Raw genomic sequence first — 54709 nt, 5'->3', positions numbered from 1 at the left:
CGAGCTCGCCCGGCGCCTCGCGTCGGAGTGGCTCGACCACCGCTTCGACCCCACCAGCGCATCGGCCGCCAAGGTCGACGTCATCAGCACCTACGAGGCATCCCCGGAAGGATCCCCAGCATGACCGTCAGCAGACCCGCCCCCGCCCTCGCCGATCCCGCCGACGGATCGGTACGCCGCCCCCGCATCGCCCTCACCCTGGGTGATCCCGCGGGCGTCGGCCCCGAACTCGCGGCCCGCCTGCTCTCCGACCCCGCGAACCTCGAGGCGGCCGACATCGTGGTGCTCGCCGACCGCGCCGAGCTCGACGCCGCCGCGGCGGTCATCGGAGTCACGATCCCGCTCAGCGACGAGCCGCGCCCCGGTTTCGCCACCCTCCTCGACGACGGGTCGGCGCCCGCCGAGCCCATCCCGCCGCGTCAGGTCAGCAAGGAGGCTGGGGAGCGCGCCCTGCATCAGCTGCGGCGCGCCATCGACCTGGCCAACGCCGGCAAGGTCGGCGCAATCGTGTTCACACCCCTCAACAAGACGAGCCTGCACCTCGGAGGCATGACCGAGGAGGACGAACTGCGCTGGTTCGCGAAGGAGCTGCACTGCGACGGCGTCACGAGCGAGATCAACATCATCCCGGGCCTGTGGACCGCCAGGGTGACGTCGCACATCGGCATCCGCGACGTCGCCGACCGCATCACGACGCAGGGCGTGGTCGACGCCGTCCGTCTGCTCGACGAGCTGCTGCGCGACTCCGGCGTCGAACGCCCCCGACTGGGCGTCTGCGGTCTCAACCCGCACAACGGCGAGAACGGCATCTTCGGCCGCGAGGAGATCGACGTCATCGCCCCGGGCGTCGCCGAGGCGGCGGCGGGCGGCATCGACGTCGTCGGCCCGTTCCCCTCCGACACGATCTTCGTCGGCGCGCGGGAGCGCTACGACGGCATCGTGACGATGTACCACGACCAGGGTCAGATCGCCATAAAGCTGCTGGGCTTCGACGGCGGGGTGACGGTGCAGGGCGGCCTGCCCGTGGTCATCGCGACCCCGGCGCACGGCACCGCCTTCGACATCGCCGGGACCGGCGTCGCGAGCGTCACCTCGAGTCAGCGCGCCCTCGACGTGGCCATCGCGGTGGCCGGTCGCCGGATCCTCCGTCAGCCCTGACCGTGCTCGTCGGCATCAGCACGAAGGCCTATCTGTCCCGTGCCCGCACCCTCGACTGGCTGGCGGCGGTCGCGGACCTCGCTCAGGGGCACGCTGCCGTGCGGAGCAGCGCGGTCGAGCTCGTCGTGGCCCCCTCGACGCCGCTCCTGGAGGCGGCCGTGCGGCTGCTCGACGGCACCGGCGTGGAGGTCATGGCGCAGGACGTCAGTCGATTCGCCGGAGGCGCGGTGACGGGTGAGGACGTCGCCTCGCTCCTCGCGGACATCGGCGTCGCCTACGTCGAGGTCGGTCACGCGGAACGTCGCGGGCTCCTCGGCGAGACCGACGCCGTCATCCGGGCGAAGATCGACCGGTGCCGCGAAGTCGGCCTCGTGCCCTGGCTCTGCGTGGGGGAGGAGGCGCGGATCGGCCCCGCAGAGGCCGCGGCGTCGTGCCTGGCGCAGGTCGGTGCGGCCGCCGCCGAGCCGCTGGTCGTCGCCCACGAGCCCGTGTGGGCGATCGGCGCACCCGAGCCGGCTCCGGTCGAGCACATCGTCGGCGTGGCCCGCGCTCTGCGCGCCGGGCTGCCCCCGACCACGCGCCTCGTCTACGGCGGCAGTGCGGGGCCGGGACTGCTGACACGGACAGCACCCGCGGTGGACGGTCTGTTCCTGGGGCGACGAGCCCACGACGTCGCGGCGGTGGCGAGTGTCCTCGATGAGGCGACCCGCGCCTCCGGCCGGGCTTCGGACGCCTCGTCGACACGAGGTCGATGACACCGCCTATAGGAAAGACGACACGCCCCGACGTGTGGAACACTGGTCGGATGCCACCCAGTGACGGCCCGCGCCGACCCCAGCGTGTCTCGTTGTCGGACGGCGTCTACGACGAACTGCTGCGCCGACTGTTCGACGACACCCTGCCGCCGGGCACGCCGCTCAACATCGACGCTCTGGCTCGCGACCTCGACGTGTCGCAGACGCCGATCCGCGAGGCGCTGGCGCGCCTGGAGTCGACCGGTCTCGTCACCCGGGCGGCATTGCGCGGCTATCGCGCGGCGCCCCTGCTGACGGGGGCCGAACTCGACGACCTCATGCACGCCCGGGGCGTCATCGAGCCTGCGGTCGCGCGGCTCGCGGCTCCTCGGCGCACCGACGCCTTCATCGACGCGCTCGCCGAGACCCTCACCCGGCTCGCCGAGGCGCCGAAGGGCCCGACCTTCGCGGAGTACCACGCGTACTGGGAGGCCGACGAGACCTTCCACGAGCTCATCGCGCAGCAGGCCGCCAACCCGTTCCTGCACCGGGCGTTCGACTCGCTGGGTGGTCAGGCGCAACGGTTCCGCATGTTCGGCGGGCTGGGCGTCAGCGACGCCGACCACGCCATCCGCGAGCACCGGGCCGTGCTCGAGGCCCTCGACTCGGGGGATGCCGACGCGGCCGAGGCGGCCATGCGGGCGCATGTCGCGGCAGTACGCGGCCGGGCCGCGGCCGAGGCCTGACGACGGCTCCCCGCGCATCGTCGGGTCGCGAGTCGACGGTGAACCGACCCGGCTGACCGGCCCGCCCCGCTGTTGCACCGCGCCGCCGCGTGGGTTACGTTGTCCGGCTGGCCGAAGCGGAGGATGCACATGGCGACGAACAGCGGGAACCCGCGCCGACCGGATGTCACGACTCTCGAGCTCGTCGGCGGCCCGCAGCCGCTCCATGTGACGCTCGAGCCGTACGACCCTCGATGGGCCGCCGACTTCGTCGCGCACCGCGATCGGATCCTCGAGGCGCTGGCGGGGCAGGAGATCGAGGTGGACCACATCGGATCGACCTCGGTGCCCGGCCTGGCGGCCAAGCCGATCATCGATCTCGTGGTGGTCGTGGCCGACATCACGGCGGAGGAGGACTACCTCGAGCCCCTGCTCGCCGCCGGGTACGAGCTGCGGGTGCGCGAGCCGGGGCACCGACTCGTGCGGACGCCAGCTCGCGACGTGCACGTGCACGTCTACCGACGCGGGGATCCGGCGGTCGACGACTACCGCCTCCTGCGCGATCGTCTCCGCTCCGACGCCGCCGACCGCGCTCTGTACGAGTCCGTGAAGCAGGGCCTCATGACTCGCAGCTGGGGCGACTCGAACGACTACGCCGACGCGAAGGACGAGGTCATCGCCGCGATCAAGACCCGGGCTCGAGCCGCCCGCGACGCGCCCCGGTAGCCGGCTGAGGCCGGCGCGCAGGCGGGCATGCGCGCGGCTGCGGGATGCTCAGGCCGAGTTCTGGCCGCCGGCCGACCACGACATGCCGCCGGCCTCGCCGCGGGGGCCGGCCTGCTGCCGCTCGGCGTCGGCGTGGGCGCGCACGCCGGCCCCGGGGTCCGCCTCGTCGAGACGGGCGGCGACCGCGCGGTCACGGCGCTCGCGGACGACGATGGCGATGGTGGCGGCGACGATGCCGACGACCACCAGGGCGATGACGACGATTGCGGTGTTCATGTGACCAGTCCCCTCGATCGGTCCTGTCACCCTAGCGAGCAGGGCCACCCGCCACCAGGGCCACCAGCGTCCACCCCCGCCCCCGAGGAGGCGCGGTGCGGCGCTCAGAAGCGGCGCAGCGTGGTGCGCGGGTACTCGCCGAACCGAGCGGCGTACGCGGCCGCGAATCGGCCGAGGTTGCCGAACCCCCAGCGCCGTGCGACGTCCGACACGCGGGCGGTGCCCGGCGGCGACGTGAGCAGCTCGGCGTGCGCGCGGTCGAGTCGCACCTGCCGCAGGTAGTTCGTCGGCGACGATTCGAAGTGCTCGTTCATCGCCAGCTGCAGGGCCCGCGGGCTGAGCCCCGCCGCTCGCCCGATGTCGGCCGGCGTGATGGCCTGACCGGCGTGGGCGTGGATGTACTCCGCGGCGAGGCGCACCTTGACGCCGCGCTCGGTGCGGACGCTCGCGGGCAGGTCGAGCGGCCGCCACGGGAACAGCTCGAGCATGGCCCGCACGATGCTGAGCTGCGACTCGAGGCGCAGCAGCGGCTCGGTGGCCGCGTCGACGATGTTCGGGGTGGCCGCGGCGGTGACCGACCGCCACCGTCGGAGGGCGGCGGCGGAGGGGGCCGTCGTGTGGTCGAAGACGATGCGCTGCGGTGGTCCGCCGTGCAGATCGGCGGCGGTCTCCTCGAGGAAGTCCCGGCCCACGCGCACGAGCTGACTGTGCCGGGGGGTCAGCGAGAACGAGTACGGATCTTCGGCGGGCACCAGGAAGGGATCGGCGCCGTGGCTCGTGAAGGTCCGCCCACCATGGTCGATGGTGGCGCTGCCGCGACGGAACCACATGAGCGCGTACTGCTCGGGATACGGCACGGTGCCCTGCAGATAGGCGGTGAAGCGCGTCGTCTGGAGCCCCAGCCGCGAATCGCCGACGGTGACGTAGTGATACGAGAACGGCTCGTCGGCCAGCCACGCCCGGAAGTCGCGGCCGCCGTGGCGCGACGAACGCACCCGCACCGCCTCGGCCAGGTCCGTGCCGGACTCCTCGTGACGAGAGAAGGTCGAGAGAGGGGCGGGGGGAGTCGTTGGCATCTGTGTCCGGGAGGCGCGGGGCGAGCTGTGAACGAGGCGAGCCGCCTGAGGCGAGGCCGGCGGGGAGGGTCGCGCCTCCGCTCCCTGCCCGTGCAAGCTCGGTCGGAGGTGCGACCCGCCGAGCCATCGAGATGGTCGGCACCCTTCGAAAATACGTCCCCGGAGGGGCGGTGACAAATCAAGAAAACCCCGGTCAGTGGTCGATTTTGCCTAGTCGCTCTAACTACGCCCTCTGACCGGCTGTTTCGGCGATCCCGGTCGATCGCGCGTTCGTCGGTGCGATGGCCGAAAAGCGACGACCTCCGCAGGAGGTGCTCGACCGACGACGCTCAGCGCGAGAGCAGGTCGTCGTCCCACGAGACGGCGACCCAGCCCCGGTCGGGCGACCCCTCGAGGGCGACCACGCCGGTGTTGCGGAGCCCGTGGGTGCGGCTGAACTCGGCGTCGAGATTGTCGGCGGTGTTCGCCGCCCAGACGCAGATCGCGGCCTCGTGCGAGACGATCACCGCGGTGGACGCCGGGTCGGTGGTCGAGACCACGGAGGCGACGGCGGCGTCGTAGCGGGCCACGAACTCGCTGCCGCTCTCGCCGCCGGGGATGCGCGCGTCGCGGTCCGTCCACCACTTCTGCATGGTGCCCATGTACCCGGGCAGGGCGTCGGCGTACGAGAGACCCTCGAGGTCGCCCGCGTCGATCTCGAGCAGGCCGTCGAGCTCGTGGTGCGGCACGCCCAGCGCTGCCGCGGCGACGGCGGCGGTCTCGGCGGCGCGGAGGGCCCGTGACGAGTGCACGGCGGCGATCGGCTCGCCGTCGAGTCGACCCGCCAGGGCTCGAGCCTGATCGACGCCGACCGGCGACAGGGGAGGGCCGGGCGGCCGCGAGCCGATCGTCTGGGCGACGTTGTCGGCGGTCTCGCCGTGGCGGATGAGGAGGAGTCGCATCGGTGCTCTCGGTCGGCTCGGGGGTGGTCGACACGTCGACACCGGTCGGGTCTCCAGGATGTCCGAGATCCCCGCGGCTGTCATGTCGCCCGGCCCACGTCTTCCGACTGAGTGGCGCTGCTCACTGGTCACATGAAAAGAGATGAGGGGCACGGTCGTGGCGATGCCGCCGTCCGTGCCCCTCGTGCCGATGTTGTCGCAGTTGAGCTTCACGGGCAGGGATGCGAGCAACACCGGCCAGAGAAGACGAAAGAAACGCCTTCGACCCGTGTGACGCTACGCGCCGCGGCGGTGACCGGCTCCCAGGTTCGGCGTGCGGTGCGCTGGGCGGCTACGTCGCCGTCGCCGTCGCCGGCGTCTGCGCCGTCGCCGCGGGTGCGGTGGGCAGCACGGCGGCCCAGAGGTGGAAGAGCGCGTAGGCCCGCCACGGCGACCAGGCGGCACCGGCGGTCTCGGCCTGTCGCGTGGTCAGGCCGCCGAGCACGCGCCGCAGCACGAGGTCGCCTGCGGGCCAGGCGTCGCGGTCGCCGAGGGCGCGGACGGCCAGGTAGTCGACGGTCCACGGGCCGATGCCGGGGAGGGCCAGCAGCCGGCGCCGCACCTCGGTCGCATCGTCGCCCGGTGCGATGACGAGACCGTCGGCGACGGCCACGGCGAGGGCCTGAACGGTGCGCGCTCGACTGTTCGTGATGCCGGCGGCCGATCGCAGCTCGTCGACGTCGGCGGCGGCCAGGACGTCGGCCCGGGGGAACCTCGTCAGCCCGGTGCCCTCGACGGGTTCGCCGTACGCCGAGACGAGTCGCCCGCTGAAGGTGCGGGCGGCCGCCAACGACACCTGCTGGCCCAGCACGGTGACGACGGCGGTCTCGAAGCCGTCGGGGTTGCCGGTGATGCGGATGCCGGGTCGTGCCGTCACCAGCGGGCCGAGCACGGGGTCGCTCGAGAACGCGTCGTGCACGGCGGCGATGTCGGCGTCGAGGTCGAGCCATCGGCGGACGACCGTCTCGAGCTGGGCGAGCACCCTCTCGTCGTCGGTCGCCACGTCGACCGAGACGCCGTCGGCCGTGAAGGTCAGATCGACCCGGTAGGAGGCGCGGGAGGCCCCGTCGCCCGCCTCGACCAGCCGCGAATGCGAGGCCGCGCCGATGTCGGTGGCCTCGGCCCCGGGGATGCTGTGGGCCGCGAGCAGACCCACGGCGTGCCGGTGGTCGTACTCGCCGACCGCCCGCACGTCGAGACGCGTCACGAGTCGTGGCCCGGAGCCGAGGCTGCCTGCCGGGCGCCCGGCCGCGGGGCGTCGACCCAGACCCCCGACGTGCCGCGTCGGTGGCTGCCCACGAGGTGCGTGTCGACGAGCCCGACGGCCTCCATCAGCGCGTGCATGGTGGTCGGCCCGACGAACGTGAACCCGCGCTTCTTGAGGGCCTTCGACAGCGCCACGGACTCGGGCGACGTCGTGGGCACCTCGGCCATGGTCTGCGGCGACGGGGTCTCGGCCGGTCGGAACGACCAGACGAAGTCGACCAGGCCCTCGTCGGCGCGCAGTCCGACCACGGCTCGCGCGTTCTGGATGGTCGCGTCGATCTTCAGCCGGTTGCGGACGATGCCGGCGTCGCCCATCAGCCGAGCACGATCGGCGTCGTCGAAGAGCGCCACGGCGTCGGGGTCGAAGTCGGCGAACGCTGAGCGGAACGCCGGGCGCTTGCGCAGGATGGTCGCCCACGAGAGGCCCGACTGGAACGCCTCGAGACTCAGTCGCTCGAAGAGCCCGCGTTCGTCGCGGACGGGCATGCCCCACTCGTTGTCGTAGTACTCGCGCATCAGAGGGTCGGTCGAGGCCCAGACGGGTCGTGCGAGCCCGTCGTCGCCGATCACGACCGAGGGATCGTCGGCGGGGCTCACGACGTGGCCTCGAGCGCGAGGAGGGTCTGCTTGGCGGCCATCCCCCCACGGTAGTTCCCGGGGGCGCCGTCGCTCCGCACGACCCGATGGCACGGGACGACGACGGGCAGCGGGTTCGTCGCGCAGGCGGTGCCCACGGCGCGGACGGCCTTGGGGCTGCCCGATGCCCGAGCGACCGACGCGTACGACTCGGTCGCCCCGTAGCCGATCTCGGGCAGATGCTCGAGCACGGTGCGCTGGAACCCCCTCGACAGCCGGCGGTCGAGCGGCAGATCGAACGACCGGCGCTCGCCGCGGAAGTACTCGTCGAGCTGACCCGCCGCCGTGTCGAGGGCGTCGGGCGCCTCGATGATCCGCGGGCTGATGACCGCGGCCAGCCGGTCGAGCACGGTGTCGAGCCCTTCGACGTCGAAGGCGATCCGCACGATGCCGACGGTCGTCGTGCAGACCAGGAGCCGGCCGACGGGGGAGTCGACCGTGCGGTACGCCACGTCGACGGCGTCGGCGTCCATCGCCGAGCGGACGAACCGGGCGTGCAGGGCGGCGAGACGGTCGTCTCTCGGAGCGAAGCCCCCGAGCCGCTGCCGCAGCACGGCATCGAGCTCGGCTGCGGCAGACCGCGAGGCCTCGCCTTCGGGGATGCTCGCGGCGGTTTCTGGTGTGTCGGTCATGAGGCCCCTGACGGTGCTCGCGGGTCGGGTGGGCTGAGGAGGGTTCGGAGCCGGGCGATGCCGTCGGCCGAGGCGCGGCGGGCGGCGGCCGGGGTGATGCCGGTGAGCTCCGCCGCCTCGGCGTGCGAGAGCCCGACGAGGTGGTGGTGGACGACGGCCCGGCGTTGACCGGGAGGCAGACGGTCGAGGGCGCGGATCAACTCGTCGCGCCGGGCCAGCGCCTCGTCCGCCGGAGGCGCGGGTCGCCGCTCGGGCACGACCTCGACCGGCTGCGGACGACGTGTCGTGGCCCGCGCGATGTCGATCGCCTTGCGGTGCGCGATGGTCACCAGCCACGCCTCGACGTTGGCCGTCTCGGGCAGCGAGGGGTAGGCGACGAGGGCTGCGACGAACGTCTCGGACCAGGCGTCGTCGGTGTCGTGCTCGTCGAGCACCGCACGGCAGACGCGCCACACGGTGGCCCCGTGCATCTCGACGACGCGGGCGAACGGCAGCACGTCAGAACAGGCGGCCCGAGGAGGCGCTCTCGGGCTCTTCGAGATCGAGCAGCCGCCGCTTGCGGTCGAGACCCCCGGCGTAGCCGACGAGGGCACCGGCGGCGCCGACGACCCGGTGGCACGGCACGACGATGCTGAGCGGGTTCAGCCCGTTGGCCGCCCCGACGGCCCGGGCGAGGCCGACGTCGCCGAGCTCTCGCGCCAGCTGGCCGTAGCTGCGCGTCTCGCCGTAGGGGATGTCGCGCAGCAGGGCCCAGACCCGTCGGCGGAACTCGTTGCCGCGCGGCGCCAGCGGGAGGTCGAATCGACGACGCTCGCCCGCGAAGTACTCGCCGAGCTGGTGCTCGACCTCGTCGAAGTCGACGACCCCGACGCCCGTCGGCGACGCCCGCCCGAAACCGGCCGGGTCGGGGAGGTTGCGGTGCTCGGCGAAGTACAGCCCGGCGAGGCCGTCTTCGGAGGCCACGAGCGTGAGATCGCCCAGCGGGCTCGGCACGGTCGTATGGACGGTCGGCGGCAGGTCTGTCTCGGTCGTCACGGTCGGCTCCTCACCCTCGGCGATGCTACTCACCCTGTAGACGGTGCTCGAGCCCCGTATGTGAGGTGCCGGTCGGAGATCGTCGCCGCGGTCCGTGCGCGACCCGCGCCGCAGTCCGAGCGCGACCCCGGCGTCGCGCGAGCCGAGGCGTCGCGCGAGCCGAGTCGTCCCCGTCAGCGCCGGGTGGTGAACTCCGTCTCGCCGATCGGACCGAGCTCCCGTACCTCGACGGAGTCGACCGTCGCCCCCTGCGGGCCCTGCTCCAGCCATTCGAGCATCAAGGCGACGCGGTCGGGTCGCCCCTCGATCTCCACCTCGACGTCTCCGTCGGGCAGGTTGCGGACGAAACCGCCCACGTCGAGGCGATCGGCCTCGCCCTCGGTCGAGAAACGGAACCCCACACCCTGCACGAGGCCGTGCACGAGTGCCCGGCGTCTGATCACGTCGTCCATCGCTCGACCGTACCCGCGCCTCCTCGGCCTCGCCCCGCGCGTGGACGTCTCACCCCGCCACGATGTGCACATCACGCCACGAGAAAACGTGGCGGGATGTTCATTTCGTGGCGGGGTGGCGGCTCACCCAGGGACGTCGGTCGCCGTGCTACTCGTCGACGGTCGACATGTCGGCGTAGCGGGCGCCCTTCGGCGCGGCGACGTCGTCGAGCTGGTGCAGCTGCTCCTCCGAGAGGACGATCTCGTCGGCGGCGACGTTCTCGTCGAGGTACGCGCGGCGCTTCGTGCCCGGGATCGGCACGATCCCCTCGCCCTTCGCGAGCAGCCAGGCCAGCGCGACCTGTCCGGGCTTCGCGCCGACGGCACGCGCGACCTCGTCGACCTGCTGCACGATCCGCACGTTCGCCTCGAGGTTGTCGCCCGAGAAGCGGGGGGCGAAGCGTCGGAAGTCGTCGGGCGCGAGCTCGTCGACCGACCGGATCGTGCCCGTCAGGAACCCGCGGCCGAGCGGCGAGTAGGGCACGAAGCCGATGCCGAGCTCACGGACGGTGGGGATGATCTCGGCCTCGGGCTCACGGCTCCACAGCGACCACTCGGTCTGCAGGGCGGTGATCGGGTGCGTCGCGTGGGCACGGCGGATCGTCTCGGGCGCCGCCTCGGACAGCCCGAGGAACCTCACCTTGCCCGCGGTGACGAGCTCGCCCATGGCCCCGACGGTCTCCTCGATCGGCACCTGCGGGTCGACGCGGTGCTGGTAGTAGAGGTCGATGTGGTCGATGCCGAGGCGCTTGAGCGATCCGTCGACCGACCTGCGCACGTACTCGGGGCGACCGTCGACCGTCCGCTCGAGCCGCGCCTCCTTGTCCGTCACGTTGCCGAACTTCGTGGCGACGACGGCCTGGTCGCGCCGGCCTTTGAGCGCCCGCCCGAGCAGCTGCTCGTTCGTGTGCGGACCGTACATGTCGGCCGTGTCGAGCAGCGTGACGCCGACGTCGAGCGCGCGGTGGATGACGCGCACCGACTCGTCGTCGTCCGTGCTGTTGCCGGTGTAGAAAGCGGACATGCCCATCAGGCCGAGGCCCAGGCGTCCTACGTCGAGGCCGCCGTCGACCTGGCCGAGTGTCGTGTTCTTCATGACGTCGAGACTGCACCCCCGAACCGACCGGCCGCACAGGCTCGCCGACGCCGACGCCGACGCCGACCGCACCGAATGCCGCGGGTTCCTTGACCGCCGCTCGTGCCGGGGCCATGCTGACCCCACGACCGGCGGCACCGGGCCTCCGGGACGATGGGAACCAGGTGCGTCATGCCCACGATGATCTTCGTCAACATCGCCGTCGACGACCTCGAGGCCTCGAAGGCCTTCTACGAGGCGCTCGGCTGGTCGATCAACCCCGCCTTCACCGACGCGAACGCGGCCTGCATCGTCATCAGCGACACCATCTACGTCATGATCCTCGTCAAGCCGTTCTTCCAGCAGTTCACGAGCAAGCAGATCGTCGACGCGACCGTCGGCAACGAGATGCAGCTCTCCGTCAGCGCTGAGAGCAAGGACGAGGTCGACGAGATGCTCGCCAAGGCGCTCGCCGCCGGCGGCACCGCGTCGGGCAGCCAGGACTTCGGCTTCATGTACAGCAAGTCGTTCGACGATCTCGACGGCCACCACTGGGACGTCATGTGGATGGACGAGGCCGCTGCGGCCGTGGGCGGGCCGACCCTCACCGACGAGGAGCTGCGGGCGGGCATCTCCACGACCTGAGCCGAGGAGGCGCGGTGCCGGTCGACCCGGCACCGCGCCTCCCGAGGTCACTCCCGTTCCGCGGCTCCGGCGCGACGCCGGACGGCCGCCCCCGCGGCCAGCACGAGACCGAGCGCGATCAGGCCGCTCGCGAGACCGATCGGCAGAGCGGGATCGGAGCCGGTGAAGGCGAGTCCGCCATCCGCGACGGGGACGAGGGGCACGGCGCCGACGCCCGGCACGACGACGAGCGTGCCGAGGGAGATGTCGTCCGTTCCGGTCGTGAAGGAGGTGACCGGGGTGCCGTCGACGACCAGCCGGTAGGTGGTGTCGGGGGCCAGACCGGTCAGGACGAAGGCGCCGGCGTCGTCGGTGATGGCCGCCGCGACGGGGTCGGAGGGGTCGGCGGAGTCGGCGGGCAGCACCTCGACCCGGGCGTCGGAGACGGGGGCGTCCTCGACGTCGAGCACCGTCCCGCTAACCGACACGACCTCGGGGAGGGGTGCGGGTGCCGGTGTCGGCTCGGGGCTCGGGACCGGCGTCGGCTCCGGTGTCGGGCCGGGTGTCGGCTCCGGGCTCGGCTCCGGTGTCGGGCCGGGCGTGGGTTCCGGGCTCGGCTCGGGGTCGACGGGTGCGGCGGGCTGTTCGAGTTCGAGGGGCGGGTTCGGGGCCCCGGCTGCGGGGGTGGTGAACTCGATGGGTCGGTCGGTGTCGCCGTCGACGATGATCGTGTAGTCGGTCTCGGGGGTGAGGTCGGGTGCTTCGAAGGTGCCGGTGTCGTCGGTGGTGGTCTCGATCGCGACGTCCTGGGTGTCGGTGTCGATGATGGTGATCGGGGTGTCGGTGACGGGGTCGCCGGTGTCGTCGGTGATGGTGCCGACGATGTCGACGGTGTCCGGTTCGGGGTCGACGGGTGCGGCGGGCTGTTCGAGTTCGAGGGGCGGGTTGGGGTCGCCGGCTGCGGGGGTGGTGAATTCGATGGGTCGGTCGGTGTCGCCGTCGACGATGATCGTGTAGTCGGTCTCGGGGGTGAGGTCGGGTGCTTCGAAGGTGCCGGTGTCGTCGGTGGTGGTCTCGATCGCGACGTCCTGGGTGTCGGTGTCGATGATGGTGATCGGGGTGTCGGTGACGGGGTCGCCGGTGTCGTCGGTGATGGTGCCGACGATGTCGACCGTGTCCGGTTCGGGGTCGACGGGTGCCGTCGTGGCCGAGAAGGCGAAGTCGAGGTCGGCACGGTCGCCCGCGACCAGCGAGAAGTCCTGCGTCGTCGCACCCGTCGATCCGTCGGGCGGAGTGATCGTGACGGTGTAGCCGGGTGCCGCGGTCAGGGCGGGGAAGGCGTAGCGCCCGTCGGCGTCGGTCGTCGTGGTCGCGACGACGCGTCCGGTGGCGTCCGCGACCGTCACCGCGCCTCCTTCGTACGGCGTCGTCGTGCCGTCGACGGTGCTCTGCGCGACACCGGATGCGGCGAACGTCTTCGTCGCGAACCAGGTCTGGTAGATCGGTCGCCCCGAGCGCTGCTGGTACGTGATGGTCAGACTCGACAGTGCGACGGTCGGGCTGAACCAGCCGGTGGCGCCCTCGGTGTCCGCGGCTGCGGCGTTGCCGGTCAGGGTCGCGGTGGCCGGATCCCAGCTCGGCACGTCGCCGGTGCCGCCGCCGGCGCACGAGGGGCTGCCGGCGAGTCCGCACGAGTTGTAGACGCCCTGGAACCCCAGGGCGTCAGAACCGACGGGCGCTCCCTCGGCGTCCAGCGCGGTGATCGTCGCCTGGTCGGCGTCGACGTCGCCCAGCACGAACGACCAGCCGGCCGTGGGGGTGGCCGAGGCGAAGGTGTACGTGGTGACCGAGGCGGCCTGCGGGGTGGGGGAGTCGCGCATGGGTCGGAGGTTCAGGTACGTGGTGCCGCGACTGGTGCCGTACTCGAGGCCGGGCGGGGTGTTCGGACCCTGCCAGCCGCTCGCACCGCTCGGGACGGTCGCCGACGAGGCGTTCGTGGTGAACGACGTCGCGGGGAACCCGCCGTCGAGCGTCATGGTGCCGACCGAGCCGGTGCCGGACGCCAGGCGCTCGACCGTGAAGTCCCCCCAGTCGCCGCCTTGCGCCGCGGAGGCGGTGGTCACCCCGCCGAGCGCCGTCGCGACCGCGACGAGGACGGCGACGCCTGCGGCGGCTATGCGGCGTACCGTGCCGCGGAGGGGTGATCCCGAGCCGAGGAGGCGCGGTTCGGCTGGTGCGGACTTCTCGCGGCTCAAGGCTGCTCCCGTCGGGAGCGACCCCCGGCCGCCCCAGTCTGCGACGCGTCCTCATACGCGCCGCGAAACCGACGTTAGTTCAATTCCTGCCGGAGCGCGCGCCCCCGGCCGATGGACGACGACGCGGCACCGTCGACCGCACCCGCGAGGGTGAGGCGCACGGTGCCGCTCGTCGTCAGGCGTCGTCCTGGGGTGCTACGAGCGCTTCTTCACCTTCGAGACCGCGTCCTCCGCGTGGCTGGCGACGTCGCGCTTGCCCTTCTTGTCGGCGCGCTTCTCCTTGAGGGAGCGGACCGCCGTCTTCGCGCTGTCCTTCTTCGCTGATTTCTCTGCCATGGTGTCGCCTCCGTACCTGGACCTCGATGGCCCGGTCGCTGGAGCCTAGGCGTGCGGGCGGCCGCGGGTCGCACCGGCAGGCGGGTTGGCAGCTTCGTGACCTCGCCGTGTCGGCGGCTGCCGCTACCGTGGTCCCCGCCGACCACCCCGCCCGAGCACCCCGCCCGATCCCCGAGAGACCGACATGAGCGACGACCTCACCGCCCCCGCGACCGCGCGTCCGCCCGGTGCGGCCCTCACCCGCAGCGAGCGTCTCGACGACCTCCCCTTCACCTCGAAGCACCGACGTCTGCTGGCTGGCTCCGGCATCGGCTGGGCCCTCGACGCGCTCGACGTCGGGCTGCTCTCGTTCGTCATCGCGCAGCTCGCCGTGGTGTGGAGCGACCAGGCCGGGCAGCTCGCCTGGGTCGCCTCGGCCGGGTTCGCCGGCATGGCGATCGGCGCGGCCGTCGGCGGCTCCCTCGCCGACCGCCTCGGCCGCAAGACGGTCTTCGCCCTGACCCTGCTGCTCTACGGGCTGGCCACCGGCCTGTCGGCGCTGTCGTGGTCGGTCGGCGTGCTGCTCGTGCTGCGCTTCGTCGTCGGGCTCGGTCTGGGCTCCGAGCTGCCCGTCGCCTCGACGCTCGTCAGCGAGTTCTCGCCGCGACGCATCCGCGGCAGGGTCGTCGTGCTGCTCGAGGCGTTCTGGGCGGTCGGCTCGATCGGCGCCGCCCTCGTGGGGTACCTGGTCATCCCGACCAGCGACGACGGCTGGCGCTGGGCGCTGCTGATCGGGGCCGCGCCCGCCCTCTACGCGGTCTTCGTGCGGCTCCGCATGCCCGAGTCGGTGCGTTTCCTCGAATCGAAGGGCCGGCATGCCGAGGCCGAGCGCACCGTCCGCGGCTTCGAGGAGGCCGCGGGGGTGCCGGCACCCGCTCAGCCGGCCACCGAGCCGCCCGCGGCCGTCAGCAGGCCGACCCGCGCCTCCTGGTCACAGCTCTTCGGGGCGGGCATGGCGCGTCGCACGGTCGCGATCTGGGTCGTCTGGTTCATGACGAACTTCTCGTACTACGGCGCCTTCGTCTGGCTGCCGACCCTGCTCGTCGCCGCCGGGTTCCCCCTCGTGCGGTCGTTCGAGTACGTGCTGATCATCACGCTCGCGCAGCTGCCGGGCTACGCCGTCTCGGCCTGGCTGATCGAGAGGTGGGGGCGCCGAGGCACCCTCGCGTCGTTCCTGCTGGGGTCTGCGGTGGCCGCCGGGTTTTTCGGCTTCGGAGCGGTCAGCGGCAGCGTCGCGCAGATCCTGATCTCGGGCATGCTCCTGTCGTTCTTCAACCTCGGCGCGTGGGGCGCGCTCTACGCCGTGACCCCCGAGCTCTACCCGACGGCCCTGCGCGGCACGGGCGCCGGGTGGGCCGCGGGCGTGGGGCGCATCGCGTCGATCGTCGCGCCGCTCTCGGTGCCGCCCGTGCTCGCCCTCGGGGGTCCGCCCACGCTCTTCGTGCTGTTCGGTGCGGTGTTCGTGGTCGGCGCGCTGGCCGCGACGCAGCTGCCCGAGCTGCGCGGAACCCGGTTGGCCGAATGAGCGCCCGACGGCGGCCCGCCCGGTCGCGGCGGCCGCTCGGGCGTCGCCGCCCGCTGACGCGGCGGAGGGCTCTCGGACTCCTCGTGGTGCTGCTGGCCGGGGTCGTCCTCGTGGCGTTCCCGCGCCTCCTCGGCGACGGGGCGGGCGTCGATCCGGCGGGTGGATCCGCCGGTGGCCCAGGAGGCGCGGGTCGAGAGGCCGTCCCGACCAGCGTCCCGTCCGGTGCGGCCGAGGCCGTCGTCGAGCGCGTGGTCGACGGCGACACCGTGGTCGTCCGGGTGCGGGGCGAGCGTGAGCGGATCAGGCTGATCGGCGTCGACACCCCGGAGACCGTCAAGCCCGACGCGCCCGTCGACTGCTTCGGGCCCGAGGCGAGCGCCGAGACGACCGAGCGGCTGCCCGAGGGGGCCACGATCTGGCTCGAGTCGGACGCCTCGCAGGGCGACGCCGACCGGTACGACCGGCTGCTGCGCTACGTCTGGTCGCCCGACGGCACGATGCTCAACGAGCACCTCATCGCCGACGGCTTCGGACGCGAAGACACCTACGACGACCCGTACCGCTACCGAGACCGGTTCGTGGCGGCCGAGGCCCGTGCCGAACGCGACCGCACCGGGCTCTGGGGCGCCTGCCGCTGACGTGCGTGCGTGCGCGCACTTGCGTGTGTGCGTGCGTGCGCGCACTTGCGTGAGCGAGTGCGTGCGTGCACGTGCGTGAGCGAGTGCGTGCGGCCCCCCGGGTTCGGCGGGTCCCCGTCATCCGCGGCGGGTCAGCGCTGACCCGCCCCCGATGACACCGACCCGCCGATACCCGGGTCGCCGACCCGGCGCAGTCCGGGCCACCAGAACCGATCGCCCAGCAGGAAGACCAGGGCCGGCACGAGCACGGTCCGCACCACGAGCGTGTCGAGCAGCACGCCGATGCAGACGATCACGCCCACCTGCGTCAGCGCCACCACGGGCAGCACCCCGAGCACGGCGAAGACGGCCGCGAGCAGGATGCCCGCGCTGGTGATCACGGCCCCCGTCGAGGCGAGGGCGCGCACCATGCCCTCGCGGGTGCCGTGCACCAGCGCCTCCTCGCGGGCCCGTGTCGTCAGGAAGATGTTGTAGTCGACCCCGAGCGCCACCAGGAACAGGAACGCGTACAACGTCACGGCGGTGTCGAGCGCCGGGAACCCCAGCACGTTCTGGAACAGCCACGTCGACGCCCCGAGGCTCGCGAAGAACGTCGCCAGCACCGACGCGATCAGCAGCACGGGCGCGACGAGCGAGCGCAGCAGCAGCGCGAGGATGACGAACACGATCGCGAGGATGATCGGCGCGATCAGGTCGATGTCGGCCTGCGCGGCGACCTTCGTGTCGAATGCGGTCGCGTCGCTGCCGCCGACCAGCGCCTCCGACATGGCCTTGTCGCCTGCGCCGGCCCCGTCGCCCGCGCCAGCACCGTCGCCCGCGCCCGCGCCCGCGCCGTCGCCGTCGGCGTCGGCGTACGCCGTCCGCAGCCGGTCGATCGTCGCGAAGGCCTCGTCGCTCTCGGGCTCGGCCGTCAGCTGCAGATCGATGCGGGTCAGCCCGTCCGACGATTCTCCGGTGGTCGCGGACTCGACGCCCGCGGTGTCGGCGGCCAGCGCCGTGGCGGCGTCGGCCGAGTCCGTCGGCACGAGCACGACCGTCTGGCTGGTCAGCCCGGCCGAGAACGACTCGTCGACGATCACCTGCGCCGACACGGACTCGGGGTCGCCGAGCAGCTGGTCGGTCTGCGACAGTCCGACGGCGTAGCCGCCGAGCCCGAGGCAGAGCACGCCGATGCCCGCCACGGCCGACACGGCCACGACGGCCGGACGACGTGAGACGCCGCGACCGAGTCGATCCCAGAAGCCGCGGCGCGGGGCCGCGTGGTGGGTCGCGCCTCCTGCAGTCGTCTGCGGGTGGTCGACGGCCTCCGAGGAGGCGCGGGGCACGAAGGGCCAGAAGAGCCCGCGACCGCAGACCACCAGTGCCGCCGGCAGCGCCACGAGGGCGAAGACGATGGCGATGACGACGCCGACCGCGCAGGCGAAGCCGAGGGCGCGGTTGCCCGACAGCGACGCGAGCAGAAGGGTCAGCAGGCTCAGGGCGACCGTGCCGCCGCTCGCGGCGATCGCGGGCCCGGCGCTCGTGACGGCGGTGCGCATGGCGCGGTGCCGGTCGGGTTCGCGCAGCAGCTCCTCGCGGTAGCGGGCGACGAGCAGCAGGGCGTAGTTCGTGCCGGCGCCGAAGACGAGCACCGAGAGGATCCCCGAGATCGACGCGTCGATGGTGATGCCCAGGGGCTCGGCCAGGGCGGCGGCGACACGACCGGCGAGCGCGTCGGCGGCGCCGACGACGGCGAGGGGGACGATCCAGAGCACGGGGCTGCGGTAGGTGACGATCAGCAGCAGGGCGACCACGATCACGGTGACGAGCAGCAGCCGGAAGTCGGCGCCGGCGAACGCGTTCGCGATGTCGTCCTGGAACCCGATCGGACCGGTCAGCGATGCCTCGAGGCCGGCGGGGAGTTCGGCGCCGGCCGCGTCGCGGAGCGCCGTCGCCGTACCCGCGACGTCGGCGTCGGCTTCGTCGGCGTCGAGCGGCACGGCGATCAGGGCGGCCGTCCCGTCGTCGCTGATCTGGGGCCGGACGGCCTGCGGGGCGGTCGACAGCTCGGCGAGGGCGGAGGCGCGGGCCGAGATCGCGGCGAGCGCCCGGTCGTCGAGGGTGTCGCCCCCGTCGCTGAAGACGAGGATGCCGACGGTCGTGTCCGAGCTCGGGAACCGGTCGAGCAGGGCGGTCACCTCGGCGGACTGGCTGGAGGCGGGCACGCCCGAAGGAGGCGCGGCGTCGCCCTCGCTCGACGGCAGGAAGGCGAAGAGGAGGGCCACGGCCACCGCGGTGGCGACCAGGACGGCCCAGGCGGTCCGACGGCCGCTGACGAATCGGGCGAGTGTGCGCACGGAGAATCCTTCGGTCACTGAATGTCTTAGCGGCTAAGACTATTGCAGATCACAGGGGCGTGCGCCACAATCGAGACGCAGGAGGTCCGATGCCCGACCCGACCCACCCCACGACGTCCCCCGTGCCCGCCGGGCGGGCAGCGCGCGACGACGCCGCGCAGCCCTTGCCGCCCGACGGGCCCCGCCCGGCCGACCGGCAGGGGCGGCCCGACCGCTCGCCGCTGGCCGACGACATCGTCACCCACATGCAGCGCCTCACGACCGAGTCGCAGAAGGTGGCGCAGGCCTTCGCGACCCAGCACGGTCTCGGGCACATCGACCTCGAGGCGCTGCTGCACGTCATGCAGGCCGAGCGCGGCGGCGACCCCGTCACGGCGGGGCGGCTCGGCGAGCTGCTCGGCGTCACGTCGGGCGCCGCCACCGGGGTCATCGACCGACTCGAACGCGTCGGTCATGTGCAGCGCAGCCGCGACGACGCCGATCGTCGCCGCGTGCTCGTCCGCTACTCCGACCGCGCGCGTGCCGTGGCGGGCGCCTTCTTCGGGCCGCTCGGCGTCATGAGCGACCGCGTCATGTCCGAGTTCGACGAGGGGGAGCTCGAGACGGTCCGCCGGTTCCTCGACGGGATGTCGGGGGCGATGGCCGAGCGTGCGCGCGAGGTGGGCGGCGGCGCGCAGCCGACCCGCGCCTCCTCGGCTGGTGTCGCCGGCAGCGGGTAACGTCGTCCGGGAACTCGGAAGGCAGGTGGCACGTGACCGACCACGTCTCGGCGCTCGACCTCTTCTCGATCGGCATCGGCCCGTCGAGCTCGCACACCGTGGGGCCCATGCGGGCAGCCCGGCAGTTCCTGCTGGCCGTCGAGGCCGACGGGCGTCTGACCGACGTCGCACGGGTCGAGGCCGTGCTCTACGGCTCGCTCGCCGCGACCGGTCTCGGGCACGGCACCCCGTCGGCGGTGCTGGCCGGTCTCGCGGGCATGGACCCCGAGTCGTGCGACCCCGACGTGGTCACCGGCATGCAGGCCTCGGTCGAGCACGGCGGCGGTCTGCGGCTGCTGGGTCGTCACCAGATCGCGTTCGCCCCCAACGACCTCCGCATGGCGCCGCTCACGCGCATGCCCCGTCACCCCAACGCCCTGAGCGTCGAGGCCTTCGACGTCGAGGGCTCGAGCATCGCCCGCGAGGTCTACTTCTCGGTCGGCGGCGGCTTCGTCGTCCGCGACGGCGATGACGAGCACGCGGTGCCGACGGCCGAGGCGCCCTTCGCCTTCGTCGACGCCGACGACCTCCTCCGGCTCTGCGACGCCGAGGGGGCGTCGATCGCCGAGCTGGCCTGGCGCAACGAGGTCGCGCTGCACGGTGCCGAGGCGGCCTCGGCCGGTCTCGACGCGCGGTGGGCCGCGATGCGGGCCTGCGTCGACGCCGGTCTCGAGGCGACGGGGGTGCTCCCGGGCTGGATGAAGGTGCCGCGGCGTGCCCGGCAGTTCGCGTCGATGCTCCGTCAGCACGAAGAGCGGGCGACGAGCTACGCCCTCGGCGGCTCCGCGATCGACCAGGGCCGCGCCTCCTCGCTGCTGGCCTCCGATCTGCCCGCTCAGTGGCTGCAGGCCTACGCGATGGCCGTGAACGAAGAGAACGCCGGCGGCGGGCGCGTCGTCACGGCGCCGACCAACGGGGCGGCCGGCATCATCCCGGCGGTGGCGTACTACGCGATGCGGTTCCACGGGGCGACCGATCATGAGCTCGCGCGCACCTACCTCCTGACCGCGGCTGCGATCGGGTCGCTCTACAAGCGCAACGCCTCGATCTCGGGTGCCGAGGCCGGCTGCCAGGGCGAGGTCGGGTCGGCGTCGTCGATGGCTGCCGGTGCGTTGACGGCGCTGCTCGGCGGCACCCCGCGCCAGATCGAGAACGCCGCCGAGATCGCGATGGAGCATCACCTCGGCCTCACCTGCGACCCCGTCGGCGGGTTCGTGCAGGTGCCGTGCATCGAGCGCAACGCGATCGCCGCCGGCACGGCCGTGGCGGCGACCCGCATGGCGCTGCTCGGCGACGGCAGTCACGTCGTCAGCCTCGACACCGTGATCGAGACGATGCGCCAGACCGGTCGCGACATGAAAGACAGCTACAAGGAGACGAGCCGGGCGGGTCTCGCGGTCAACGTCATCGAGTGCTGAGTTCGTGCCGAGTCGCGTCCCGCACGCCGTCATCGAGTAATGAGTTCGTGCTGAGTCGCGTCCCGCACGCCCATGAACCGCGTTCGCGACGATGAACCGCGATATATCGCGGTTCGACTTCGCGAACGCGGTTCTTCGTCGCCAGTCGCCGAGCTGAGACGACCCACGCCGAGCCGTCTCACGCCGACCCGTCCCACGCCGAGCCGTCCAGCCGAGGAGGCGCGGGTGATGTCGGCGGCCGCCGCTAGCCTCGTCGCATGACACCGCCTCGCCGCTCCGCCGCCCGTTCCGTCGCGTCGGTCGAGTACGGCACCGACGCCCCGCGCCTCGACCCGGTCGACCCGCGCGGCCTCGTCGACGTCGGCTCGGACGGCTCTGACCAGCCCGGCACCGACCACCCCAGCACCGATCTACCCGGGCCGCACGACTCGCGCGAGCTCGAGCGCTACGTCGGCGCCGACCTGACCGACCGAGACCTCGAGGGCACGTCGTTCAGCGAGTGCGTCTTCGAGTCGCCCCGCCTCGGCGCCGCCCGGCTGCGCGGGGCGCGCTTCGTCGAGTCGGTGCTCAGCGACTCCTTCGCCCCCGAGCTCGCGGCGTCGCGCAGCACCTGGCACGACGTGCGGGTCGAGCGACCGCGATGGGGGTCGGCCGAGCTGTTCGACGCCGACCTGCGGTCGGTCCGCATCGTCGGCGGCAAGATCGACTACCTCAATCTGCGCGGCGCGCGCCTGACCGACGTCGTCATCGAGGGGTGCAGCATCGGCGAACTCGACCTCGGCGGGGTCACGGCGCTGCGGGTCGCGCTCGTCGACTGCCGGGTCGGCACGCTCGACGTCACCCGCGCCTCCTTGGCTCATACCGACCTGCGCACGACGTCGTTCTCGCGCATCGACGGTCTCGCCGGTCTCAGCGGCGCCACGATCGACGACGATCAGCTGTCGATGCTCGCCCCCGTCCTCGCCGCGCATCTGGGGCTCGTCGTCGACTGACCGGGGGGCGGCGTATTGCCCTGTGCTACGCCCACGTCGAACACCCGGGGTCGCCGGGGGCCCCCGGTGCTATCGTCGCAGGCAGAGCAACGCGCTCCGGGGTCAGTGCAAATCTGAACCGGCGGTCACAGTCCGCGACCCGAGGCACCTCGTCACCGAGGCGCCGAGGTTGAACCGGTGCAATCCCGGTACCGACGGTCATAGTCCGGATGAGAGGCAGCGCGGGCCCGACCACTCGTCAGCGAGCGGTGGGCCGTTGCGACCCTGCGTCGCGTCCCCGGAGTTCACCACGACCGGAGGACGACATGACCCGCACCACCGCAACCGCCGCACGATGCGCAGCGACGACGCTCGACCGCCCGTCCGGGGCTCAGCCCCTCGCCGGGTCCGCCGCGATCGTGCGCGGGGCGGTGCGCTGACGTGTTCACCGGTCTGGTCGAAGAGCTCGGCAGCGTCGTCCGCATCGACGATCAGGGCGACAGCGTGAGGTTGACGGTGCGCGGCCCGCTCGCGGTCGCCGACGCCGACCACGGCGACAGCATCTCGGTCAGCGGGGTGTGCCTCACCGTGGTCGAGCACGACGACGAGACGTTCACCGCCGACGTCATGCGGCAGACCCTCGTCATGAGCACGATCGGGTCGTTCGGCCCCGGCGATGCGGTCAACCTCGAGCGGGCGGCCCGGGTCGGCGACCGCCTCGGCGGGCACATCGTGCAGGGCCACATCGACGGCACCGCGAGGGTCGTCGAGATCGAAGACGGCGAGGCCTGGCGTCGCGTGCGCTTCGACCTCGCCGACGATCTCGCACCGCTCCTGGTCGACAAGGGGTCCGTCACGCTCGACGGGGTCAGCCTCACGGTCAGCGCCATCAGCGAGCCGGGGGCCCCGAGCGGGTGGTTCGAGGTCAGCCTCATCCCCGAGACGCTCGCCGTGACGACGCTCGGCGCCAAGACCGTCGGCGACGCCGTCAACGTCGAGACCGACGTGCTGGCCCGGCACGTCCGCCGCATGCTCCGGCTCGACGCGCTCGCAGCGCCGGTCACGCCGGTCACGCCTCCCGCACCTTCCGAGTCCGCCGCACCCGCCGCACCCGCTCCTGCCGCGTCCGCCGCGCCCGACCACCTCACCGCTACCGACCCGACCGCCGGCGAGGAGCGACCGTGACCGGGCTGCCGACCGCGACGACCGAGGAGGCGCGGGTCGGCTCGACCACACCCCTCGCGTCGATCGAGACCGCGCTCGAGCACCTGCGGCGCGGTCGACCCGTCATCGTGGTCGACGACGAGTCGCGTGAGAACGAGGGCGACGTCGTCCTCTCGGCCGAGCTCGCCTCGCAGGAGTGGCTGGCCTGGACGGTGCGCGTCTCGTCGGGCTTCGTCTGCGCCCCGATGACGAACGCCGAGGCCGACCTGCTCGACCTGCCCCCGATGGTCGCCCGCAACGAGGACGACCGCGGCACGGCCTACACGGTCAGCGTCGACGCGGCGACCGGCGTGACCACCGGGATCAGCGCCTCCGACCGGGCCACGACCCTGCGCGTCCTCGCGTCGGCGTCGAGCGTGCGCGACGACCTGCACCGCCCCGGTCACGTCATCCCGCTGCGGGCACGCGACGGGGGAGTGCGCGAGCGCGACGGCCACACCGAGGCGTCGGTCGATCTGATGAAGGCGGCGGGGCTGCGCCCGGTGGCCGCCATCAGCGAGATCGTGGCCGACGACGGCGAGATGATGCGCCTCCCCGGCCTGCTCGAGCTCGGAACCCGCGAGGGCGTCCCCGTCATCACCATCGCCGAGCTGATCCTGTGGCTCGGCGACCGCGACCTCTCGGCTCCCGACTCGACCGACACCACCGACATCACCGGCACCACCGACACTCTCACCGAAGGAGACCGCGCATGAGCGGCGAAGGCTCACCCACCGAACTCGAGGTCGACGGGACGGGCGTGCGCGTCACGATCGTCGCCGGCACCTGGCACCAGACGATCAGCGACGGCCTGCTGGCCGGGGCGCTCGCCGCGGCCGAGCGACTGGGCGCCACGGCCACCGTGCTGCGCGTGCCGGGCAGCTTCGAGCTGCCGGTCGTCGCGAAGGCGGCCCTCGAGTCCGGGGCCGACGCGGTCGTGGCGCTCGGCGTCATCATCCGCGGGGGCACGCCGCACTTCGAGTACGTGTCGGACGCCGCGACCTCCGGGCTCCTGCGGGTCAGCCTCGACACGGGCAAGCCCGTCGGCTTCGGGGTGCTCACCCTCGACGACGAGCAGCAGGGGCTCGATCGCGCCGGTCTGCCCGGCTCGAAGGAGGACAAGGGCGCCGAGGCCGCCCACGCCGCCATCGCCACCGCCGTGCAGCTGCGAGCCCTGGCCGCGCCCCGGCCCTGACGGCCGAGGGCTGGGCCCCGGGCCCTGACCCCCGAGGGTCAGGCCCCGAGGGTCAGGCCCCGAGGGCCACGCCCTCGTGGACTAGGCGAGCACCTCGTCGAAGAAGGCGCGCATCTGCGCCCACGAGCGTCGATCGGCCACGGCCTGGTACTGCGCCCCGTGCTCGGGCGAGTCGACCTCGGGCACGGCGAACGCGTGCATGGCGCCGCTGTAGGTCACGATCTGCCAGTCGGGTGCGCCCGCGTTCCGCAGCTCGTCCTCGAACGCGACGACGGCCTCGTCGGGGACGACCGGGTCGGCCGAGCCCGTCATCACGAGGATCGGCGCGTTGACCGCACCGGGCAGCGCGGGTGCACCGGTCGACAGGCCGCCGTGGAACGCCGCGACCCCGGCCACGGGCGCCCCGGCCCGGGCGAGTTCGAGCGCGGCCGATCCGCCGAAGCAGTAGCCCATCACGGCGATGCGCTCGGGGTCCACGCCGGGTTCTGCGCGTAGCCGTTCGAGGCTGGCGAGGAGGCGTGAGCGGAGGGCCGGCACGTCGCCGTACCAGCGGCCCGCCTCGGCGGCGGCGCCGTCGGGCCCGGGGCGGACGCCCTGGCCGTAGACGTCTCCGGCGAGGGCGACGTAGCCGAGTCGGGCGAGCATCTGCGCGCGCACCTTGACGTGGTCGACGACACCGAACCAGTCGTGCAGCACGAGCACTGCGGGGCGCAGCTCCGACTCCGAGGAGGCGCGGGGCGGCGTCGCGAGGAACCCTTCGAGATCGGTCGCTCCGTCCCGGTACACGACGTCGCCCGATTCGACGCCTCCCGGGTCGGGCACCGTCGCAAGCAGTCGTTCGAGATCAGGGGAGAGGGGGGTCAGGGGTGCTTCGCTGTCGGTCACGCCGTCACGGTACTCCGGCCCGCTCGACCGTCGCCGCGCCTCCTCGGCACACAGCCGGCTGATCCCCGACGCGCCCGCCCGGTTCCTCCTCGGCACGGCAGCGGCAGCGGCTCGCAGGGGCCGCGCGTCGCGTCAGCCGACGAGCCGGGTGACCGCCTGCCGCACGACCTCGCAGCGGCGTTCGTGCGGCCCGGTGTGCAGATTCGACGCGTCGGGGGTGACGAACCAGGCGAGCACGAGGCCGAAGACCATCGTCAGCAGCTCGTCGGCATCCCACTCGGAGGGGATCGCGCCGGCCTGCTGAGCCTCACGGACCGCCCGTCGACGGTCTTCGAGCTGATCGTGGTCGACGACGCCGGGGCTGGGCAGCGACACCCCCTCGATCTGCCCCCAGAGCAGCAGGCGGGCGTCGTCGGGGTGGGTGGCGAGGTGGTCGTAGAGGCGGGAGGCCCAGCGGGGCAGATCGTGGGCGTCGAAGGGGATGGCGGCGAGCCAGCGATCGATGCTCTCGCCGAGTGTCGCGTCGAACAGCTCGCGCTTGGTGGCGAAGTGCGCGTAGAGCCGTTCTTTGCTGGCCTCGGCCTCGCGGGCGATGGTGTCGATGCGGGCCCCGGCGAGACCTCGGGCGGCGAACTCCGACCGCGCGGCCTCGAGCAGGCGCTCTCGCGGAGGTGTGGGGCGACGGGGCATCCCCAGATCATATGGCCGTCGTGCGCTGTCCTGCGCACGCCCCGGAGCGGCCGAGGAGGCGCGGTGTCAGCGGCCGCCGCCGGTCGCGTCGGCCGAGCGGGCCATCGGCACGTGCGGGATCTCGTCTTCGATGAACTCGGCGCCGTCGAGCACGAACCCGAACCGCGCGTACCAGTCGGCGAGGTGCGCCTGGGCGTCGAGCCGCACGAGTCGCCCCGCGCACCGGTCGAGCGCCAGGCCCATCAGCTGGGCGGCCAGCCCGCGACCTCGCGCCGTCGCAGCGGTGGCGACCCGCCCGATGCGACGGTCGTCGCCGTCGTGCAGCAGGCGGAGGGTGGCCGCCACCCGGCCGTCGACCTCGGCCCAGAGCATCGTGGCGTCGGGCTCGAGGTCGCGCCCGTCGAGCTCGGGGTAGGCGCACCGCTGTTCGACGACGAAGACGTCGACGCGCAGCTTCAGCAGCTCGTAGAGGGTGACGGGCGGCATGTCGGCGAGGGGCGCGGTGTGGAGGGTGACGTTCACGGGATCAGGGTATCGGCGGCCCCCGACACCGCGAGCGCGACATCCTCTTCTCCCGGTGACGCGCCTCTTGTACCCCCGCCTCGTACCCCGATCCCCTGGGCGCGTGTGTCGTTCCGGCGGCGGATGGTGCCAGCGGGTGAAGCTGACGGGGGTAGACGGGTGATTCTCCCCCCTGGGCCTCACGTCCCGGCCCGTGGCGTGATGGTGTTGTACGTCGTCCGGACCGACCCACCCGGCCCGACCGATCAGACCCGACCCGACCCGACCCGACCCGACCCGACCCATCCGACTCCGACCGACCGACCCCCGCGCGAACGCGATCGCGCCCCGTGGAAGACGCATGTCCCCCGACCACTCCGACCCCCTCACCCCGTCCGACCCGGTGGCGCCGTCCGACCCGGCCGCCCCCGCCGTCGACCCGACCGATCCGATCGATGTCCTCGACGCGGGCGATCTGGCGAGATCCGCTGGTGAGCCACGCACGAGGGTGGTGGTCTTCGGCGACGTGCTCGACGACGTCATCGTCACCGCCGCGACGCCGGCGGCGACGGGCACGGACACGGAGGCGCTGATCCGGCACCGCGCGGGTGGCGCCGCGGCGAACACGGCGGCGTGGCTCGGTTCGCTCGGCGGCGAGGTCGACTTCGTCGGGAGGGTCGGGGTCTCCGACCGGCACCGGCACGCGCAGCTGCTGGCGGACGCCGGCGTGCTGCCCCGGCTGAGCTACGACGCCCACGACTCGACCGGCACGGTCGTCATCACCGTCGAGGGCGAGGTGTCGTCGATGTTCACCGACCGGGGGGCGAGCGCCGCACTCGATCCCGACGACGTCCCCGACGAACTGCTCGAGTCCGCGGCCGTGCTGCACGTCACCGGCTACTCGGTGGTCCACTCGCGCACTCCAGTACCGCTCCGCCGCCTCATGACCAGAGCGCGCGAGGCCGGCGCGGCGGTCTCCGTCGACCCGGGCAGCAGCGGCTTCATCGGCCGATTCGGCGTCGCGGCGTTCCTCGACGCGATCGACGGAGCCGACCTGTTCTTCGCGAGCCCGGCCGAGGGTCGCCTGCTGACCGGTCTCGACGACGAGCACGGGATCGCCACGGCCCTCGCCGAGCGCTTCGGCGTGGTCTGCCTCGTGCAGGACGACGGAGGCGCGGTGCTGGCCCGACACGGACGCTCGGTCGTCGACGTGCCCTCGGTGACGACCCGCGTGGTCGACCCCGTGGGCGTGGGCGACGCCTTCGCCGCCGGGTTCATCGACTCGTGGCGGACGACTCGCAAGCCGGGCGTCGCAGCCCGTCGGGGCGCTCGCGCCGCGGCCCGGGCCTTCGCCGTCGCCGGAGGCCGCCCGCCCGCCTGACGCCGACGGCGTCGGTGCGCGGCCCCGCCCGGGCGTCGGTGCGCGGCCCCGCCCCGGCCTCGGTGCGCGGCTCCGCCCGGCCTCAGTGCGCCGTCTCGGCCCGGACGGTGAGGGTCTGCACCCGGGGCGGGGCCTCGGGTGTGAGACGGATCTCGAAGCGCAGCAGACCCCGTGCTCCGGCCCGTCGCCAGACCAGGTGCGAGGGCGCCTTCGACTCGTCGTCAGGGAGGGGCTCCGCCGAGGTCGGCGCGAGGCCGCCGACCGACTCGACGGCCTCGCCCCAGGTGCGTCGGCGTCGCTCGAGGGGTATGTCGAGCTCGATGTTCTCGGCGAGCCAGTCGCCCGGTTCGCCGCCGCCGAGCACCAGCTCCTCGACCGCGTCGCGGGCGGCGAGGGTCTCGGGCCACGGCCGCACGCGGCTGTCGACCCCGGTGCCCTGCGCGGCCGTCTCGGCGAGCAGGCCGTCGAGCGCGAGCGTGATCGGCACCGACACCTGGGCGTAGGTCGCGTTCTCGAATCCGACGGCACCGACGCCGGTGGCGGGGTGCCAGCGCATGTGCGCGGAGAATCCGGGGTAGCCGCCGGAGTGCGAGACGATCGTGCCGTGGTCGGGGTGCTGCTCGACGAAGAGGCCGAGGCCGTAGCCGCCCGGGTGCGCGCCCAGCCCCGGGACGAAGCGCTGCAGCTGCTGCATCTCGCGTCGGGAGGCGCGCGACAGGATGCCGTCGAGGTCGCCCTGGCCGTCGGGGTGGAACGCCGAGCCGAGCCAGCGGGCCCAACGAACGAGATCGTCGGTGGTGCTGAACAGACCGCCGATCGGCGAGAAGGCGCCGGGGCCCGAGAACGGCAGGGGCTCCCAGCCGTCGCCGACGCGTCGGTGTCCGATCGCCAGACCGCCGGCGGCGGGCACGTCGGTCGTGAAGCCGGTGGAGTCGAGACCGAGCGGCGCCAGGACGTCCTGCTCGACGACCTCGCGGTACGGGCGACCCGAGGCCTCGGCGACGACACGGCCCAGCAGGGCGTATCCGAGGTTCGAGTAGGCGAACGCGGTGCCGGGGACGCTGTCGAAGCTCAGCCCGCGACGCAGCAGCGCGTCGAGGCCCTCGTCGGTCAGCGACTCCTGTCGGTCGCCCCACGGGTCGTCGGTCGGGAACCCGGCCGACATCGTCGCGAGCATCCTCAGCGTGGGCACGGGCGAGTCGGCGGTCGGCAGGGCGACGTCGGCGAAGGCCGGCACCCAGTCGGTCACGGGTGCGTCGAGGTCGAGGGCCCCGGTGTCGCGGAGCGCCAGCAGCACCGTCGCCGTGAAGCTCTTCGTGCACGAGGCGATGCGGTACGCGGTGTCCGGCCCGGGCGCGGCACCGTCCGCGCCGTCACCGCCGAGCGTCCCGGAGGCGCCCCGGTGGGTCACCCCGTGCCGGTCGAAGGTCGCCCAGACCGCGCTCGGCGCCTTCCGCTCCGCCCGCCGGGCGGCGAACACCGCATCGATCCCGGAGGCGCGGGTCGGCTCGGTCACGACTGCTCACCCTCGGACGACGTGCGACGCATCGTCTCGTACGCGTCCAGAGCGGCACGTCGCGAGACCTTGAGATCGACGAGCGGCTCGGGGTAGTCCTCGTCGTCGATCTCGGGCACCCACTGCCGGATGTAGTCGCGGTGCTTGTCGAACTTCGTCGCCTGCAGCTCGGGGTTGAACACCCGGAAGTACGGTGCCGCATCCGCGCCCGAACCGGCGGTCCACTGCCAGTTGGCGGGGTTGTTGGCCTCGTCCGCGTCGACGAGGGTGTCCCAGAACCAGGCCTCGCCGACGCGCCAGTCGACGAGCATGTTCTTGATCAGGAAGCTCGCGGTGACCATGCGCACCCGGTTGTGCATCCAGCCGGTCGTCCAGAGCTGGCGCATGCCGGCGTCGACCAGGGGGATGCCCGTGCGGCCCTGACGCCAGGAGTCGATCTCGCTCTCGGGCACGTCGGCCCACGGGAAGCGGTCGAACTCGGGTCGGTAGCTGACCGTCGCCAGATCGGGCGAGGTGAACAGGATCGTGTGGTTGAACTCGCGCCAGACGACCTCGCGGAGGAATGACTGGGCGCGCTCGCGCGATGCGTCGGGCAGCGCCCCGCGCATCCGGTGCCAGATCTGGAACGGGCTGATCTCGCCGAACCGGAGGCGCGGCGACAGTCGACTCGTCGCCTCCTGCGCCGGGAAGTCGCGGTCCCCGTAGTCGGCCAGCGCGCCGGTCGCGAACGCCTCGAGCGTGTCGTGGGCTGCGGCCTCGCCAGGGGTCCAGGTGTCTCGGAGACCCGCGGCCCAGTCGGGTCGGGTCGGGAGGAGGCCCCAGTCGTCGAGCGGGTCGCTCGCGACGTCGGCGGGCGAGGTCAGGGCGTCGGGCTCGTCGAGGGGGTGACGCGGCTCGGGTCGGTCGAGGCAGGCGCGGTAGAACGGCGTGAAGACCTTGAAGGGCTGCCCCTGCCCGGTCTGGATCGTCCAGGGCTCGAAGAGGAGGTTGGCCTGGAAGCTGTCGGCGACGAGACCGCGGTCGCGCAGCGAGGTCTTCAGCCCGGCGTCGGCGTCGCGCGCAGCCTTGCCGTAGCGGCGGTTCCAGTAGACGGCCCCGGCCGACACGTCGTCCACCAGGCGCGGGATCTCGACCGCCGCGGCGCCCCGACGGAGGGTCAGACTCGAGCCCTTGGCTCGCAGATCGGCGTCGAGGGCGGTGAGGCTGTGGTGCAGCCACCATCGTGAGGCGCCGCCGAGGGGTCGGATGCCCTCGGTGTCGTCGTCGAGCAGGTAGAGCACCACCACGGGCTCGCCCCGGTCGACGGCGGCGTTCAGCGCCGGGTTGTCGGCGAGGCGGAGGTCGTCGCGCAGCCAGACGATGGAAGGGGTGCTCATGCGGGGTGCTCCTGATCGGCGCGGGTGGCCGAGCCGTCGCCGAGTCGGAGCCTCGTGCACAGGTCGGTGAGGGTGACGAGCTCGTCGTGGTCGAGGCTGCCGCCGACGCGGCGACGGATGGTCGCGGCGTGGCTGATCGCCGTGCGCCGGTAGAGCTCGTAGCCGGAGTCGGTGAGGGCGACGATGATGCCGCGAGCGTCGCCCGGGTCGCTGAGCTTCTCGACGATGCCCCGGGCGGTGAGCCGGTCGACCAGTCGACTGATGCTCGGCTGGGTGAGCAGGAGGTGCCGGGTCAGATCGCGGATGCGGGCGCGCCGCTCGGGCTGACTCGACAGGTTGAACAGCACGTCGTACTCGTTGAACGAGATCTCCTGCGTCGGGAAGCAGTCGGTGAGTTCGCGCATCACGCTCACCTGCGCCCGGAAGAGCGCCTCCCAGGCGCCGACGGCCACGGATGTCTCGCTCATCTCTACCTCGCGTTCGTTTCCGTCGANGCGATCTCATTCCACCTCGGCCGCCACAGCAAACGGCCTCGGTTCGATCAACCTATAACGAATCGGTAACGGCGGTCTAGCCCTGAAGCCAAGGATCAGCTGGGAACACGACCCATCGCCGGTCGACCGGGCACGAGGCGCCGCCGGGTCGACTCAGAAGACGTCGGGCGACGGTGTCGAGGCGTGGCGGATCGACACGTCGGCGTGGCGGTCGAAGCGGTAGCCGGCCCCGCGGACGGTGCGGACGATGTCCTCGAAGGCGCCGAGCTTCGAGCGGAGGCGGCGGACGTGCACGTCGATGGTGCGCTCGTTCGGCACCTCGTCGTCGCCGTCGGCCCAGAGGCTCGAGATCAGCTCGGCGCGCTCGATGGTGCGGCCCTCGCGCAGCACGAGGTACTGCAGCAGCTCGAACTCCTTGTAGGTCAGCGGTGCGACGTCGCCGTCGAGCAGCAGGCGCTTGCGCGAGATGTCGACGACCACGCCGCCGCGGGCACCGGGCTCGTCGTCCTCCTCGACCTCCTGACGACGTGCGGCGAGCGCCGACGGGTCGTGCAGCGCCAGGCGCACGACGTCGACGTCGCGTCCGCCCGATCCGGTCGGTGCGAGGGCGACCGCGGCGTGGGTCTCGGCCGAGGGGGCGATCGAGGCCACGAGCGCCTTCAGCTGCGAGACGATGTCGCCGAGGTCTGTGCCGTCGGCGGCGGCCTTCAGCTCGTCGATGCCGACGTAGAGCACGAAGCCGCGTGCCTCCTGGCCCTCGGGCAGTGCCCGTGCTCGCCGCGCAGCGGGAGGTGCGACGGCCGCCGGGGCCGTCGCCTCGACGGAGTCGTCCACCGGCGGGACGGCGTTCAGGTGCCGGGCGGGGGCGATGGTGCGGGCGGAGGGGGCGGCGACGGGGCGGTCGAGGGTGAGGGACATGGGTACGCGGATCCTTGCGTGCGGGTGAGCGGTACCTCGGCGACGGTGACGCCATCGTTCGTCGCGGGTATCGCTCGGTTCGTGTCGGTGTCCGCTGCCGGTCAGGCGGTCGGCGGACGGTCGATGTCGTGACATCGGGGGGATGCGCGTCGGAGTGGTGACGCGGATGCATCCGGGAGTCGACGGCTCAGCAGCGGGGTGGGGCTGCGAGCTCAGCGTGCTGCGGAGGCAGCGACGGCGACTCGGCGAGGTGTGGCCGGATCAGGCACACATTCGACACAGGACGGCGTGCATCGGCATCATCATGCCGGTGCTCCCGGGGGCCTCAACGGAGGTCGGGATGAACACGCTGTCAGTCATGGGTTGATTGTGTTACAGCGTGCGTCGCGCTGTCAAGCACCATGCGGCGGGCGGCCTGGCGGGCCCGGGGGCCGCAGCCGGCGCGACGACGACGAACCGCGCCTCCGGAGGTCGGAGACGCGGTTCGGAAGCCCGCAGGAGGCGCGGGTCGGGAGGTCGGTTCAGGCCAGGCCGTAGAGGCGGTCGCCCGCGTCGCCCAGCCCGGGCACGATGTAGCCCTGCTCGTTGAGCCGCTCGTCGACGGCGCCGAGCACGACGTGCACGTCGCGGCCGGCCATGGCCTTCTCGACGGCGGCGAGGCCCTCGGGTGCGGCGAGGATGCAGACGGCCGTGACGTCGACGGCGCCGCGATCGAGCAGGTAGTCGATCGCCGCGATCAGCGAGCCGCCCGTGGCGAGCATCGGGTCGAGCACGAAGCACTGGCGGTTCGAGAGGTCGTCGGGCAGGCGCTCGGCGTACGTGGTCGGCTCGAGCGTCTCCTCGTCGCGCACCATGCCGAGGAACCCCACCTCGGCCGTCGGCACCAGCTTGGTCATGCCCTCGAGCATGCCGAGACCGGCGCGGAGGATCGGCACGACGAGCGGCCGGGGCTGGCTGATCTCGAGACCGGTCGTCGGGCCGACGGGGGTGACGATGTCGACGGGCGAGGTGCGCACGTCGCGCGTGGCCTCGTACGCCAGCAGGGTGACGAGCTCTTCGGTCAGGGCCCGGAAGGTCGGTGCCGGCGTGCGCTTGTCGCGGAGCACGGTCAGCTTGTGGGTGATCAGGGGATGGTCCGCTACGTGCACTCGCATAGGCTCAACGGTAGCGGAGTCGACCGGCCCGCACCCGCCCGCCGAGAGGTCGCCGCCGCGTGATCGCGCATCCCCCCGAGTTCGACGTCTGGATGGGCCTGGCGCTCGCCGAGGCCGACGCCTGCCGCGTGTCGGATGACGTGCCCGTCGGTGCGGTCGTCGTCGACGCGTCGGGGGCCGTGATCGGCACCGGTCGCAACGAGCGCGAACTGCGCCAGGACCCGACGGCCCACGCCGAGGTGCTCGCCCTCCGCGACGCAGCACGCGCCACCGGCGACTGGCAGCTGACCGGCGTCACCCTCGTGGTCACGCTCGAGCCGTGCCCGATGTGCGCCGGGGCGATCCTCGCGGCGCGGGTGCCGCGCGTCGTCTTCGGCGCCTGGGACGACAAGGCGGGTGCGACCGGCAGCGTCTACGACATCGCGCGCGATCGTCGGCTGCCGCACCGCTCGGAGGTCGTCGCGGGCGTGCGCGAACCCGAGTGCCGGGCCCGCCTCGACGACTTCTTCGCCGCGCGCCGCTGAGTCCGTCTCGCCGGGGGAGCCGAGGAGGCGCGGTGTCAGTCGGCCGCGCGGATCACGATCGCGTCGGTGGGCGGGTCGACCCGACCGGGGCGCACCCACACGTCGGGCTCGATGTAGATCACCCGGGCGATCGGCACCGCGGCGCGGATGCGGGTCTCGACGGCGTTGATGGCGCTCGAGACGTCGGCGAGCACGGTGCGACCGGGCATCGACACCTTGACGCCGACCAGCAGCTCGTCGGGGCCGAGGTAGAGCGTCTTCATGTGGATGATCGACTCGACGTCGGACCCGTCGGTGATCGCGGCGCGGATCTTCGCGACGTCGTCGGCCGAGGCCCCCTCGCCGACCAGCAGGCTCTTGGTCTCGATGCCGAGGATGACCGCGACCGCGACCAGCAGCACGCCGATCGCGAGCGTGCCGATGGCGTCGAAGACGCCGTCGCCGGTGATCCAGGTGAGCACCACGCCGATCATGGCGAACGAGAGACCGAGGAGCGCCGCGGCGTCCTCGAGCAGCACGACGGGCAGCTCGGGCGCCTTCGCGCGGCGGACGAACGACACCCAGCTCTGCTGGCCCTTGCTCGGGCGCGACTCGCGCACGGCGGTGCGGAGCGAGAAGCCCTCGAGGGCCAACGAGACGGCGAGCACGAGCACGGGCAGCCACGGCACCTCGAGCGGGTGCGGTTCGCGCAGCTTCTCCACGCCCTCGTAGAGCGAGAAGACCCCGCCGACGCTGAACAGGATGATGGAGACGACGAAGGCGTAGACGTAGCGCTCCCGCCCGTAGCCGAAGGGGTGCTCGGCGTCGGCGGCCTTCTTGGCCTTGCGCCCGCCGAGCAGCAGGAGCACCTGGTTGCCCGAGTCGGCGAGCGAGTGCACGCCCTCGGCGAGCATCGACGACGAGCCCGAGAAGGCCCAGGCGATGAACTTCGTGACCGCGATGCCCAGGTTGGCGCCGAGCGCCGCGATGATCGCCTTGTTGCCGCCGGATGTGCTCATGTCGTGATCCCCTCGAGTCGCCAGGGTCGATCTTAGGATGGCCTGATGGTCACCATGCTCCCCACCACAGCGATTCTCGGCGCCGGCTCGATGGGAGGCGCGATCCTCTCCGGTCTGCTGCGACCCGGTGTCGTCGTCGACGGCGGCATCCGGGTCACCAACCGGTCGGAGGCGAAGGCGGTCGCGCTGCGGCACGGCGCCGTCACCTCGCTCGCCACCGAGAGCGATCCGCGCGCGAACGCGTCGGCGGTCGTCGGGGCGAATCTCGTGCTCATCGGTGTCAAGCCGCACATGGTGGTCGACCTCCTGTCCGAGATCGGTTCGGCGCTCGACCCCGGGGCGGTCGTCGTCAGCCTGGCGGCCGGCGTCACGACCGAGACGATGGAGGCGGCCCTGCCGCCGACCGTCTCGGTGCTGCGCTCGATGCCGAACACCCCCTCCGTCGTCGGGCTCGGGGTCACCGGGCTGAGCGCCGGTTCGCGGTCCACCGACGACGACCTCGCGCTGGCCCGGACGCTCTTCGAGGTCGTGGGCGAGGTGGTGGTGGTCGACGAAGACCGCATCGACGCGCTCAGCACGATCTCCGGGTCGGGGCCGGCCTACGTCTTCCTCCTGATCGAGAAGCTCCAGCAGGCGGCGATCGGGCTCGGCTTCACTCCGGCCCAGGCGGCCACGATGGTCCAGGGCACGTTCCGCGGGGCGAGCGAGCTGCTCGCCGCGAGCGACGTCGGGCCGGCCCCCGACGCGCCGGCCGAGCTGCGCCGCCGGGTGACCAGCCCGGGCGGCACGACCGAGCGGGCTGTGGCCGTGCTCGACGCGGGCGGGCTCGCCGACCTGTTCGACCGGGCGACGGCGGCGGCGCTCGAACGCAACCGCGAGATCGCGGCCGGTCGCTGACCCGGCCGACCCGCGCCTCCTCGGCTGCGGTCTCCGCGAGGTCGCAGCGACCGCGGCACCCGGGCCCTGGCGGGGTCAGCCCTCGAGCGCCGCGAACCTCTCGATGGCGGTGCTGTCGCCCGACACGATGATCAGGTCGTGGTTGCTGATGACGGTCTCGGGGGTCGCCTCGCTGAAGGCGCCGCCGGGGCTCTTGACGCCGACGATGGTGACGCCGTACTTCTTGCGGATGTTCGAGGCCGCGAGGGTCGAGCCGCGCACCGGCTTGGGCGGGTACATCTTGACGATCGCGAAGGCGTCGTCGAACTCGATGTAGTCGAGCATGCGACCCGAGACGAGGTGCGCGACGCGCTCGCCGGCCTCGCGCTCGGGGTAGATCACGTGGTTGGCGCCGATCCGGGCGAGGATCTTGCCGTGCGACTGGCTGATCGCCTTCGCCCAGATCTGCGGCACCTTGAGGTCGACGAGGTTCGCGGTGATGAGCACGCTCGCCTCGATCGACGAGCCGACGGCGACGACGGCGATGCTGAAGTCCTGGGCGCCGATCTGCTTCAGCGCGTCGATGCTGCGCGCGTCGGCCTGGACGGCGTGCGTCACCCGGTCGGCCCACTTCTGCACGAGACCGGCGCTGGTGTCGACGGCGAGCACGTCGCGGTCCTGCCGTTCGAGCTGACCCGCGGTCGCTGCACCGAAACGGCCCAGGCCGATGACGAGGACGGGGGCGTCGTGCTTGATCTTGTCAACCAACGATCGGTCGCTCCTCGGGTCGGGTGAACAGCTGGCGCCGTTGGCTGGCGGCCAGGGCGACGGAGAGTGTCACTGTACCAACGCGGCCCATCCACATCGTGACCGCGAGGATGTACTTGCACGAGTCGGGCAGGTCGGCGGTCAGACCGGTCGACAGCCCCGACGTCGCGAAGGCGGAGATCACCTCGAACAGCACGTGCTCGAGCGGCTCCTTCGTGATGTGCATGATCAGGATGCTCGCGACCGCGACGATCGTGGCGCCCCAGAGCACGACGCTGACCGACAGTCGCAGCACGTCGCTCGGGATGCGCCGCCCGAAGGCCTCCATCGAGCGGTTGCCCCGCGCCTCGGCGAACGCCGCCAGGAAGAGCACGGCGAGGGTCGTGACCTTGATGCCGCCGGCCGTCGAGGCCGAGCCGCCGCCGATGAACATCAGCATGTCGGTCACCAGCAGCGACGAGCCGTTCAGATCCGAGATGTCGATGGTCGAGAAGCCGCCCGATCTCGTCATCTGACTCAGGAAGAGCGACTGGAAGATCGTCGGGAACGCCGCGATGCCGCCGAACGTGTCGGGGTTGTCGAACTCGAGCACGATGAACAGCAGGGCGCCGGCGAACAGCAGGATGAAGCTGGTGACGAGCGTCAGCTTCACGTGCACCGACCAGCGGCGGGGGTGCCAGGGGTTGCGGGCCAGGGCGTAGATGACGGGGAACCCGATGCTGCCGAGGAAGACGCCGATCATGATCAGGGTCAGGAACCAGTAGTCGTGGGCGAACGGCGCGAGCCCCTCGGCGTTCGGTGAGAATCCCGTGTTCGTGAAGGCCATGGCCGAGTAGTAGAAGCTGTCGAGAACCGCCTCGCCGATCGGGATGCCGTCGATCACGAGACGCGGCAGCAGCAGCACCGCGATCACCGCCTGGATGACGGCCGAGCTGAGCGCGACCGTGGCGAGCAGCCCGCCGACCTCGCCGAGGCGCACGGCCTGCCCCTCGGGCACCGGGCCGGCGTGCACGCGCAGCGGATTGCTGTCGGAGGCGGCCATCAGCCGGGCGCGCAACCCCAGCTTCCGAGACACCACCAGGCCCATGATCGAGGCGAGCGTCAGCACGCCGATGGCGCCGATCTGCACGCCGACGAAGATCACCACGTGGCCGAAGACCGACCAGTGCGTCGCCATGTCGACCGTCGCGAGACCGGTCACGCAGATGACGGAGACCGCCGTGAACAGCGAGTCGACGAGGGGTGTGGACCGCCCGTCGGCCGCCGCGACGGGCAGCGAGAAGATCGCCGTGAACAGCAGGATCAGACCCGTGAAGATCATGATCGCGAAGCGCGCGGGGGAGTGGCGACCGATGTCGTCGACGTAGTCGGTGATGCGTCGGACCGGCCCGCGGGACGCGACCCGGAGGGGTCCCTGCCGGATGGTGCGCGGGATGCGCCGGGAGGCGGGGGAGGGGCGCGTCACCCGTGCATGGTACTCCGGGCCGGTCGTCGTTACTGTGGCTGCATGCCTGACCTCTTCGCCGTGATCGCCGACGGGACCCGCCGAGACCTGCTGGCCGTGCTGCTCGAGGCCCGCGTCTCGGGCGAGTCGGCCACCGGCGACGTGTCGGTCGGCGAGCTCGTCTCGCGCCTCGGCATCAGCCAGCCGACCGTGTCGAAGCATCTGCGGGTGCTCCGTGACGCCGGGCTCGTGCATGTGCGCGAGGGCGGGCAGCATCGCTTCTACGGCATCGACACCGCACCGCTCGAGACCGTCGAAGACTGGCTCATCCCGTTCCTCGGCGTCGAGGTGGAGATCGACACGGCCGCGGGCGGGGCCTTCGCGGCGTGGGCGGGGGCCAGCGTGCCGGCCCCGTTCCGTCGGGCGGCCGAGAGCATCCCCGACGCAGGCGACGTGGGCAGCTCGCTCGGCCGTGCGGTCGCCGATGCGCAGCACCGCGCCTCCTCGGCCCTGCACGACGCGTCGAGCGCGCTCGACGAGCGCGTGATCGAGCCCGTCCGCAAGCGACTGGGTCGCGGCGGCGTCTGAGCGTTGCACGAGGTCACGTGCGCCCCTAGAGTGACCATCAGGCACACGAGTCACATGCGTGCGCCTGCACCCACTCGGGGAGTCCGGGTCGGACACGAGGGGGAGACATGGCGGACGGCCTGTCGGACGTGAGGTTTCTCACCGTCGCCGAAGTGGCGGACATGATGCGCGTGTCGCGGATGACCGTCTATCGCATGGTGCATTCGGGAGAGCTGCCGGCCATCCGGTTCGGGCGCTCGTTCCGTGTGCCCGAGTCGGCGGTGGCGGCCGTGCTGCGCACGGGCATCGCCGACGTCGGCTGACTCGACTTCGACTTTCGGCAGTCGCCCTAGTAGACTGCCCCGAGGTATTTTTCCGCGGTTCTGATTCGGACCCGGTCGGTCCAATCCAGAAATCAGTGAGGTCTCTATGGGTTCTGTCATCAAGAAGCGTCGTAAGCGCATGGCGAAGAAGAAGCACCGCAAGCTGCTTCGCAAGACTCGTCACCAGCGACGCAACAAGAAGTAGTCGCAACATCGTCGATGCCCCTGCAGGCCCTGTGCCGGCGGGGGCATCGTCGTACCCGCCGGCGGGTCGTCGACGGGTTCCCCGCTTGCTAACGTGGCAGACGTGAGCGCACCGACCATCACCCTCCTGACCAAGCCCGGCTGCCACCTCTGCGACGAGGCCCGCACGGCGCTCGACGGGGTCCTCGCCGAGACCGAGTTCGCCGGTGCGGGCCTCGGCTACGACGAGAAGAGCATCCTCGACGACGTGGCACTCGAGGCCGAGTACGCCGAGGAGATCCCCGTCGTGCTGATCGACGAGCGGGTCCACACCATCTGGCGCATCGAGCCCGAGCGGCTCCGCGCCGCCCTGCGCCGGTCCACCGCCGGCTGAGCCGGCCCACCGACGAGAAAGGACGACCCTCCGCCGAACGTGGCGGAGGGTCGTCCCTTCGATGCTCTCGGGCGTCGTGCCCGGGGCCCGCGCCTACGGGGTCAGGCGGCTGGGGCCACGGAAGAGGTAGGTGACCTCGCGGAGGTTCGGCTGGTGCAGCATGAGCATCAGCACGCGGGCCAGGCCCATGCCGAATCCGCCGTGCGACGGGGCGCCGTAGCGGAAGAAGTCGAGGTAGCCGCCGAGCTCCTCCGGCTTCATGCCCTTCTCGCGGATCTGGGCCTCGAGCACGTCGACGCGGTGCTCGCGCTGGGCGCCGGTCGTGATCTCGGTGCCGTTGTAGATGAGGTCGTAGCTCTTCGTGAGCTGCGGGTCGTCGTCGTGACGCATGTGGTAGAACGGCCGGATCGACGCGTCGTAGTCCGTGAGGAACACGAAGTCGTGGTCGAACGTCTCCTTGACGTAGGCGGCGATCTGACGCTCGCCCTCGGGGTCCATGTCGGCGTCGGCACGGGGCACGACGTAGCCGCGGTCGGCGACGATGCGCTTCGCCTCGGCGAGGGGGATCCGCGGGAACGGCGTCGTCGGCACGGTCAGGTCGACGTCGAAGAGCTCCTTGATCTCGGAGCCGTGCTTGTCGACGACCGCGGTGAAGGCGGCGACGAGCAGCTCCTCCTGCATCGTCATGACGTCCTCGTGGCTGTCGACGTAGCTGATCTCGGCGTCGACGCTCGTGTACTCCGTCGCGTGACGCGAGGTGAACGACGGGTCGGCACGGAAGACGGGTGCGATCTCGAAGATCTTGCCGAAGCCGGCGCTCTGCGCCATCTGCTTGAAGAACTGGGGGCTCTGCGCCAGGAACGCGCTGCCCTCGAAGTACTCGACCTTGAACAGCTCGGCGTTCGACTCGCTCGCCGAGGCCATGATCTTCGGGGTGTGGATCTCGATGTAGCCGCGCTCGACCCAGTAGGTGCGCATGGCGTGCTCGAAGGTCGTCTGCACGCGGAAGATGAGGGCATTGCGGGGGACGCGGAGGTCGAGGAACCTCCAGTCCATGCGCTTGTCGATGCCGCTGTCGGGGGCGATCGGCGTCTCGGGGTCGGCGGCGCTGTCGACGACGAGGGTGGCGATCTTGACCTCGATGCCGCCGAGCTTGACGCGCTCGTCGTGCTTGAGCTCACCCGTCACCGTGACGAAGCTGCCCTGCGCCAGACCCGAGATGGCGTCGGCGATCTCGTCGACCTCGCCGTTCGCGGCGAGCACGTCGGCGGCGGTGCGCGGGCGGACCAGCTGGACGGCGCCCGACTCGTCGCGGAGCACGACGAACTGCACCTTCTTCTGGTCGCGGACGGTATCGACCCAGCCCGCCACCGTCACGGTGCCGTCGGGGAGGGGCGAGAGGTCGCTGATGAGGGTGCGTTCGATCACGAGGCTCGACTTTACAGGGCGGTCGGATCTTTGCGGTTCCCGTGAGGGAGGTGTGCGCGGGGCCTCGACCTACACTGGAGGGCATGCCCGCCCAGCACATCCACCTCGTCCGGCACGGTGAGGTGCACAACCCCGAGCACGTGCTCTACGGCCGTCTCGACGGCTTCGGCCTCAGTGATCTCGGGCACCGGATGGCCGCCTCCTCGGCCGACATGCTGCAGCAGCAGGGTGCGCCGGTCGTCGCCGTCACCGCGAGCCCCCTCCAGCGCACCCGCGAGTCGGCCGCGCCCTGGGCCGAGCGCTTCGGTCTCACGGTCGCCGTCGACGATCGTCTCGTCGAGCCGGCCAACAAGTACGAGGGTCGTCGGTCCGACTTCACGATCCGCAAGCAGCTCGCCGTCCCCGCCGAGTGGCCGTGGATCGTCAACCCGCTGAAGCCGAGCTGGGGCGAGGCCTACGTCAGCATCGCGTCGCGCATGCTCGCGGCCGTCGAAGACGCCTGGGCCTCGGTCGACACCGGCGACGTCGTGCTCGTCAGCCACCAGCTGCCGATCTGGATGGTGCACCGCAGCGTCACCGGCGCCCGTCTGTTCCACGACCCCCGGCGCCGTCGGTGCTCGTTGTCGAGCGTCACGACCCTCGAACGTCGCGGCGACGCCTTCGTCGAGGTGGGCTATCAGGATCCCGCGCGAGACTTGCTCGATTCCGCCGTCGATCTTGGAGCAGTGTGACCACCCGTAAGACCTCCACCACCCGTCGGGCGACCACGATCTCGCGGGTGCTCGCCGGCGCCGCCGTCGTGGCTCTCGCCCTGACGGGCTGCACCTCCCAGAACGACGACCTCGCGGCCGACTTCGGCGACGGCACCACCGAGAACTACATCTCGGGCAGCGGCACCGTGACCGAGATCGCCCCCGAAGACCGCGGCGACCCCGTCGAGTTCACCAGCGAGACCGACACGGGCGAGACGCTGTCCCGATCCGACTACGACGGCGACGTCGTCGTCCTCAACTTCTGGTACGCGGGCTGCCCGCCCTGCCGCGCCGAGGCCCCCGACCTCGAGCAGGTCAACGACGACTACGCCGACCAGGGCGTGCAGTTCATCGGCGTGAACGTCCGAGACCAGGCGGCGACCTCGCAGGCCTTCGCCCGCACCTTCGACGTCGGCTACCCGTCGGTCGTCGACACGAACGACGGGGCCGTGCAGCTGGCCCTCGCCGGCACGATCGCACCGAACTCCGTGCCGACCACGATCGTCCTCGACCAGCAGGGCCGGATCGCCGCGCGCATCCTCGGGGGTCTCGACGGTCCGAGCATCCTCGACACCCTGGTGTCCGACACCCTCGCCGAGCAGTCCTAGGTGTACCAGGGCAATCCCTTCTTCGAGGCGGTGGTGAGCGGGCAGCTCGCCGTCGCGCTCCCGGTCGCCCTCCTGGCCGGTCTCATCTCGTTCCTCTCGCCGTGCGTGCTGCCGCTCGTGCCGGGCTACCTCGGCTACGTCGGCGGGCTGACGGGTCGATCGGTCCCCGCGGCCCGTGGCGACGCGGCGCCGACGCCCGACGCCGTGTCCGCAGCCGCCCGCCGCGATCGCCGTCGCGTCGTGCTCGGGGTGCTCCTGTTCGTCGCCGGCTTCACGGTCGTCTTCGTCGGGGCCAACCTCGCGTTCGCGGCCGCCGGCTTCTGGCTGATCCAGTGGCGCGACCTCATCGTGCGGCTGATGGGCCTGGTGGTGATCGTGCTGGGTCTCGTCTTCATCGGGCAGTTCGGCTTCTTCCAGCGCACGCTGAAGCTGCCGGTCACGCCCGCCACGGGTCTGGCCGGGGCCCCGCTGCTCGGCATCGTCTTCGGCATCGGCTGGACACCCTGCATCGGTCCGACCCTGGCCGCCATCACGGCCATGTCGCTCGACTCCGCGTCGCTCGGGCAGTCCGTGCTGCTCGGCCTCTTCTACTGCATCGGACTCGGCGTGCCGTTCCTGCTCGTCGCCCTCGGCTTCGGCTGGGCGTCGCGGTCGATCTCGTTCGTCAAGCGGCACATGCGCGCCGTCAACATCGTCGGAGGTTCCATCCTGATCGTCATCGGCCTGCTCATGGTGTCGGGCCTCTGGTCCGATCTGATGTCCCGTCTCGGGTCGGTGATCGCGAGCTATGGCACGATCGTCTGACCGCGAGCCGCTGACGCCGGCCGACGAGACCGACGCCTCCGCCGATCCGCTGCGGCCGAGCGATCACGTCGATTCGGTCCGGGCTCCGTCCGAGGGCAGGGGCGGCGACGGGGTGACGCAGCCGCGACTCGGCCCGATCGGCTACCTCCGCTTCTTCTGGCGGCAGCTGACCAGCATGAAGACGGCGCTGTTCCTCCTCATGCTGCTGGCGGTCGCCGCGATCCCCGGTTCGCTCGTGCCCCAGCGCACCTCCGACCCGAACGGGGTCGTGCAGTACCGCACCGACAACCCCGATCTGTTCCCGATCCTCGACAAGCTGGGCGTCTTCGACACCTACTCGTCGCCGTGGTTCTCGGCGGTCTACCTGCTGCTGTTCATCTCGCTGATCGGCTGCATCATCCCGCGGACGAAGCACCACTTCGAAGCCCTCCGCGCCCGTCCGCCCAAGACCCCGGCCCGGCTGTCGCGTCTCGCCGGCTACCGGACGGTCACGATCGATCAGAGCGGAGGAGGCGCGGGTCGGCCCTCCGTCACCCCCGCCGCCGCCGTCGAGGCGGCCCGTGCGCAGCTGAAGCGCGCCGGCTACCGCACCGAGGTCTTCGCCGACTCGGTCAGCGCCGAGCGCGGCTATCTGCGCGAGACCGGCAACCTGGTCTTCCACGCGGCGCTGGTCGGCGTGCTGCTGACCGTCGGCGTCGGGGGAGGATTCGGCTACGCCGGTCAGCGCGTCGTCGTCGAGGGTCAGACCTTCACGAACGTGCTCGGTTCGTACGACTCGTTCAACCCGGGTCGGTGGTTCGACGACTCGCAGCTCGACCCGTTCAGCATCACCCTCGACCGGTTCACGACCGACTACGAGGAGCAGAACCGCGACGCCCTCGGGCAGGCCCTCGACTACACCGCCGATGTCACGACCCGCACGCAAGACGGTGACGACGACGAGAAGCGTCAGATCAAGGTCAACAGCCCGCTCGCCATCGGCGGCTCGAACGTGTACCTGCTCGGCAACGGCTACGCGGTCGACGTGACGGTGCGCGACGGCGACGGCGACGTCGCCTTCCGAGACACCGTCCCGTTCCTGCCGCAGAACACGAACCTCATGTCGCAGGGCGTCATCAAGGTGCCCGACTCGTCGCCCGAACAGCTCGGCATGATCGGCTTCTTCTACCCGTCGGCGGTCGACACCGAGTCGGGCATGCTGGCCTCGAACTACCCCGACACGCTCAACCCGGTGCTCAGCCTCAACGTCTACACGGGCGACCTCGGGCTCGACGACGGGGTGCCGCGATCGGTCTACGCCCTCGACACCGTGGGGCTGACCGAGGTGGCGGGTGCCGACGCCGACACGAGCGCCATCCGCGTCACCCCCGGCGAGACCGCCGATCTGCCGAACGGGCTGGGCACCGTGACCTTCGACGGCGTCAAGCGCTTCGCGTCGTTCGACGTGCATCACGACCCGTCGCAGCTGTGGGTGCTGCTCTTCGCCGGCCTCAGCTTCGCGGGTCTGCTCACGGCGCTGTTCGTGCCCCGACGCCGCGTCTGGGTCAAGGCCCGAGACACCGGGTCCGGTCTCGTGCTCGAGTACGCCGGTCTCGCCCGCGGCGAGGATCCGACCCTCGAGAGGGCCGTGGGCGACATCACCCGAACGCATCTGACCGGGCTGGGCGTGCCCGCCGAGGCGGCGAAGGCGGTGGCCTCGGGTGAGACAACCGCTTCGACGTCGAGAGACGACGAGTCGTCGCCCGCACCCGACGGACGTAAGCTCTCCTCGTGACCGCCGACCTCGCCTACTACTCGCTCGTCGCCGTCTACTCGGCGATGGCCATCTACACGATCTCGTTCGTGGCCTACGCGCTCGACCTGGCGAAGCGCTCCGGCGACGCCCAGCTCGCGGCGAAAGAGGCGTCGCGTCTCGACGGCGGTCGCGCGCCGGTGGCCTCGGCCTCGACCGCACGCGGTTCGTCGACCGTGGTGCTCGACCGCCCGGCCACGACCGTCGGCGGTGACACGACCGACTCGTCGGGTCGTCGCCGCCCGTCGCGCTTCGAACGCGTCGCCACGTCGCTGATGGTCCTCGGCCTCGTCGTCCACGTCGCCTCGGTGATCATGCGAGGCGTCGCCGCCGAGCGGGTGCCGTGGGCGAACATGTTCGAGTTCTCGCTGACCGGCACGGCGATCATCGTGGGCGTCTATCTGCTGGTCAAGCAGTTCGTCGACATCTCGTTCCTCGGCGCGTACGTGATGGGTCTGAACCTGATCCTGCTCGCCATCGGCACGGTCAACTACTACGTCGCCGTCGTGCCGCTGCAGCCCGCACTGCAGTCCGCCTGGCTCGTCATCCACGTGCTCGTCGCGATCCTCGGCACCGGGTTCTTCGCCATCGCGGCCGGCCTGTCGATCGCCCAGCTGATCCAGACGCGTCGCGAGCAGGCGAAGCTCGCCGGTCTCGGCTTCATGCAGACGCTGCCCGGCGCCGATCGTCTCGAAGACCTCGCGTACCGCGTGGCGCTCGTCGGCTTCGTCCTCTGGACCTTCACCCTCATCGCCGGCGCCGTATGGGCCGAGCGCGCGTGGGGCCGGTACTGGGGCTGGGACACCAAAGAGGTCTGGACCTTCATCATCTGGGTGCTCTACGCCGGTTACATCCATGCGCGGGCGACGCGCGGCTGGCGCGGTTCGCGGTCGTCGTGGCTGTCGATCATCGGCTTCGCGGCCGTCATGTTCAACTTCTCCGTGGTCAACGTCTTCTTCAAGGGTCTGCACGCCTACTCCGGCCTCTGACCCGCGCCGCGTCTGATCCGCGCCGCCGCCGACCCGCGCTGCGTGTGTCGATCGGGGTCGGGCGGGTTCCCGTCATCCCTGGCGGGTCAGCGCTGACCCGCCCCAAGTGACGGGAACCCGCCGCGGTACGTTTCTGCCACTGCCACTGCCACTGCCACTGCCACTGCCACTGCCACTGCCGCTGCCGCTGTGTGCCGCCGCCCTCAGCCGGCGAGCACGGCGTAGGAGGCGCGGAGCCGCTCCAGCCAGAACTCCCGTCGGTCGTCGCTCGCCGCGTGCCGCCGCAGCAGGTCGACGTCGACGTCGACGCGGCGCACCTCGATCGCTCCGTCCACCGGCAGCAGCGGCGCTCGCGTCACGTCGGCCGCCAGCAGCGCGGCCGTTCCCAGTCCGCAGTCGTGCCGCAGCTCGGGCATCGCGGCGGCGAGGTGGGCGCCCATGCTCAGCCCCACCGAGGTGTCCAGGGCGCTCGACACGACGACCGGCAGCCCGGCGGCGACGAAGATGTCGAGCGCGGCCGTGATCCCGCCGAGGGGCTGCGCCTTGATCACGAGCAGGTCGGCGGCCCCGGCCCGGGCGACGGCGAGCGGGTCGGCGGCCTTGCGCACGCTCTCGTCGGCGGCGACGGGCACGCCGAGCCCGGCGGTGCGACGCCGCAGCTCCGCGAGCTCGGGCACCGTGGCGCACGGCTGTTCGACGTACTCCAGGGCGTACGGGGCCAGGGCGACCAGCGCCTCCTCGGCCTGCGCGACCGTCCATGCGCCGTTCGCGTCGATGCGCACGCGACCGCTGTCTCCGATGTACTCGCGGGCGGCGGCGACGCGGGCGACGTCGTCGCGCAGCGTCTCGCCGGGGTCGGCGACCTTCACCTTGACGGTGCGGCAGCCGGGGTAGCGGTCGAGCACCGTCCGCACCTCGCCGGGAGCGACGGTCGGCAGCGTCGCGTTGACGGCCACCGAGGAGGCGCGGGTCGTGTGCTCGACGCCCCACCCGAAGTCGATGGTCGCCGCCAGCCAGGCGCTCGCCTCGGCGGGGCCGTACTCGACGAACGGGCTGAACTCGGTCCAGCCGTTCGGGCCCTCGACGACGAGGGCCTCGCGGGCGTCCAGGCCTCGGAACCTCGTGCGGAGCGGCAGCTGCACGACGTGCGCGTCGTCGAGCAGATCGGCGAGCGGGGGGAGGCGCGGCGCGGCGCGCGGGGCGGGGCTGCTGTTCGACACGGGGCCAGTCTCGCACCGCGGGCTCGACCCCGGGCGGCCCCTGGCGCACCGGGGGTTCGGTAGCATCGTGGGCCATGGCCGCAGCAGAGAACGACCCGAACGACCCCACCACCCGCCCGGCCGCACAGGAGGGCCTCGACATCCTGGCCGACGACGCCTCGGGCGTCGAGGTCGGCGATCGTCCTGCGGCATCTCGGCGTCTCGGCGTCGTGACGTTCGTGCTGGCGCTCGCTCTGCTGGCCCTCGACGGCATCGCGGTGGCGCTGCTGGCCGGAGACCTGGTCACCCCGGCCGCGACGATCGCGCTCGTGACGATGCTGGCGTCGATCGTCGTCGGGGTCGTCGCGCTCGTCGCGGTCGTCCTCCGCCGCGGTCGCTGGTTCGCCGTGGCGGCGGTTCTTCTCAGCGTGCTGGCGAACCCGTTCGTGCTCGTCTTCCTGCTCGCCCGGGTGCTCCCCGCCTTCTGACCCGCGCCGCGGTCACCCGCACCCGGTCACCCGCACCCCGGCGTCGGCGGCCGGTCGTAGGCTGGGGCGCATGAGCGACGCCGTCTCCGACCTGTTCGACCCCACCGAGTGGCGAGAGGTCGACGGGTTCGACGGCCTCACCGACATCACGTACCACCACAGCGTCGACGGGCGGGTGGCGAGGGTCGCGTTCGACCGGCCCGAGGTCCGCAACGCCTTCCGTCCGCACACCGTCGACGAGCTCTACCGGGCGCTCGATCACGCTCGGATGAACAGCCGCATCGGCGTCGTCCTGCTGACCGGCAACGGGCCGAGCGCGAAAGACGGCGGGTGGGCGTTCTGCAGCGGCGGCGATCAGCGCATCCGCGGTCGCGACGGCTACAAGACCGAGGGCGATCAGGCGAACGTGGCCGACCCGGCGTCGGCGGGTCGCCTGCACATCCTCGAGGTCCAGCGCCTCATCCGCTTCATGCCGAAGGTCGTCGTCGCCGTCGTGCCGGGCTGGGCGGCCGGCGGCGGTCACTCGCTGCACGTCGTCTGCGATCTGACGATCGCCAGCCGCGAGCACGGCAGGTTCAAGCAGACCGACGCCGACGTCGGCTCGTTCGACGCCGGCTACGGCAGCGCCTACTTCGCGAAGCAGATCGGTCAGAAGTTCGCCCGTGAGGTGTTCTTCCTGGCCGAGGAGTACAGCGCCGACCGCGCGTACGAGATGGGCGCGGTCAACCGCGTCGTCCCGCACGCCGACCTCGAGCGCGAGGCCCTCGCGATGGCGCGCACCATCCTCACCAAGTCGCCGACGGCGATCCGCATGCTCAAGTTCGCGTTCAACGCCACCGACGACGGCATCGTCGGGCAGCAGGTCTTCGCGGGGGAGGCCACGCGCCTGGCGTACGGCACCGACGAGGCCGTCGAGGGTCGCGACTCGTTCCTCGAGAAGCGCGAGCCCGACTGGTCGCCGTTCCCCTGGCAGTACTGATGCCCGTCGTCGACGCCGGGCTCGCGGGTCGGGCGTCGCGAGGCCGGCTCCGCGAGCCGAGGAGGCGCGGCGCATGACCCGCCCCCTCCGCCCGATCGACGCCCGTGACCAGGGCGCCGTGCTCGAGGCCCTCCGGGTCGCCCTGGCAGGTGGCCCGGCCGTCGCGCCCCGCACCGACGACCGGGTGCCCGACGACCTCCCCGCGACCGTCCCGGTGGCCGTCGCGCTCGTCGTCGAGACGAGCGGGTCGACCGGTCACGCGAAGCGCGTCGCCCTCTCCGCCGACGCCCTCCTGGCCGGGGCCGCCGCCGCCGACCAGGCGCTGTCCGGTCCGGGTCAGTGGCTGCTCGCCCTGCCCGCCCACTACATCGCCGGTCTGAACGTGCTCGTGCGGTCGATCACCGCCGGCACCGAGCCGGTGCTGCTCGGGCCGGGCGGCTTCGATCCGCGCGCCTTCGTCCGGGCGGCCCGGCGACTCGACCACCCGGTGCGCTACGTCTCGCTCGTGCCCGCCCAGCTCGCGGCCCTGCTCGACGCCGCCGAAGCGGAGCGGGGGTCCGAGGCCGCAGAGGCCGGGTCCGCACCCGACGACGCCGGTGTCGCCGGGGCCCTGCGCGGGTTCGCGGCGGTCCTGGTCGGGGGGCAGGCGACGCCGGCGTCCCTGATCGCCCGAGCGCGCCTCCTCGGCGTCCCGATCGTCCGCACCTACGGGGCGAGCGAGACCTCGGGGGGCTGCGTCTACGACGGGGTGCCCGTCGGTCGCACCCGGGTCGAGATCGTCGACGGGCAGATCGAGCTGAGCGGGCCGTCGCTGTTCGACGAGTACCTGGCCGACCCCGAGCGGACGGAGGCGGCGCTCACGACGCGCGACGGCCTCCGCTGGTACCGCACGGGCGACCACGGCACGGTGTCCGACGAGGGCGTGCTGACCGTGACGGGACGCCTCGACGACGTCATCGTCTCCGGCGGCGAGAAGGTCTCGCTCGGGGTGGTCGAGCGCGTCGTGCGCGAACGACCCGGACTCGACGCCGCCGTCGTCGTGCGCTCCCCGCACCCCCGGTGGGGCGAGGTGCCCGTCGTCGTGACCACGGGCGCGGCGCCCGATCTGCTCGAGCTGCGGCGGGCGGTCGTCGAGCGTGCAGGGCGGGCGGCCGCGCCCGATCGCGTCGTCGTGCTGGCCGCGCTGCCGCTCCTCTCGAGCGGCAAGCCCGATCGTCGCGCCCTCGAGCGCGCGGTCGGGGGCGACCGGCCGAACTAGAATCGAGCCGTGGCGAAGACGAAGAGCAAGAAGGCACGACCCGGCGGACGACCCGGCGGGCGACCCGGTCGGCAGCCCGCGCGGCGGGTGACCGCCCGCGACTGGATCGGCGGCGCTCGTCTGCGCACCCTGCCCCTGGCCGTGGCGCCGGTCGCGCTCGGCACCGGCGTCGCCGAGGCCAACGGGTCGAGCGACCTCCTCCTCGCCGTGCTGTGCCTGGTCGTCGCCGTCCTCCTGCAGATCGGCGTCAACTTCGCCAACGACTACTCCGACGGCATCCGGGGCACCGACGCCTTCCGGGTCGGGCCGTCGCGGCTCACGGCCTCGGGGGCCGTCCGTCCCCGCAGCGTCCTCCGGGTCGCGCTCGGCTCGTTCGCCGTCGCCGCCGCGGCCGGTGTCGCCGTCGTGATTCTCTCGGGTCACTGGTGGCTGCTCGCCGTGGGGGCCGCCGCCGTCGTCGCCGCATGGTTCTACACCGGCGGCAAGCGCCCCTACGGCTACAACGCCCTCGGCGAGGTCTTCGTCTTCGTGTTCTTCGGCCTCGTCGCGACCGTCGGCACGACGTACGTCCAGCTCGACCGGTTCCCGGCCGACGCCTGGATCGCGGGCGTCGCATCGGGGCTCTTCGCCTGCGCGGTGCTGATGGTCAACAACATCCGCGACATCCCCCAAGACGCCGCCGCGGGCAAGCGCACCCTGGCGGTCGTGGTCGGCGACCCGGTCGCGCGGGCGCTCTACGCGCTCTTCCTGCTGCTGCCGTTCTTGATCCTGGCGTACTTCGGGTTCCTGTACTTCGATGCGCCGTACGTCTACTTCACGCTGATCGCGGCCATCCCCGCGGCCATCATCGGCGTCACCGGTCGCACGCCGCGCGAGCTCATCCTCGCCCTGCAGCTGTCGTCGCTGACGGCGCTGCTGTGGGCGTTGGCGCTGTCGGCGGTCCTGTACTTCTAGGCTGCGGCCCGACTGCGCTCCGCTCGACGCTCAGACGTCGTCGCGGTCGGAGCGGCGGATCTCCTCGTCCTCGGCGATGTCGTCGCCGTGACGCGTCTCGGGCTTCGATCGACGCTCGGCGAGGTCGAGGGCGACACGACGTCGGAGCGGTGCGAAGAAGATGTACGAGACGCAGAGCCCGACGATCGCCGCGACGATCGTCGCGATGTAGGGGTCGATGCGGATCACGAGCAGGACGGCCAGCGCCACTGCGAAGATCCCGAGACGGATGAACGTGTACTTGACCCAGGGTTTCACCCGGCGATTCTACGGCGGCGAGACCGTGCCCCAGCCGGGTGGATCACAGGTCGGCCACGGAAGGGCCCACGGTCAGGATCCGCACCGGGACGCCGCCTATAGTCGAGGAATGGTGAGGTTGTACGTCGTTGGCATCGTGATCGCCGCTGCCTTCATCATCTACGCCCTGGTCGACTGCCTCTTCGCGGACGCCTCCAGGTTCCGTGCTCTGAACAAGCCCCTCTGGGCGTTGATCATCGTCGTCCTGCCCGTGATCGGCGCCATCCTCTGGTTCCTCCTCGGCAAGAACCGCAAGAACCGGCAGCCCGAACGGCGCCGGTTCGTCGCTCCCGACGACGACCCCGAGTTCTCCGGTCGCTCGGCCTCCAACATCAGCGATCTCGACCGCGAGACCACCGACGAGCGCATCCGTCGCCTCGAGCAGGAGCTCTCCGAGCTCGACGAAGACGGCAAGACGGGCACAGCGTAAGCCGGCCATGTCCAGCGACCGCGACGATCAGTCGAGCGGCAGCCCCGCGACGGATTACGCCGTCGAGCTGCTGTCCGCCCTCGTCGACGTCGGCGTCCGCGATGTCGTCCTCAGCCCCGGCTCCCGTTCGCAGGCGCTGGCGCTGGCCGCCGCCGAGCTCGAGCGCTCGGGGCGGATCCACCTCAGGGTCCGCATCGACGAGCGATCGGGGGCGTTCCTCGCCCTCGGGCTGGCCGTCGAGACCGGCGCACCCGTCGTCGTGATCACGACCTCGGGCACCGCCGTCGCCAACCTGCACCCGGCCGTCCTCGAGGCCCATCACTCCGGGGTGCCCCTGGTGCTGCTGACCGCCGACCGACCGACCGAGCTGCGGGGCATCGGCGCCAACCAGACCACCCACCAACCCGGTCTCTTCGGTCGCGCGGTCGCGTTCGTCCGCGACGTCGAGGCCCCCGTCGAGGGGCCGGTCGACGTCGACGCCGTCCGCGCCCTCGCGCACGACGCCGTCTCCGCCGCCCTCGGCCACCGGCAGGCGGCCGGGGGTTCGCCGTACGGCGATCTGCCCGCCCCCGGGCCGGTGCAGCTGAACATCGCCTTCCGAGAGCCCCTGTCGGCGCCCGTCGTGCGGATCCCCGACGCCCGCCCCGATGCGGTGACCCGCGCCTCCCCGGTGTCCCGTCTCGCCCTCGAGGTCGACAGGGTCCCGGCGACGATCGTCGTGGCCGGTCACGCGGCGACGGACGAGGCCGAGCGAGTCGCCCGTGCCCTCGGTGCGCCGCTCGTGGCCGAGGTCTCGAGCGGCGCGCACTTCGGCCCCAACCTGGCGCTGGGCTATCGGGCGCTGCTCGGCGAGCACGCGTTCGGCGGCGCGGTGCGACGCGTGATCGTCTTCGGTCACCCCACCCTCACCCGGCAGATCCCGGCACTCATCCAGCGGTCCGACGTCGAGGTGATCGTCGTCCGCGGCTCGTCGCCCGAGGCCTACGACCCGGGCCGCGACGCCCGCGTCGTCGACGCCGTCGATGTCCCCGAGGGCGCCGCGGCAGTCGAGCCACGGCGGCACGGCCGACACCAGGCCGACGCGGCGGCGGTCGACGACGCCGCGGCCCTGGCGACGGCCACCGCCACGGTGACGGCCACGGGTGCCGCCGCCGACGGCCCGTCGCCCGAAGACCGCCCGCATCGCGCCTGGGTCGGTCGCTGGGTCCAGGCCGGACGACTCGTGGTCGGCGACGACGAGTCCGCGCCCGACCTCGAGTCGGCCACGAGCGACGAACCCGCCGAGCGGGCCGCGTTCCTCCGCGGCGAGGTGGCGCTGCTGCGTCGTGAGGTCTCCCGTCGCGCCCTGGCCGAGACCCTGTGGCGCGTCACCTGGCCCCACGACCGACTCGTGCTCGGTGCGTCCCGCCTGATCCGGGAGGTCGACGAGGTCGTGCCCGGCAAGCGCATCCCCGTGCACGCCAACCGGGGTCTCGCGGGCATCGACGGCACGATCGCCACCGCCACCGGCATCGCCTACGCGAGTCAGCTCGACGAGTCGCGCCCGGGGGTCACGCGGGTGCTGCTCGGCGATCTCACCCTGCTCCACGACGTCGGTTCGATGCTCTTCGGCGACGGCGAGGTGAGACCCCGCCTGCAGGTGATCGTCGGCAACGACGGCGGGGGGACGATCTTCGACGGGCTCGAGGTGGCGGCCACGGCCCCCGCCGACGCGATGACCCGTGTGCAGTTCACCCCGCACAGCGTCGAGCTGTCGGCCCTGGCCGCGGCCTACGGGTGGCAGTACTCACGCGCGGGCACCCGGGCCGAGCTCGACCGTGACCTCGCCCGACGCTGGGACGGCCCTGTGCTGATCGAGGTCCCGCTCGTCCGCTGACCCGCCGACGGCGGCTCGATGTCCGGCCTCCGGGCGGCCGGCTCACGGCCTCCCGCGGTCTTGGTCCCCGCTTCACGCCCGAGTCGTAGGCTCGACCCATGGCCAAGACCTGGACGACCCCGCCCGCCGTGTCCCTCCGAGCCGACGACGCCGTCGACCTGGCGGCGATCGATCCGTCGTCGACGCCCGGGTTCGCGGGAGACAAGCAGTACGCCGCGCAGTCGCTCGAGTCCGGTCGTGACACTCTCGGCGACCTGCAGGAGAGATTCTTCGCCTCCAGCCGCCATGGCGGCGACAAGGGTTCCGTGCTGCTCGTGCTGCAGGGCATGGACACCGCGGGGAAGGGCGGCATCGTCCGTCACGTGGTCGGAGCCGTCGATCCTCAGGGCGTCGCGCACCACGCCTTCAAGACCCCGACGGAGGAGGAGCTCGCGCACGACTTCCTGTGGCGCGTGCGCCGCGAGCTGCCGGGCCCGGGCATGATCGGCGTCTTCGACCGGTCGCACTACGAGGACGTCCTGATCGGCAAGGTGCGCCGCCTCGCCTCGCCGGAGGAGGTCGAGGGTCGTTACGACGACATCGTCGAGTTCGAGCGCGAGCTGGCCGAGGCCGGCACGACCGTCGTCAAGGTGATGCTGCACATCTCGTCCGACGAGCAGAAGTCGAGGCTGCGCGAACGACTCGACCGCCCCGAGAAGAACTGGAAGTACAACCCCGGCGACCTCGACGAGCGCCTGCTCTGGAACGACTACCAGGAGGCCTACCAGACCGCGATCAGGCGGACGTCGACCGACTCGGCTCCGTGGTACGTCATCCCCGCCGACCGGAAGTGGTACGCCCGGGTGGCCGTGCAGCGCCTCCTGATCGACGCCCTGGCGGCACGCCGCCCGGAGTGGCCGAGCGCCGAGTTCGACGTCGAGCTCGAGAAGACCCGCCTCTCGTCCACCTAGGCGCCGGAGGCCCCGCGGGTCGCCCGCTCGCGGCCGTCTCAGCTCGGGGTCGTCTCAGCGCGGGGTCGCCTCAGCGCGGGGCCGCCCGCAGCGACGCCCCCGTGCCGCGCGGCAGGCGGAGACCCTCGACGATGCTGACCAGAGCCAGAGCCGCCAGCACGATCAGGGCGATGCGGTAGCCGGTCGGGTCGCCGACGCCGGTCGTCCCCAGCACGCCGTCGGCGATGCGGACCACCAGAGCTGTCAGAGCGACCCCGAGTCCGACGGCGAGCTGGCCGGTGATCGACGACAGCGCGTTCGCCGCACCGAGGCGCTCGGGCGGCACGTCGGCGAACTGCAGCGTGTTGTAGGCGGTGAAGCCGACCGAGCGGAACACCCCGCTCGCGAGCAGCACCAGGGCGATGACCACGGGCGACGTCTCGGCCGTCACGAGGGCCGCCCCCACGAACGTCGCAGCGAGGCCGACGGTCGAGACGGTGACGATCGGGATGACCGCGAAACGCCGCAGCAGCGGCGTCGTGAACGGCTTGACGCCGAGGTTGCCGACGAAGACCCAGGTGAGCATCAGACCGGCCTCGGCGGGCGACCACCAGAAGCCGTCCTGCAGCAGCAGGGGCACGACGAAGGGCACCCCGTTGACGACGGCGCGGTAGACCGAGCCGCTGAGGTTCGTCACCCGGAACGACGGGATGCGGAACGCCGTCAGATCGAGCAGGGGGTGCGCCACCCGACGGAACCAGCGGCCGGCGGCGAGCACCAGCAGCAC

General features: G+C 72.2%; 61 protein-coding genes and 1 riboswitch (2 of these 62 cut by a window edge). Of the genes, 33 read left to right on the top strand and 28 right to left on the bottom strand.

The window, feature by feature from the left end:
* From IFT51_RS02940 to IFT51_RS02920, 5 genes are all read left to right on the top strand, one after another.
* Positions 1–124, top strand: the 3' portion of a protein-coding gene (locus IFT51_RS02940; RefSeq protein WP_192058908.1) for a ribose-5-phosphate isomerase. The gene continues 356 nt to the left of window position 1, outside the view; the window shows 124 of its 480 coding nt (coding positions 357–480); the start codon falls outside the window, past its left edge; its stop codon occupies positions 122–124.
* Positions 121–1158 (top strand): 4-hydroxythreonine-4-phosphate dehydrogenase PdxA, encoded by a 1038-nt coding sequence (locus IFT51_RS02935; RefSeq protein WP_192058907.1) that lies wholly within the window; start codon positions 121–123, stop codon positions 1156–1158. Before IFT51_RS02940 ends, IFT51_RS02935 begins: the two co-directional genes overlap by 4 nt.
* A gap of 2 nt (positions 1159–1160) precedes the next feature.
* Positions 1161–1913: a triose-phosphate isomerase gene (locus tag IFT51_RS02930; RefSeq protein ID WP_371740657.1), complete on the top strand. Its 753-nt coding sequence runs from the start codon at positions 1161–1163 to the stop codon at positions 1911–1913.
* A 50-nt stretch (positions 1914–1963) separates the two neighbouring features.
* Positions 1964–2638 (top strand): GntR family transcriptional regulator, encoded by a 675-nt coding sequence (locus tag IFT51_RS02925; protein ID WP_192058905.1) that lies wholly within the window; start codon positions 1964–1966, stop codon positions 2636–2638.
* Between the two features lie 129 nt (positions 2639–2767).
* A complete protein-coding gene (locus tag IFT51_RS02920; RefSeq protein WP_192058903.1) occupies positions 2768–3343 on the top strand; it encodes a GrpB family protein in 576 nt (191 codons plus the stop codon).
* 48 nt (positions 3344–3391) lie between these two features.
* Here IFT51_RS02920 and IFT51_RS02915 read toward each other — a convergent pair whose 3' ends face one another.
* The 10 genes from IFT51_RS02915 to IFT51_RS02870 form a co-directional block, all read right to left on the bottom strand.
* Positions 3392–3619, bottom strand: a complete 228-nt coding sequence (locus tag IFT51_RS02915; RefSeq protein ID WP_192058901.1) for a hypothetical protein — start codon at positions 3617–3619, stop codon at positions 3392–3394.
* Between the two features lie 104 nt (positions 3620–3723).
* Positions 3724–4695: a helix-turn-helix domain-containing protein gene (locus tag IFT51_RS02910; RefSeq protein WP_192058898.1), complete on the bottom strand. Its 972-nt coding sequence runs from the start codon at positions 4693–4695 to the stop codon at positions 3724–3726.
* Positions 4696–5024: 329 nt separating this feature from the next.
* Complete coding sequence (locus IFT51_RS02905; protein WP_192058896.1) at positions 5025–5636, bottom strand: histidine phosphatase family protein; 612 nt, start codon at positions 5634–5636, stop codon at positions 5025–5027.
* Between the two features lie 331 nt (positions 5637–5967).
* Positions 5968–6882, bottom strand: a complete 915-nt coding sequence (locus IFT51_RS02900; protein WP_371740656.1) for a DNA-3-methyladenine glycosylase 2 — start codon at positions 6880–6882, stop codon at positions 5968–5970.
* Positions 6879–7538, bottom strand: coding sequence for a DNA-3-methyladenine glycosylase I (locus tag IFT51_RS02895; RefSeq protein ID WP_192058894.1), 660 nt, complete (start codon positions 7536–7538; stop codon positions 6879–6881). The genes IFT51_RS02900 and IFT51_RS02895 overlap by 4 nt, the downstream gene beginning before the upstream one ends.
* The gene (locus IFT51_RS02890; RefSeq protein WP_192058892.1) at positions 7535–8209 is read right to left on the bottom strand and encodes a methylated-DNA--[protein]-cysteine S-methyltransferase; all 675 of its coding nucleotides are present in this window, start codon (positions 8207–8209) and stop codon (positions 7535–7537) included. The genes IFT51_RS02895 and IFT51_RS02890 overlap by 4 nt, the downstream gene beginning before the upstream one ends.
* Positions 8206–8706: an RNA polymerase sigma factor gene (locus IFT51_RS02885; protein WP_371740655.1), complete on the bottom strand. Its 501-nt coding sequence runs from the start codon at positions 8704–8706 to the stop codon at positions 8206–8208. The genes IFT51_RS02890 and IFT51_RS02885 overlap by 4 nt, the downstream gene beginning before the upstream one ends.
* Position 8707: 1 nt before the next feature.
* Entirely contained in the window at positions 8708–9244 is a 537-nt protein-coding gene (locus tag IFT51_RS14985; RefSeq protein WP_243215699.1) for a methylated-DNA--[protein]-cysteine S-methyltransferase, read from the bottom strand.
* Positions 9245–9417: 173 nt separating this feature from the next.
* Positions 9418–9696, bottom strand: coding sequence for an acylphosphatase (locus IFT51_RS02875; RefSeq protein ID WP_192058888.1), 279 nt, complete (start codon positions 9694–9696; stop codon positions 9418–9420).
* Positions 9697–9844: 148 nt separating this feature from the next.
* Positions 9845–10831 carry an aldo/keto reductase gene (locus IFT51_RS02870; protein WP_192058886.1) on the bottom strand — a complete coding sequence of 329 codons (987 nt, stop codon included), beginning with the start codon at positions 10829–10831 and terminating at the stop codon, positions 9845–9847.
* Between the two features lie 171 nt (positions 10832–11002).
* Here IFT51_RS02870 and IFT51_RS02865 point away from each other — a divergent pair, with 171 nt between their 5' ends.
* On the top strand, positions 11003–11455 hold the full coding sequence (locus IFT51_RS02865) for a VOC family protein (protein WP_192058883.1): 453 nt from the start codon (positions 11003–11005) through the stop codon (positions 11453–11455).
* Between the two features lie 47 nt (positions 11456–11502).
* On the opposite strand, the gene IFT51_RS02860 is transcribed toward IFT51_RS02865, so the two are convergent.
* Together IFT51_RS02860 and IFT51_RS02855 are read right to left on the bottom strand one after the other, a co-directional pair.
* Positions 11503–13689 (bottom strand): carboxypeptidase-like regulatory domain-containing protein, encoded by a 2187-nt coding sequence (locus IFT51_RS02860; RefSeq protein ID WP_192058881.1) that lies wholly within the window; start codon positions 13687–13689, stop codon positions 11503–11505.
* 195 nt (positions 13690–13884) lie between these two features.
* Positions 13885–14025, bottom strand: a complete 141-nt coding sequence (locus IFT51_RS02855; protein WP_192058878.1) for a hypothetical protein — start codon at positions 14023–14025, stop codon at positions 13885–13887.
* 184 nt (positions 14026–14209) lie between these two features.
* Here IFT51_RS02855 and IFT51_RS02850 point away from each other — a divergent pair, with 184 nt between their 5' ends.
* Together IFT51_RS02850 and IFT51_RS02845 are read left to right on the top strand one after the other, a co-directional pair.
* Positions 14210–15589: an MFS transporter gene (locus tag IFT51_RS02850; protein WP_192058876.1), complete on the top strand. Its 1380-nt coding sequence runs from the start codon at positions 14210–14212 to the stop codon at positions 15587–15589.
* On the top strand, positions 15586–16227 hold the full coding sequence (locus IFT51_RS02845) for a thermonuclease family protein (RefSeq protein WP_192058874.1): 642 nt from the start codon (positions 15586–15588) through the stop codon (positions 16225–16227). Before IFT51_RS02850 ends, IFT51_RS02845 begins: the two co-directional genes overlap by 4 nt.
* Before the next feature lie 131 nt (positions 16228–16358).
* Here IFT51_RS02845 and IFT51_RS02840 read toward each other — a convergent pair whose 3' ends face one another.
* Positions 16359–18563 carry an MMPL family transporter gene (locus IFT51_RS02840; RefSeq protein ID WP_192058872.1) on the bottom strand — a complete coding sequence of 735 codons (2205 nt, stop codon included), beginning with the start codon at positions 18561–18563 and terminating at the stop codon, positions 16359–16361.
* An 89-nt stretch (positions 18564–18652) separates the two neighbouring features.
* Here IFT51_RS02840 and IFT51_RS02835 point away from each other — a divergent pair, with 89 nt between their 5' ends.
* The 6 genes from IFT51_RS02835 (at position 18653) to ribH (ending at position 24108) form a co-directional block, all read left to right on the top strand.
* Complete coding sequence (locus IFT51_RS02835; RefSeq protein ID WP_192058869.1) at positions 18653–19282, top strand: MarR family winged helix-turn-helix transcriptional regulator; 630 nt, start codon at positions 18653–18655, stop codon at positions 19280–19282.
* Positions 19283–19314: 32 nt separating this feature from the next.
* On the top strand, positions 19315–20739 hold the full coding sequence (locus IFT51_RS02830; RefSeq protein ID WP_192058867.1) for an L-serine ammonia-lyase: 1425 nt from the start codon (positions 19315–19317) through the stop codon (positions 20737–20739).
* A gap of 257 nt (positions 20740–20996) precedes the next feature.
* A complete protein-coding gene (locus tag IFT51_RS02825) occupies positions 20997–21731 on the top strand; it encodes a pentapeptide repeat-containing protein (protein ID WP_192058865.1) in 735 nt (244 codons plus the stop codon).
* 88 nt (positions 21732–21819) lie between these two features.
* Positions 21820–21957, top strand: a riboswitch (FMN riboswitch).
* 194 nt (positions 21958–22151) lie between these two features.
* Positions 22152–22895, top strand: a complete 744-nt coding sequence (locus IFT51_RS02820; protein ID WP_192058864.1) for a riboflavin synthase — start codon at positions 22152–22154, stop codon at positions 22893–22895.
* The gene (gene ribB, locus IFT51_RS02815; protein ID WP_371740654.1) at positions 22892–23629 is read left to right on the top strand and encodes a 3,4-dihydroxy-2-butanone-4-phosphate synthase; all 738 of its coding nucleotides are present in this window, start codon (positions 22892–22894) and stop codon (positions 23627–23629) included. The genes IFT51_RS02820 and ribB overlap by 4 nt, the downstream gene beginning before the upstream one ends.
* The gene (gene ribH, locus IFT51_RS02810) at positions 23626–24108 is read left to right on the top strand and encodes a 6,7-dimethyl-8-ribityllumazine synthase (protein WP_192058862.1); all 483 of its coding nucleotides are present in this window, start codon (positions 23626–23628) and stop codon (positions 24106–24108) included. The genes ribB and ribH overlap by 4 nt, the downstream gene beginning before the upstream one ends.
* 81 nt (positions 24109–24189) lie before the next feature.
* Here the strand turns inward: ribH and IFT51_RS02805 are convergent, their stop codons facing one another.
* The 3 genes from IFT51_RS02805 to IFT51_RS02795 all read right to left on the bottom strand — a co-directional run bounded on the left by IFT51_RS02805 (position 24190) and on the right by IFT51_RS02795 (position 26205).
* On the bottom strand, positions 24190–24993 hold the full coding sequence (locus IFT51_RS02805; RefSeq protein ID WP_192058860.1) for a dienelactone hydrolase family protein: 804 nt from the start codon (positions 24991–24993) through the stop codon (positions 24190–24192).
* A gap of 132 nt (positions 24994–25125) precedes the next feature.
* Positions 25126–25683: a TetR family transcriptional regulator gene (locus tag IFT51_RS02800; RefSeq protein ID WP_192058858.1), complete on the bottom strand. Its 558-nt coding sequence runs from the start codon at positions 25681–25683 to the stop codon at positions 25126–25128.
* A 66-nt stretch (positions 25684–25749) separates the two neighbouring features.
* Positions 25750–26205: a GNAT family N-acetyltransferase gene (locus IFT51_RS02795; protein ID WP_320477812.1), complete on the bottom strand. Its 456-nt coding sequence runs from the start codon at positions 26203–26205 to the stop codon at positions 25750–25752.
* A 340-nt stretch (positions 26206–26545) separates the two neighbouring features.
* On the opposite strand from IFT51_RS02795, the gene IFT51_RS02790 reads away from it, so the two are divergent.
* Positions 26546–27565, top strand: coding sequence for a carbohydrate kinase family protein (locus tag IFT51_RS02790; protein WP_192058856.1), 1020 nt, complete (start codon positions 26546–26548; stop codon positions 27563–27565).
* A gap of 82 nt (positions 27566–27647) precedes the next feature.
* Here the strand turns inward: IFT51_RS02790 and IFT51_RS02785 are convergent, their stop codons facing one another.
* From IFT51_RS02785 to upp, 5 genes are all read right to left on the bottom strand, one after another.
* Entirely contained in the window at positions 27648–29081 is a 1434-nt protein-coding gene (locus tag IFT51_RS02785; RefSeq protein ID WP_192058854.1) for a serine hydrolase domain-containing protein, read from the bottom strand.
* Positions 29078–30457, bottom strand: coding sequence for a deoxyribodipyrimidine photo-lyase (locus IFT51_RS02780; RefSeq protein ID WP_192058853.1), 1380 nt, complete (start codon positions 30455–30457; stop codon positions 29078–29080). Before IFT51_RS02780 ends, IFT51_RS02785 begins: the two co-directional genes overlap by 4 nt.
* Positions 30454–30861 carry a MarR family winged helix-turn-helix transcriptional regulator gene (locus tag IFT51_RS02775; RefSeq protein ID WP_371740670.1) on the bottom strand — a complete coding sequence of 136 codons (408 nt, stop codon included), beginning with the start codon at positions 30859–30861 and terminating at the stop codon, positions 30454–30456. Before IFT51_RS02775 ends, IFT51_RS02780 begins: the two co-directional genes overlap by 4 nt.
* Positions 30862–31104: 243 nt before the next feature.
* A complete protein-coding gene (locus tag IFT51_RS02770; protein ID WP_192058848.1) occupies positions 31105–31869 on the bottom strand; it encodes a winged helix-turn-helix domain-containing protein in 765 nt (254 codons plus the stop codon).
* Between the two features lie 521 nt (positions 31870–32390).
* Positions 32391–33023: a uracil phosphoribosyltransferase gene (gene upp / locus IFT51_RS02765; RefSeq protein ID WP_192058846.1), complete on the bottom strand. Its 633-nt coding sequence runs from the start codon at positions 33021–33023 to the stop codon at positions 32391–32393.
* Positions 33024–33115: 92 nt separating this feature from the next.
* Here upp and IFT51_RS02760 point away from each other — a divergent pair, with 92 nt between their 5' ends.
* Positions 33116–33547 (top strand): nucleoside deaminase, encoded by a 432-nt coding sequence (locus IFT51_RS02760; protein WP_192059292.1) that lies wholly within the window; start codon positions 33116–33118, stop codon positions 33545–33547.
* Between the two features lie 35 nt (positions 33548–33582).
* Here the strand turns inward: IFT51_RS02760 and IFT51_RS02755 are convergent, their stop codons facing one another.
* Positions 33583–34545, bottom strand: a complete 963-nt coding sequence (locus IFT51_RS02755; protein WP_192058844.1) for a cation diffusion facilitator family transporter — start codon at positions 34543–34545, stop codon at positions 33583–33585.
* Positions 34546–34590: 45 nt separating this feature from the next.
* Here IFT51_RS02755 and proC point away from each other — a divergent pair, with 45 nt between their 5' ends.
* Positions 34591–35442, top strand: coding sequence for a pyrroline-5-carboxylate reductase (proC, locus tag IFT51_RS02750; RefSeq protein WP_192058841.1), 852 nt, complete (start codon positions 34591–34593; stop codon positions 35440–35442).
* A gap of 75 nt (positions 35443–35517) precedes the next feature.
* On the opposite strand, the gene IFT51_RS02745 is transcribed toward proC, so the two are convergent.
* The gene (locus IFT51_RS02745; RefSeq protein WP_192058839.1) at positions 35518–36189 is read right to left on the bottom strand and encodes a TrkA family potassium uptake protein; all 672 of its coding nucleotides are present in this window, start codon (positions 36187–36189) and stop codon (positions 35518–35520) included.
* The gene (locus tag IFT51_RS02740; protein ID WP_371740669.1) at positions 36182–37624 is read right to left on the bottom strand and encodes a TrkH family potassium uptake protein; all 1443 of its coding nucleotides are present in this window, start codon (positions 37622–37624) and stop codon (positions 36182–36184) included. The genes IFT51_RS02745 and IFT51_RS02740 overlap by 8 nt, the downstream gene beginning before the upstream one ends.
* 72 nt (positions 37625–37696) lie before the next feature.
* Here IFT51_RS02740 and IFT51_RS02735 point away from each other — a divergent pair, with 72 nt between their 5' ends.
* From IFT51_RS02735 to IFT51_RS02720, 4 genes are all read left to right on the top strand, one after another.
* Positions 37697–38221 (top strand): helix-turn-helix transcriptional regulator, encoded by a 525-nt coding sequence (locus IFT51_RS02735; protein WP_192058837.1) that lies wholly within the window; start codon positions 37697–37699, stop codon positions 38219–38221.
* Between the two features lie 107 nt (positions 38222–38328).
* Complete coding sequence (locus tag IFT51_RS02730) at positions 38329–38523, top strand: helix-turn-helix domain-containing protein (RefSeq protein WP_192058835.1); 195 nt, start codon at positions 38329–38331, stop codon at positions 38521–38523.
* A 106-nt stretch (positions 38524–38629) separates the two neighbouring features.
* Complete coding sequence (locus tag IFT51_RS02725; RefSeq protein ID WP_003792170.1) at positions 38630–38728, top strand: 30S ribosomal protein bS22; 99 nt, start codon at positions 38630–38632, stop codon at positions 38726–38728.
* A gap of 102 nt (positions 38729–38830) precedes the next feature.
* A complete protein-coding gene (locus tag IFT51_RS02720; protein WP_192058833.1) occupies positions 38831–39100 on the top strand; it encodes a glutaredoxin family protein in 270 nt (89 codons plus the stop codon).
* Between the two features lie 93 nt (positions 39101–39193).
* Here IFT51_RS02720 and aspS read toward each other — a convergent pair whose 3' ends face one another.
* The gene (gene aspS, locus IFT51_RS02715; protein ID WP_192058830.1) at positions 39194–40528 is read right to left on the bottom strand and encodes an aspartate--tRNA(Asn) ligase; all 1335 of its coding nucleotides are present in this window, start codon (positions 40526–40528) and stop codon (positions 39194–39196) included.
* A gap of 83 nt (positions 40529–40611) precedes the next feature.
* Between aspS and IFT51_RS02710 the strand changes: the two genes are divergently transcribed.
* Genes IFT51_RS02710 through ccsB form a run of 5 tightly spaced genes read left to right on the top strand, consistent with a single transcriptional unit; the run spans position 40612 to position 45473 of the window.
* Positions 40612–41259, top strand: a complete 648-nt coding sequence (locus tag IFT51_RS02710; RefSeq protein ID WP_192058828.1) for a histidine phosphatase family protein — start codon at positions 40612–40614, stop codon at positions 41257–41259.
* Positions 41256–41888, top strand: coding sequence for a TlpA disulfide reductase family protein (locus IFT51_RS02705; protein ID WP_243215822.1), 633 nt, complete (start codon positions 41256–41258; stop codon positions 41886–41888). The genes IFT51_RS02710 and IFT51_RS02705 overlap by 4 nt, the downstream gene beginning before the upstream one ends.
* Positions 41889–42692, top strand: a complete 804-nt coding sequence (locus IFT51_RS02700; protein ID WP_192058826.1) for a cytochrome c biogenesis protein CcdA — start codon at positions 41889–41891, stop codon at positions 42690–42692.
* Positions 42676–44466: a cytochrome c biogenesis protein ResB gene (locus IFT51_RS02695; RefSeq protein ID WP_192058824.1), complete on the top strand. Its 1791-nt coding sequence runs from the start codon at positions 42676–42678 to the stop codon at positions 44464–44466. The genes IFT51_RS02700 and IFT51_RS02695 overlap by 17 nt, the downstream gene beginning before the upstream one ends.
* Positions 44463–45473, top strand: coding sequence for a c-type cytochrome biogenesis protein CcsB (gene ccsB, locus IFT51_RS02690; protein ID WP_371740653.1), 1011 nt, complete (start codon positions 44463–44465; stop codon positions 45471–45473). Before IFT51_RS02695 ends, ccsB begins: the two co-directional genes overlap by 4 nt.
* 203 nt (positions 45474–45676) lie before the next feature.
* Here ccsB and IFT51_RS02685 read toward each other — a convergent pair whose 3' ends face one another.
* Positions 45677–46693 (bottom strand): o-succinylbenzoate synthase, encoded by a 1017-nt coding sequence (locus IFT51_RS02685; protein ID WP_371740652.1) that lies wholly within the window; start codon positions 46691–46693, stop codon positions 45677–45679.
* A gap of 74 nt (positions 46694–46767) precedes the next feature.
* On the opposite strand from IFT51_RS02685, the gene IFT51_RS02680 reads away from it, so the two are divergent.
* The 4 genes from IFT51_RS02680 to IFT51_RS02665 all read left to right on the top strand — a co-directional run bounded on the left by IFT51_RS02680 (position 46768) and on the right by IFT51_RS02665 (position 50351).
* Positions 46768–47160: a hypothetical protein gene (locus IFT51_RS02680; RefSeq protein ID WP_192058820.1), complete on the top strand. Its 393-nt coding sequence runs from the start codon at positions 46768–46770 to the stop codon at positions 47158–47160.
* A 70-nt stretch (positions 47161–47230) separates the two neighbouring features.
* Positions 47231–48139 (top strand): 1,4-dihydroxy-2-naphthoyl-CoA synthase, encoded by a 909-nt coding sequence (locus IFT51_RS02675; RefSeq protein ID WP_192058818.1) that lies wholly within the window; start codon positions 47231–47233, stop codon positions 48137–48139.
* Between the two features lie 73 nt (positions 48140–48212).
* Complete coding sequence (locus IFT51_RS02670) at positions 48213–49397, top strand: AMP-binding protein (RefSeq protein ID WP_192058816.1); 1185 nt, start codon at positions 48213–48215, stop codon at positions 49395–49397.
* Between the two features lie 9 nt (positions 49398–49406).
* On the top strand, positions 49407–50351 hold the full coding sequence (locus tag IFT51_RS02665) for a 1,4-dihydroxy-2-naphthoate polyprenyltransferase (RefSeq protein WP_192058814.1): 945 nt from the start codon (positions 49407–49409) through the stop codon (positions 50349–50351).
* Positions 50352–50381: 30 nt separating this feature from the next.
* On the opposite strand, the gene IFT51_RS02660 is transcribed toward IFT51_RS02665, so the two are convergent.
* Positions 50382–50648, bottom strand: a complete 267-nt coding sequence (locus IFT51_RS02660; RefSeq protein WP_192058812.1) for a DUF4229 domain-containing protein — start codon at positions 50646–50648, stop codon at positions 50382–50384.
* A 109-nt stretch (positions 50649–50757) separates the two neighbouring features.
* Here IFT51_RS02660 and IFT51_RS02655 point away from each other — a divergent pair, with 109 nt between their 5' ends.
* The 3 genes from IFT51_RS02655 to IFT51_RS02645 all read left to right on the top strand — a co-directional run bounded on the left by IFT51_RS02655 (position 50758) and on the right by IFT51_RS02645 (position 53943).
* Entirely contained in the window at positions 50758–51117 is a 360-nt protein-coding gene (locus tag IFT51_RS02655; RefSeq protein WP_192058810.1) for a PLD nuclease N-terminal domain-containing protein, read from the top strand.
* Positions 51118–51124: 7 nt separating this feature from the next.
* Entirely contained in the window at positions 51125–52993 is a 1869-nt protein-coding gene (gene menD / locus IFT51_RS02650) for a 2-succinyl-5-enolpyruvyl-6-hydroxy-3-cyclohexene-1-carboxylic-acid synthase (protein WP_192058808.1), read from the top strand.
* 98 nt (positions 52994–53091) lie between these two features.
* Positions 53092–53943: a PPK2 family polyphosphate kinase gene (locus tag IFT51_RS02645; RefSeq protein WP_192058806.1), complete on the top strand. Its 852-nt coding sequence runs from the start codon at positions 53092–53094 to the stop codon at positions 53941–53943.
* 70 nt (positions 53944–54013) lie between these two features.
* Here the strand turns inward: IFT51_RS02645 and IFT51_RS02640 are convergent, their stop codons facing one another.
* Positions 54014–54709: the 3' end of an MFS transporter gene (locus IFT51_RS02640; RefSeq protein WP_371740651.1), read on the bottom strand. It continues 756 nt past the right edge of the window; the window shows 696 of its 1452 coding nt (coding positions 757–1452); the start codon falls outside the window, past its right edge; it ends in the stop codon at positions 54014–54016.

This window comes from Frigoribacterium sp. CFBP 13712 (assembly GCF_014842255.1).
GTDB lineage: Bacteria > Actinomycetota > Actinomycetes > Actinomycetales > Microbacteriaceae > Frigoribacterium.
Note: the sequence above shows the minus strand (reverse complement) of the source record. Positions and strands in the feature narration are given on the sequence as shown.

Coding starts and splice junctions, on each gene's coding strand:
- IFT51_RS02935 (WP_192058907.1), top strand. CDS start 121: ATGACCGTCAGCAGACCCGCCCCCGCCCTCGCCGATCCCGCCGACGGA.
- IFT51_RS02925 (WP_192058905.1), top strand. CDS start 1,964: ATGCCACCCAGTGACGGCCCGCGCCGACCCCAGCGTGTCTCGTTGTCG.
- IFT51_RS02920 (WP_192058903.1), top strand. CDS start 2,768: ATGGCGACGAACAGCGGGAACCCGCGCCGACCGGATGTCACGACTCTC.
- IFT51_RS02915 (WP_192058901.1), bottom strand. CDS start 3,619: ATGAACACCGCAATCGTCGTCATCGCCCTGGTGGTCGTCGGCATCGTC.
- IFT51_RS02910 (WP_192058898.1), bottom strand. CDS start 4,695: ATGCCAACGACTCCCCCCGCCCCTCTCTCGACCTTCTCTCGTCACGAG.
- IFT51_RS02905 (WP_192058896.1), bottom strand. CDS start 5,636: ATGCGACTCCTCCTCATCCGCCACGGCGAGACCGCCGACAACGTCGCC.
- IFT51_RS02890 (WP_192058892.1), bottom strand. CDS start 8,209: ATGACCGACACACCAGAAACCGCCGCGAGCATCCCCGAAGGCGAGGCC.
- IFT51_RS02875 (WP_192058888.1), bottom strand. CDS start 9,696: ATGGACGACGTGATCAGACGCCGGGCACTCGTGCACGGCCTCGTGCAG.
- IFT51_RS02870 (WP_192058886.1), bottom strand. CDS start 10,831: ATGAAGAACACGACACTCGGCCAGGTCGACGGCGGCCTCGACGTAGGA.
- IFT51_RS02865 (WP_192058883.1), top strand. CDS start 11,003: ATGCCCACGATGATCTTCGTCAACATCGCCGTCGACGACCTCGAGGCC.
- IFT51_RS02855 (WP_192058878.1), bottom strand. CDS start 14,025: ATGGCAGAGAAATCAGCGAAGAAGGACAGCGCGAAGACGGCGGTCCGC.
- IFT51_RS02850 (WP_192058876.1), top strand. CDS start 14,210: ATGAGCGACGACCTCACCGCCCCCGCGACCGCGCGTCCGCCCGGTGCG.
- IFT51_RS02845 (WP_192058874.1), top strand. CDS start 15,586: ATGAGCGCCCGACGGCGGCCCGCCCGGTCGCGGCGGCCGCTCGGGCGT.
- IFT51_RS02835 (WP_192058869.1), top strand. CDS start 18,653: ATGCCCGACCCGACCCACCCCACGACGTCCCCCGTGCCCGCCGGGCGG.
- IFT51_RS02825 (WP_192058865.1), top strand. CDS start 20,997: ATGACACCGCCTCGCCGCTCCGCCGCCCGTTCCGTCGCGTCGGTCGAG.
- ribH (WP_192058862.1), top strand. CDS start 23,626: ATGAGCGGCGAAGGCTCACCCACCGAACTCGAGGTCGACGGGACGGGC.
- IFT51_RS02800 (WP_192058858.1), bottom strand. CDS start 25,683: ATGCCCCGTCGCCCCACACCTCCGCGAGAGCGCCTGCTCGAGGCCGCG.
- IFT51_RS02790 (WP_192058856.1), top strand. CDS start 26,546: ATGTCCCCCGACCACTCCGACCCCCTCACCCCGTCCGACCCGGTGGCG.
- IFT51_RS02780 (WP_192058853.1), bottom strand. CDS start 30,457: ATGAGCACCCCTTCCATCGTCTGGCTGCGCGACGACCTCCGCCTCGCC.
- IFT51_RS02775 (WP_371740670.1), bottom strand. CDS start 30,861: ATGCGCGAACTCACCGACTGCTTCCCGACGCAGGAGATCTCGTTCAAC.
- IFT51_RS02770 (WP_192058848.1), bottom strand. CDS start 31,869: ATGTCCCTCACCCTCGACCGCCCCGTCGCCGCCCCCTCCGCCCGCACC.
- upp (WP_192058846.1), bottom strand. CDS start 33,023: ATGCGAGTGCACGTAGCGGACCATCCCCTGATCACCCACAAGCTGACC.
- IFT51_RS02760 (WP_192059292.1), top strand. CDS start 33,116: ATGGGCCTGGCGCTCGCCGAGGCCGACGCCTGCCGCGTGTCGGATGAC.
- IFT51_RS02755 (WP_192058844.1), bottom strand. CDS start 34,545: ATGAGCACATCCGGCGGCAACAAGGCGATCATCGCGGCGCTCGGCGCC.
- proC (WP_192058841.1), top strand. CDS start 34,591: ATGGTCACCATGCTCCCCACCACAGCGATTCTCGGCGCCGGCTCGATG.
- IFT51_RS02735 (WP_192058837.1), top strand. CDS start 37,697: ATGCCTGACCTCTTCGCCGTGATCGCCGACGGGACCCGCCGAGACCTG.
- IFT51_RS02730 (WP_192058835.1), top strand. CDS start 38,329: ATGGCGGACGGCCTGTCGGACGTGAGGTTTCTCACCGTCGCCGAAGTG.
- IFT51_RS02725 (WP_003792170.1), top strand. CDS start 38,630: ATGGGTTCTGTCATCAAGAAGCGTCGTAAGCGCATGGCGAAGAAGAAG.
- IFT51_RS02710 (WP_192058828.1), top strand. CDS start 40,612: ATGCCCGCCCAGCACATCCACCTCGTCCGGCACGGTGAGGTGCACAAC.
- IFT51_RS02695 (WP_192058824.1), top strand. CDS start 42,676: ATGGCACGATCGTCTGACCGCGAGCCGCTGACGCCGGCCGACGAGACC.
- IFT51_RS02680 (WP_192058820.1), top strand. CDS start 46,768: ATGGCCGCAGCAGAGAACGACCCGAACGACCCCACCACCCGCCCGGCC.
- IFT51_RS02675 (WP_192058818.1), top strand. CDS start 47,231: ATGAGCGACGCCGTCTCCGACCTGTTCGACCCCACCGAGTGGCGAGAG.
- IFT51_RS02670 (WP_192058816.1), top strand. CDS start 48,213: ATGACCCGCCCCCTCCGCCCGATCGACGCCCGTGACCAGGGCGCCGTG.
- IFT51_RS02655 (WP_192058810.1), top strand. CDS start 50,758: ATGGTGAGGTTGTACGTCGTTGGCATCGTGATCGCCGCTGCCTTCATC.
- menD (WP_192058808.1), top strand. CDS start 51,125: ATGTCCAGCGACCGCGACGATCAGTCGAGCGGCAGCCCCGCGACGGAT.
- IFT51_RS02645 (WP_192058806.1), top strand. CDS start 53,092: ATGGCCAAGACCTGGACGACCCCGCCCGCCGTGTCCCTCCGAGCCGAC.